The sequence below is a fragment of the Rhizobium sp. Root1203 genome, from assembly GCF_001424945.1.
GTDB lineage: Bacteria > Pseudomonadota > Alphaproteobacteria > Rhizobiales > Rhizobiaceae > Rhizobium.
This window is the reverse complement of sequence record NZ_LMCW01000006.1, coordinates 1-56,834: the sequence shown is the minus strand read 5'-3', so window position 1 is coordinate 56,834 and position 56,834 is coordinate 1. Positions and strand designations below refer to the sequence as shown.

The window sequence follows — 56,834 nt, the reverse complement described above, 5'->3', positions numbered from 1 at the left end:
GCTTCCGGTCGCACGATCGTTTCGCGGAGCCCTCCTTGCCGACAAAACACTCTATCACGTATGACTAATATACAACGCATGAGTAGCAGCCGGCGATCGCGATCTTCCGGCTGCTGGCACTCCAAGACAACGCGTATACGGTGAAGAACTGCCTCTAGCGTTCGAACGTCTTCAAGGCCTCCATCGCCGCGCGCACGATCGGCACGTTCCTGATATCGGAGTGAACGACCAGCCAGACTTCGCGTGTCAGCGGCGTCGGTTGCGGAATGGCTTCGACGAGGTCTCCGGCGCCGCCAACCAGAAAGTCCGGCAATATCGCCACGCCTCCCCCCGCGCGCGCTGCTGCTACCTGGAATTCAAGGGTCGACGCCCGCATTGTTACCCGTCGTCCATTCGCAACGGCAAGCAGCCGCTGGTGTTGCGGCGAAGTCATCATCGTTTCGTCATATGCGATGAAGCTCCAGTCTTGTTCTGGCACCGAGGCAAGATAGGAGGGAGCGGCGTAGAAACCGAACGCGACCTCGCAGAGCTTCGTCACCGTCAGGTCGCCTTGCTCCGGCATGGTCATCCGCACGGCGATGTCGGCCTCGCGCCGGTCGAGCGAAGCGTAGCGCGTCTCACCGACGACAACGATGTTGATATCGGGGTGCTTGAGCCTGAGAGCGACAAGCGGCTCCACAAGCAACGCGCCAGCAAAAGCCGGCGGCGCGCTGATCCTGATATCGCCCGCCAGCGTCGCACCGGCTGCAAGCCTTACACGCTCGATCGCAAGCGCCTCCTCCCCCATGCGCTCGGCCATGCCGGCGACGCGCTCGCCCTCGGCCGTCAGGAGGATGCGCCGTCCGCGCCGGTCGATCAGCTTCACGCCCATCTGTGCTTCCAACCCCGCGATACGGCGGGCGACCGTTGCGTGCTCCACGCCAAGCGACCGGGCGGCGCCAAGCAAAGTCCCATTCCGCGCCAGCGCGGCAAAATGGCGAAGGTTTTCCCAATCCAGCATTGATCGTTTTTTCCCATTGGATGGCGAACAATAGGGAATTTTCGATCAATACGCCATCGATCATAGTCCTCTCGACAGCAATTGGAGATAGAACATGGATACGGTCGTAACACTCCAGGCCCCGGGCGGCGTCGATCAGCTACGCGTGTCGGAGCGCGCGCCACAGCAGCCGGGAGCAGGTGAAATCCGGATACGTCACGACGCGATCGGCATGAACTTCCTCGACATCTATCACAGGAAGGGTGTCTACGCCCTGCCTGCCTATCCGGCCGTACTCGGTGTGGAGGGCGCAGGCGTCGTCGAAGAGGTCGGCGCGGATGTCGCCGCCTTCGCCCCCGGCGATCGCATTGCCTATGCTGGCACACCCGTCGGCGCCTATGCGGCGACGCGGTTGCTTCCCGCGCAACGCGCCATTCGGCTGCCCGATGAAACGCCGTCGCGCATTGCCGCCGCCTCGATGCTGAAGGGGATGACGGCCTACATGTTGTTGACACAAACTTATCGGGTCGAGCCCGGCACGGTGATTCTCGTGCATGCGGCTGCCGGCGGCCTCGGCTCAATTCTGGTGCGCTGGGCAAGGCATCTCGGAGCGACAGTCATCGGAACCGTCGGCACGCCTGAGAAAGGCGACCTCGCCCGCTCCTATGGTGCCGACCACCTGATCGTCGGGCGCGACGCCGATGTCGTCGGGGAGGTGAAGCGGCTGACATCAGGTCGAGGCGTCGACGTCGCCTATGACGGGATCGGCGGCCACATGCTGGCGAAGACCATACAATGCGTTCGCCCGTTCGGCGTCGCGGCGACCATCGGCCAGGCGGGTGGAGCCATTCCGCCGGTCTTCGTGGATGAACTGCGACCCGGACGGTCCCTCGCTCATCCGAGTATCATGGCCTACATCGCCAACGCCGCCGACTATGCGGCGGCCGCAAAATCCGTGGTTGCAACGATGGGCTCCGGGATCGCAGCCACGATCGCCGGCGAGTACGCCTTGGAAGACGCGGCGGAAGCCCAGCAGCACCTAGAAGATGGGCGTGCCGCAGGCAGCCTGATTCTTGTCCCCTGAGCGACGAAAGAGGTACACAACCGTCTGAAAATCGTGTTAAGGGCCATGGCAATATTCAGATGTGAAAGTCTTATCCATGACCCCTCCTCTCACGATCGCCGACCTCAAGAACCTCGCACAGCGCCGCGTCCCGAAGATGTTTTTCGACTATGCGGATTCCGGTGCCTGGACGGAGTCGACATATCAGGCGAACGAGAGCGATTTCGCCAAGATCAAGCTGCGGCAGCGCGTGATGGTCGACATGACGAACCGCACGCTGGAAACGACGATGATCGGCCAGAAGGTCTCGATGCCCATCGCTCTTGCGCCGACCGGCATGACCGGCATGCAGCACGCCGACGGAGAGATGCTGGCTGCGCGCGCCGCGGAAGAGGCCGGAGTGCCCTTCACGCTCTCGACCATGAGCATCTGCTCCATCGAGGACGTCGCATCTGTCACGACCAAGCCCTTCTGGTTCCAGCTTTACGTGATGAAGGACAAGGACTTCGTCATGAACCTGATCAACCGCGCCAAGGCGGCCAAGTGCTCGGCGCTGGTGCTGACCGCCGACCTGCAAATCCTCGGCCAGCGTCACAAGGACCTGCGCAACGGTCTCTCCGCGCCTCCGAAATTCACGCCCAAGCACATCTGGCAGATGGCGACGCGCCCCTTCTGGTGTCTGGACATGCTGCAGACCAAGCGCCGCACCTTCGGCAACATCGTCGGCCACGCCAAGAACGTTTCGGACCTCTCGTCGCTCTCCTCCTGGACCGCCGAGCAGTTCGACCCGCAGCTCTCCTGGGCCGACGTTGCCTGGATCAAGGAAAAATGGGGCGGCCCGCTGATCATCAAGGGCATCTGCGACGTCGAGGATGCGAAATCGGCGGCCGAAACCGGTGCTGACGCGATCATCGTCTCCAATCACGGCGGCCGCCAGCTCGACGGCGCGCCCTCCTCGATCAGCGTCCTGCCTGGCATCGTCGACGCCGTCGGCCACAAGATCGAGATCCACCTCGATGGTGGCATCCGCTCCGGTCAGGACGTACTGAAGGCCGTGGCACTCGGCGCCAAGGGCACCTATATCGGCCGCCCCTTCCTCTACGGCCTCGGCGCCATGGGCAAGGACGGCGTAAGCCTGGCGCTCAACATCCTCCGCAAGGAGATGGACGTCACGATGGCCCTCTGCGGCAAGCGCGACATTAACGAGGTGAACTCCTCGATCATCGCCGGACGGCAGTAGAGCTTAAAGCTGTTGCGGGACCGTCCCATTTCGGCGGCCCCGCAATACAACATATAGACGTATTTATAATTTTTACTATTTTTTCGAGAAAACCTTGAAAGCACCAAAAGAGTGCTTTTCGATCATCGCCGGACGGCAGTAGAGCTTAAAGCTGTTGCGGGACCGTCCCATTTCAGCGGCCCCGCAATACAACATATAGACGTATTTATAATTTTTACTATTTTTTCGAGAAAACCTTGAAAGCACCAAAAGAGTGCTTTACGTTTGAGGTATGTCTCCATCGGTCAGGCCATCGCCCCAGGATATGCTGCGCTACAGACTGGCGCCGAGCACAGAGTCTGGTCAGGCGATCGACGAAACACTCGCGGCCTACAACCGCATGTTCGAAATCCTCAACGACATTCTGTCCGAGCACGCCGGCGCCAATCTCGTGGTTTTGCATGAGTTGGCCTACGAAACCATCCGCGGACGCACCGGTCTTCCCGCCCGCCTGGTGACACTCGGCCTTCGCGATTTTGCAACCAACAAGCCGGTCGGTGCTGCAAGACGCCTTCCGCTGGACGACAAGCTCTTCGCAGTCAAGGGACATCAGGACCTTACGATCGCCACGTTGCGCGGCAGAGTCGCGGTTCCCTTCGATATTGCGGGATATTCGCCGGGCTGGGACAGCATTTTCCCGGCCTATCTGACCGTGACCAACGACGTCCGTGAAATCCACATCGGCGTCACACGCAACGCCACCAGCAACGAGGACAGCATGATGAACGAAGGCATCTTGTCACGCATGGGCCGCTTGATCGCGGGTGCCGCCAATGCGGCGATCGACAAGGCGGAAGGCGCCAACAAGGTCGTAGTCATCGAACAGGCCATCCGCGAGATCGATGCGGCCGCTGACGAGGCGCGCACGGACCTCGGAAGGGCGAAGGCTGAAGAGTACCGCGTTGAAAGCCGTCGCCGCGAGATCTTGGCCGATATGGATACGCTGGACAGCAAGATCAGGCTTGCGGTCTTCGATGGACGTGACGATCTCGCAAAAGCCGGTGTCGCGCGCCAGATCGACATCGAGGCGCAGATCGCCGCGCTCGACAAGGCGCTCCTGGACGCCAGGGAGCGTGTCGAGGAAGGCCAGAAGGCGTTACAGGCGATCCTCGCAACGAGACGCGAGGCAGACACGCGTCTTGCGGACTATAAGCGCAGCATCGCGGCGCATGCACCGGAGCTTGCTGCCGGTACGAAGCGGCCCGACCCCAAAGCGAACGCCGAACGGGCGTCAGCCGCGGTTTCCAGAATGACCGGCGTCCCCGCCGGCGATGCGGGCGGCAGCACCGAACTCGATGAGCTTGACCGGCTGCACCGGGAAAAGGCGATTGAAGCCCGCTTGGCGCGCTTCAAGGCGGACAACAAGTAGCGCCGATGCACCTTTTGCTCGCCCCGGAGTGTGCTCCTTTCGCCATTGCCGCCGTCATGCTTGCTGGCCTGACGGCGATCGAAATCCTAGCCACGACGATCGGTTTCTCCGTGAGTGAATGGTTGGGAAAACCGCATGCCGACGGCCACGAAGGAATTGCCGGCATGCTTTCATGGTTGAACGTCGGCGGCATTCCGATCCTGATCCTGCTGATGCTGGTGCTCGGCTTTTTCTCGATCGGCGGCTTCGTCGTACAGGCGATAGCCGACGCCATCTGGTCGCCGCTGCCGTCGATCCTCGCATCCATCCCGGCGGTCGTCGCAACCGTTCCACTTGTCCGTGGCTTCAGCCGCGCGATCGCCCGCTTCGTTCCGCGCGACGAAACCTACGCGGTAGATGCGGCTGAGTTCGTCGGCCGCATCGGCGAAGTGGTCACTGGTCCTCTCGACCAGGGCCTTCCCGGTCGCGTTCGCGCCAAGGACGTCCACGGAAACTGGCATACGCTGCGCGCCCGCGCAGCCAAGAGCGAGAGCCCGATCGCCATAGGCGCAAGGGCCCTCCTCGTCGATCGCAAAGCAGACGTTTTCATTGCAGTTATCGCCCCGGACGACCTTGTCGAAGGGCAACATTTCAATAAGGACCAATCATGATTTACGATATTATTCTGCCGGCCGGCATTGGAATCGTTCTCATATTCGGCATTGGTTTCGTCCTTGCCTCCCTCTATACGCGTTCCAGTCGCGACGAAGCCTATGTGCGTACTGGCCTAGGCGGCCAGAAGGTCGTCGTCGACGGCGGCTCGGTCGTGTTGCCGATCTTTCACTCCATCGCCCGCGTCAACCTCAAGACCTTGCGCCTTGAGGTTCGCCGTGGCGAGGGCGACGCGCTGATCACCAAGGACAGAATGCGCGTCGACATCGGCGCCGAGTTCTATGTGCGCGTCAAACCGGATGTATCCTCTATCGCGCTCGCGGCGCAGACGCTCGGCAACCGAACCAACGATGCCGAAGAACTTCGTATGCTTATCGAAGCGAAATTCGTCGACGGGCTGCGGTCCGTCGCAGCAACCATGACGCTCGATGCCCTGCAGGAACAGCGTATGGATTTCGTCAAGGCCGTCCAGGAAGCGGTCGGGTCAGATCTGCAGTCGAACGGTCTCGAGCTCGAATCCGTCTCGCTGACGCGTCTCGACCAGACCGACATCAAGCACTTCAACGCCAACAATTTCTTCGATGCGCACGGCCTTGCGGCACTCACCCGCATCACCGAGGGGCGCAAGAAAGAGCGCAACGAAATCGTCCGCGACACGGAAGTGGCCATCGCCCAGAAAGACCTGGAAGCCCGTCAGCAATCGCTCGCCATAGAACGCACGAAGCGCGAGGCGGAACTCAGCCAGGAACGCGACATCGCCAACAAGTCGGCGGCGACCCGCGCCGAGACCGCGCAGCAGGAACAGGCTGCAAAGCGCGCCGAGGAAGAAGCCCGCATCGCCTCCGAACAGGCAATCGCGGAACGCGAAGCATCTGCCAAGCAGGCTCGCGAAAGCGCCAACATCGACGCCACCCGCGCGGTCCAGCAGCGTGACACGGAAGCCCGCCGCGACCTGCAGATCGTAGCCCAGGAAAGCGCGATCGCGGTTGCCAACAAGAGCCGGGAGGAGTCGGAGGCAAAAGCCAAGGCAGAAGCGGCGCGCGCCCTCGCAATTGCAGCGGAGGAAAAGGTCGGCACTGCCAAGGCGGTCGAGATTGCAGAGCGTGAGAAGCAGATCGCTGTGATCGATGCGCGCAAGAAGGCCGAAACGGAAGCGACTGCCGTCACCGTCGGCGCCGAAGCGGAAAAGCAGGCGGCCGCCGACCAGGCCGAGGCAATCAAGACACTCGCGACTGCAGAGGCGGACGCCGCCATCATCAAGGCGAAGGGTATTCTGGAGACGGGCAAGGCAGAAGCCGAAAGCGAAGCGCTTCTGAACGAAGCCCGCAACAAGCTGAATGCCGCGATCATCGAATTCGAGATTACCCGCGAACGCATCCGCATCATTCCCGCTGCGCTCGCCGAAGCGGTGAAGCCGATCGAGAAGATTTCCGACATCAAGATCTTCGATACCGGCGGGATGCTGGGACGCGGCGGCAATGGCGGCGGCGCGAACGGTATCGGCATGGGCGAAGGCCTCGCCGCACAGCTTCTTTCCTACCAGGCCAACAAGCCCATTCTGGACCGGCTGATGAAGGAAGCAGGCTTCGAGGGCGACAATGCCGTGTCGGCTCTACTGGACAATCTGGATGCCAAGACAACGACGTCGGCGCCCGCCAGACCTGCTGCCTCGCCTCCCACCGCGACGAAGGCACTCGACGGCAAAGGCGCCTAGAAGTGCTTCCCTATCGAATCCAGCCATCAACCAACGCGCCTGCCCAATCCGGGCGGGCGTTCCTTTCGGCGAGCCGCGCCATCGCCATGTGGTCGTAGGCCACGGTCCGGAAGGTCGGTGCCCAGCCCGCCTCGGTCTTGTCGAGGATGGCATAGCAGGCCAGCGGATGTCCGACCTCGACCTTGTGAGGATAGGGTGCATCGTCCTCATAGGCCGGACAGCCGACGCTGCCGGGATTGACGATCAGTCGTCCGTCCGACAGTTGGACCATGCGCGCGACGTGGCTGTGGGCGCAAAGGATCAGCGATTGCTCGATTCCCTCGGCCATCGCCTCTATCTCGGCCTGCGGCCGAAGGGTCACATGCCCTTCGGCCGTGACCTTCTCCAGCCAGTAGAGATTGTCGTCCTTCGGCGTGGCGTGGCACAGATAGACCGCGTCCCGAAAGACCCGATCAAACGGCAGTTTGCGCAGCCAGGCGAAGTGCCGCTCGGCAAGCTGTCCATGCGCATGCGCATCGGATGGCTGAAGTCGGCCCTCCGGCGTCTCGATGAGATAGCGGTCGTGATTGCCGCGCACGCTGTGCGCCGCGTCGGCATCGAGGAGCAGCAGCAGATCGGCCGTCCGCGCCGCTTCGAGCGGCCCGCTCAAGGCGTCGCCGAGGTTGACCACGTCGCGGATGCCCAGCGAGGTGATATCGGCAAGCACCGCTTCGAGTGCCAGATGGTTGCCGTGAACGTCTGCGATGGCAGCGAAACGCACGGCCTAGCTACCCCGATAGGTCGAGTAGCCGTAGGGCGAAAGCAGCAGCGGAACGTGGTAATGCGCGGTCACGTCGGCCACGCCGAACCGGATCGGCACGATGTCCAGAAACGCCGGATGCGGCAGCGCGGCGCCCGTCCTGCGCAGATAGTCGCCGGCATGGAACAGCAACTCGTAGGTTCCCGCCTTGAACGTGTCTCCGACCAGGATCGGTCCGCCATCGACGCGACCGTCCGAATTGGTTGTTACCGTCGTGAGGAGATGCCGCACCTCTCCGTCGAGACGAAAGAGATCGATTTTCAACCCCTCGGCAGGCTTGCCGGACGCGGTATCGAGAACATGGGTGGTCAATCCGGTCATGGGCTTGGCTCGCTGATAATGAAGGGCGTTTCGAAGACGTATTCTTCCAGATTGTTGCCCGGCCCGTCGCGATCTACGACGATGAAGTCACTGACGGCACCGAGGGCCATCAGCGGGTGATGCCAGACGTTGCGGCGATAATTCACCCCCTGATCGCCGCGCGCGAAAAATGCCTGCGGACGCCCCGGCTTGCCATCTTCGTCCTCGGAAACGACGACGACGAACGGACGACCCGAAATCGGCGAAAAGCTCTGGCTGCCGAACGGATGACGCTCCATCATGCCGACGTCATAGGGAAAGGCACGCGGCTGGCCGCGGAAGAGATTGATGATGACCCGTGCACCATCGCCAGCGGCTTGCGCGGCGGCGAGCGCATGGAAGCGCTCGGTCGTGCCATTGTTGATGAGCCGGACTGTTTCCGGATCGGCTTCGATGACATCGCCGAAAGGCGCGAAGGCGGACTTGGTGAGGGGGTGGATGTCGAGAAATTGTGTCACGATTATTCGCCCTGGGCTCGCCAATGGCGCAGCATGTGCAGTGCCTGGATCAATTCAGGGACAGCTTTTGTGGCAGTATCCCAAACCGTGTCCAGATCGATAGTGAAGTAGCCGTGGGCGATGCGATTTCGCATGCCCTGCATCTTTATCCAGGGGACATCAGGATGCTCTGCGACCACCTCCGGAAATTCCTCCATTAGCCGCGTGACAACTTCCCCGATCATAAGCAGGTTCATGCCGACAGCACGCTGTTTCAGCACATCTTTTAAGAAGTCATCCTTGCGTGTTCCTTTGATGAAGTCGCCAACTTCAAGAGCCGCCTGCTGCATCTGATCGAGATAGGATTGTAACCAGTCGGAATTCATACCGGCTTCGCCTCGTCAAGCACGCGCACCCGCACTTTCTCGGGAAAGTCGCCGGGAACGAGGAGATGAATCTCAGTACCGTGCATGATGTCCTTCAGCTCTTCCAACAACCCGCCGAGGTCGAACAGGGTCGTTCCCGGCAACGTATCCACCAGGATGTCCAGATCGCTGTCGGCCCTGTCCTCACCGCGCGCCACCGAACCGAAGACACGCGGGTTCGTCGCGTTGAAGCGCTTCGTCGCTTCGCGGATCGCCTGCCTGTTCTTCTCCAGAACGTCAGATGGTTTCATCGTGGTCGAACTCCAGTTCCCCAACTATAAGCCACTGGCACACAAGAGAAAAGCGCCCTGCACATCGAGCCGCGTCACGCCGGCAGCAGCGCTGTCAGCCGCAACAGCGCGATCCGCTCCACCTGTGTCGTCGCCGTCGCGAACTCCGCGTCGCCGCTGTTTGCGATCCGCTGTTCGAAAGCAGCCAGAATATCGTCCTTGTTCAACCCCTTCACCGCGATGATGAAAGGGAAGCCGAATTTTTCGACGTAGGCGGCGTTGAGTTCGGTAAACCGCGCATGCTCCTCGCCGCTCAGCCGGTCGAGCCCCGCGCCTGCCTGCTCCTGCTTGCTGTCTTCCGTCAATTCGCCGGCAATCGCCAGCCGTCCGGCGAGATCGGGGTGGGCACGCAGAACGCCGAGCCGCTCCTCGGGGCTTGCCGCACGAAAGATGGCCACAAGAGCCGTGTGAACCCGATCGACGGTCAGTTCCTCACCGACATAGCCATCGTCATACGCGCGCTCGGCGACGAACGGCGAATGCTCGAAAACGCCGCCAAAGCGGGATACGAATTCCTGGCGCGGGATCATCGGATAGCCTCCGGCTTGTGATGGGCGTGCCAGTGCTCGGCGATCTCGATCCGGCGCGGGATCCAGACCTTGTCGTGCTTCAGCACATACTCCATGAAGCGCTTCAGCGCGGCAGCCCGCCCCGGACGGCCGACGAGGCGGCAATGCAGGCCGATCGACATCATTTTCGGACTGCCCTCCTTGCCTTCCGCATAAAGCGTATCGAAGGCATCCTTCAGGTAGGCGAAGAACTGGTCGCCGGAATTGAAGCCCTGCGGCGTGGCAAAGCGCATGTCGTTGGTTTCGAGCGTGTAGGGAATGATCAGGAACGGCTTTTCGTCCGCACCCTTAACCCAATAAGGAAGATCGTCCGCGTAGGAGTCCGACGAATAGAGGAAGCCGCCCTCCTCCTGCACCAGCCGCAATGTGTTGTCCGAAGGCTTGCCCTGGTACATGCCGTAGGGCCGCTCGCCGGTCAGCTCCGTATGCAGGCGCACCGCCTCGGCGATGTGCTTGCGCTCCAGATCCTCCGGAAAGTCCTTGTACTCCAACCAGCGGTAACCGTGGCTGGCGATCTCCCAGCCCGCTTCCTTCATGGCCGCGACGGCTTCGGGGTTGCGTGCCATGGCCAGCGTCACGCCATAGACAGTCGCCTGCACCTTGAGTTCGGTGAACAGGCGCCACAACCGCCAGAATCCGGCGCGCGAACCATATTCGTAGATCGATTCCATGTTGAGGTTGCGCTGGTTCGGCCAGGCCGCGGCGCCGACGATCTCCGACAGAAGGTTTTCCGAGGCGGGGTCGCCGTCGAGGATCGAGCTTTCGCCGCCCTCCTCGTAGTTGATCACGAACTGAACGGCCACACGCGCGTCGCCCGGCCACTTTGGATCGGGCGTGTTTCGGCCGTAGCCGACGAGATTGCGCGGATAGGTCTCGGATACCATGAAATCACCTTCTGAAACGTCGGGCGAACGGTAGCATCCGGACACGGAATGTCGAGACGGAAAGTATGCAACAGAGTTTTGCCTATGCGGCACAACCTCTTAGGCAGGCACCGCAACCCGCTCCCTGCGGGCGGTCACCTTTCCCATCGGATGCAGCGAGTGCACGCGAAATGGACCGCCGTTGCCTTCCTCGAACATCAAGGCGACATTCGAGACCTTGACCGGTTCGGCAAGTACCGGGCCGAAAACGTTGCGAAGCGCCAGCTCGATGCGCGGCATGTCCTGGTGGCTGACGGACCCCGTGACCGGCATGTGGAACCGGAATTCGTCCATCACGTGCGGGCAACCCCAGCGATGCAGGTTCGCAAACTGCGCGGCTGACAGACCGTCGGGGTCGCTCCGCTCGATATCGGCATCGCTGAGCGGTGCGCGGAAACGGTCGAATTGCTGCACGATCGCCGAAGCGAGATAGTGAATGTGCTCGCAGGGTAGAGACGGAACCAGGCTGTAGAATCCGCCCATGCGCGCGACCTCGAGTTGCTTGATATGAAACGGCGTCAGCGTACCGCAGAAGCGCATCAAATCTCGCAGGAGTTGCTCCTCGGAGACGCCGGGCGCAAGGCGGAAGGGTGCTTTCAGCACACCGTGAAAGCCATAGCGGCGCGGCACGGCCGTCAGGAACGCGACCTCGTGAATGCTCAACCCCCGGATTGCCGTCGGCTCGACCATCTCGCCCGAAAACACATTCCGGCCCAGCCAGTTTGCGGCCGCATAGGTCAGCGGATCGCTGGCAGCGGGCGTAAAACAAATGGCGTAGCGCATGCGATTCCCTCCGTAGGCGAGCGGTTGCGGCTCACTCGGCCCCGCTGTTGCGCAAGCTGATAGGTGATTTGCATGACAGAATAACGAAGGGCAGCAACTGCTAATTCACGCTTAGCGGGAAGCGACGCTGATGTGACTGGCGAAGCGAAAGCTTTCGGGAAGGTCGAAAGGCGGATTGCGGCCAGCAGCGCTCGCGACGACCCACTCGGCCAGCCTGTGCGCCAGCCCGAAGCTCACCTTGAAGCCGCCGGTGAGAGCGAGCAGCCTCTCGTGGACCGGGTGTGCGCCCACCATGGGGTCGCGATCGATGGCCTTCGGGCGCAAACCCGCCCAGCGCTCGACGACCGGGGCGTCGTTGAGCACCGGTACGAGCTCCCTTGCAGCCTCCAGAAGCACATCGAGTTGTCCGTCGGTGGAATAGGGGTCGTCGAAGCGGTTCTCGCTGGTGCTGCCGATGGCGACATGACCGCCCTCGTGCGCCACGACATAGAGCCCGTCGCGGAAAATCGTCGGCAGCGACGGATCGAGATCGGCTCTGAGCAACGCCGCCTGCCCCTTGACGGGCTGACCGAGCGGCTGCGTCAGACCCTCGCTGTAGCGCGCGAGCAGGGGGAAGGACCGGTATCCGGCGGCGACGATGCAATGGCCGAAAGCGATGGTTCCCGCGTCGGTCTCCGCGAGATTGCGGACGAGATCGAGATCCGCAAGCGCGACATTGTCGATGATCCGCACATGCTTTGCGCCGCGCAGGAATGCGGCGAGCGTGGCAACAAGCGATCGCGGTGCAACCCTGGCGGCAAGCGTGTCATGGACGAGGCCGCAGCCGTTTCCGCCGGTGACCGGCCAATCGGGGACCGGAGGCGCGTCGAGAAGGTGCCAGCGGAAGCGACGCTCGCCCGCATCCCAGTGAATTTCGGCATCGGCGGAATGTCCGAGCGCGATCTGGCGCAGATGCGGTTTCGGCAAGGGAATGAGACGACCCGAGCGGCGATAGCCCGCCGAAAGCCCGGTCTCGCTCTCGAGCGTTGCGATTTCTGCTTCCAGCGAGACCAGTGCATCGAACTGGAATTGCTTCTTGGCGTTCCATTTGTCCGGCATGTGCGGCATCAGTGCCCCGAGCAGGCCGCCGCTGGCGCCATGCCCGAGGAAGCCTTCGTCGATCAGCACCGTATCGATTCCCATTCGCTCCGCATGAACGGCCGCCCACAGCCCCATGATGCCGCCGCCGACGATCAGCAGCGCTGCAGACGATTGACCCGAAGGCAAGGCAGGACTATCGGCTGTTGACATGACAGAAACGGATCCCGATCAGATGGACAGAGCAAACCAGCCGCTTGAATGGCGCGACGGCGATATGCCCTATTCACCGGCCTTTGGCGACCATTTTTATTGCCAGACGGACGGCCGCCTGGAATGCAGTCACGTCTTCCTTGCGGGCAACGGCCTGCCGGAGCGCTGGCAGAACCGCGCGACCTTCCTGATCGGTGAGCTGGGCTTCGGCACTGGCCTCAACTTCGCGGAGACATGGCGACAGTGGAAGCTCTTCCGGTCGAGCGGCCAGCATCTGCACTTCATGTCGTTCGAACTCTACCCCATGCGCCGCGACGAAATCGACCGCGCATTGTCGCACTGGCCGGAAATCGATACCGAGCGTCAGGCGCTCGCCGCCCTGTGGCCGGATAGACCGGAGGGCACAGTGTCGCTGGCGCTGGACGATCAGACCACGCTCAGCGTGGTTTGCGGCCGGGCGACCGACGGCGTCGCGGCGGCGGCGGCGGACTTCGACGCATGGTATCTGGACGGCTTTGCGCCGTCGCGCAATGCGGACATGTGGTCGGAGGAACTGATGCGCCTCGTCTGCGCGAAGTCGGTGCCCGCGGGCACGTTCGCGACTTATGCCGCCGCGGGGTTTGTCCGGCGCAATCTGATTGCCGCGGGATTCGCTGTAGAACGCCGTGGAGGATTTGCCGGCAAGCGCGAGATGCTCTGCGGCGTCAAGCCCTAGCCAGCCGAGCGACCGGCAGCGCGTTCGCTCTTGCCGAGCCACAGGCCGATCTTTTCTTCAAGAAGCTCGGGACTGATCGGCTTCGAGATGTAGTCGTCCATGCCGGCATCCAGGCAGAGTTCGCGATCGCTCTCCAGCGCATGCGCGGTCACCCCCACGATCGGCACGCGATGGCCCTGCCCGCGCTCGATATCGCGTATGCTGCGCGTTGCCTCGTGCCCGTTCATCAGCGGCATGGAGACGTCCATCATGATGATGCGCGGCGTGTGCTTTTCCCAGGCCTCGATAGCCTCCTGCCCATTGCCGACCACAAGAAACGTGAGCCCGGTTGCCTGCAGGATCTGCGTGAACACGATCTGGTTCACGTCGTTGTCTTCGGCAACGAGGACGTCGATGAACGTCGGCCCGGGTCGTTCGACAGGCGACGCGGCTGCCGGCTCGGGTTCGGTCTCGACGATGGAGCGGCCGCCGCAATCGGCCGCCAGCCGGACCCTGTGAGTCCGGACGACGTCGACAATGGTGTTGCGCAGGACGTTGGCACGTGCCGGTTTCATCAGATGCGCCTGACCGTTCAGAGCGGCAAACTCCTTCTCGGTGCCCGCAATGTCCATCGACGTCATGAAGATGATCGGCAGGTCGCTGAAGCGGTCGTCGGCGCGCAGTTTTCGCGCGATGTCCGCCCCGTTCATGCCGGGTATCTGATAATCGAGCACTATGGCGTCGACCGCAATGCCCAGCTCGTGAGCCGACTCGAGGATTGCGAGCCCTTCGATCCCATCATCGGCAGCAGCACCGTCGAAACCCCACAGTGCCAGTTGCTCCGTCAGGATCTGGCGGTTCACCGCGTTGTCGTCGACGACCAGAATGCGCGCGCCTCGGACATTGATCGGCAGCGGCCTCGGATCATGCCGCGCAGCTGCGACGAAAAATGGCAGATTGACCGTGAAGACGGATCCCCTGCCGAGTTCGCTTTCGACCTCGATATAGCCGCCGAAAAGATCGACGAGACCGGCGGTGATCGCCAGACCAAGGCCCGTCCCCTCGTGACGTCGCGTCGAGGACCCGTCGATCTGCGAAAATTTGCCGAAGATGGAATCGATCCGATCCGGCGGCATTCCTATGCCGGTGTCTTCGATGCGGATCGTCGCCATGATTTCGTCGGCCGCGCCCGCAGTATGGTCCATATCGACGAGGACGTGACCGCGTTCCGTGAACTTGATGGCATTGCCGACGAGATTTGTGAGGATCTGCCGAAACCGGCCTGCATCGCCGATGATGGCGGATGGCAAGCCGGACGCGGTGCGAACGAGCAGCTCGACGCCCCGTTCCGCTGCCAGCGACGATAGCAGCGTGACCACGTCCTCCACCGCCTCGACCGGATCGAAAGTCATCCGGCGCAGGGTCATCCGGCCGGAATCGATCTTCGAGAAATCGAGGATATCGTTGATGATGGTCATCAGCGCGTTGCCTGACTTCTCAATGATATCGACGAAGGTCTTCTGGCGGGTATCAAGGTTGGTATTCGCCAGCAGTTCGGCCATCCCGAGCACGCCGTTCATCGGCGTCCGAATCTCGTGGCTCATATTGGCGAGAAACTCCGACTTGACCTTGTCGGCCGCCTCGGCTCGCGCAAGCAGGAGCGTCAACTCCTCCTCGCGGCTCTTCATCGCGGTGATGTCCGTGAACAGCGCAACCCAGTGCCGGCGCTCACTGACGGCGATGTCCATCTGAACCCAGCGACCTTCGGGAACGCGAAACAGCCGCGAGACGGCCTGCCCCATGCCAAGGCTCTGCCTGAGTTCGCCGAGCACAACGCCTGGATCGCCTGCGAAGTCGCCGCGGGCGGCACAGAAGGTGAAGAACTCCGCCCAGTTCCGGCCGATCTCGAGATGACTGCGAGGAATATCGAACATGCCGGCGAGCGCGTCGTTGCTGAGCAGGATTTCGTCCCCCTGGACGATGAGCAAGCCCTGCGACATGGCGTGCGTTGCATCGCCCATCAGTTCGCCGAGGCTTTCCAGTGCCTCGCGCGCTGCATGGATCTCCTTCTCATGCAGGCGGATGGTGGAGATATCGGCGTAGGTAAGCAGGACGCGCTCGTTCGATATCCGGCGGCTGTCGACAACGAGCGAAGTGCTGCCCCAGTTTATCTCTGCCGATGGCGCCTGGTCGTCCGAGCGAAACTGACGGACGCGCCGCTCATACATCTCTTCGGGCGTCACGCCCGGACCATAGCGGCCGAGCGCGTGATTATGCTCCACGAGCTCCCTGTACGGGCGCCCTTCGAAGCGCCGGTCCGGCAGATCCGAAATCGTATAGAAGGCCTGGTTGCCATAAAGAATCGTCAGATCGCTCTCAAGGATGAGAACGCCGACAGGCAACGAATTGAGGATGCTTGCGATATCGCGGTGCAGCACCTCCGTATGCGCCTGCGCTGCGATCAGCTCCTTCTCACGCTCCTTGAGCAGCGAGACATCCGCGAAAGAACCGACGACATAGCGCTTGCCGCCGGTGGATTCGATACGGTTGATGCGGGCAAGTACCGGATAGAGCTTGCCGCCGGCTCCGGGCAGAAGACTCTCGACCTCGGCCGTCTCGCCTGTCTCCAGCACCTCGAGGTTGCCCCGATGAATGACGCCTCCGGCGACGTCACCGAACATCTCCTGCTCGGTCTTGCCGAGCGCGTCGGCACGCGATTGGCCTGTGAACACTTCAAAGCACGGGTTGGCATAGATCAGGCGATGATCGTCGTCGCGCGCGAAAGCGGCAACCGGAAGGGCTTCCATGATCGCGCGCAGCAGATCGAGTTCCGCCGCCCTGTCGATGGATGGGCCGACCGTCGCGCGTCGCGCGTGCTTCGCCCTGCGCTCTGTCTCGAAGAGGCCGAGGACATAGACGCGCTCTGGCGACAGCATGAAGCTCTCGATCCGCGTCCGGTGATAGTCGACACCTGACGCGTCGAAGCAGATAGCGCTTTCCTCGCTTGCAAAGACCAGCGCTCGGCGTTCCTTGTCCTCCCGGTCCTCCTCTTCCGGTCGGTCGAACAGCTCGCGGCTGCGCCGGCCGATGAAATCGGAGATCTCTTTCGAGAAAAAGTCGGCATAGGCCTGGTTTACGGCGACGTACCGAAGCTCGCTGTTCTTGACATAGGCCGGGTAATCCAGATCCGCGATCCGGCGGCATGCCAGTTCGAGAAGGTCCCCGCGCGATCTCAAGAAGCTGCTCCACCCCAAAGTTTTCAAGAAAAATCCACTCGCCCGACCTTAGCCGCGAGGTCTTTAACAATGCATTAACCATGACGATCCGGTGGGCGAAAAATGCTGCGTGGCAACTCCAAGTTCACCTGGCGGGAATCAGCCGACCGCGGTGCTGCCGACCGCATCGGGGCAAGCAGGAGCAGCTGAAATATGATAGAACTGCCCTAATGTTTATTGGGACTTCAGACGACCTGGAGGCCAAGACTCGTCCACGAAAGGAGACGAACATGTCCGTACTTCATAGAAGCATGGCGGCGGGCCTGATCACGTTGACTTTGACGACCACTCCGCTCGTTGGAAATCCGGCGACGGCCAACTCGAACGATGCCTTCTGGGGCGGGATAGCAGTCGGCACAGTCGGGGGCGTCGTGCTCTCGCAGGGCCTGCGTCCCTATCCGTACACTTACGGCTATCCAGATGGATACGGCTATCCCTATGCCTACGGCTACCGCTATGGCGCGGCCTATTATCGCTATCCCTATAGACCCTACTATCGGGCCTATCCGGTCTACAGATCCCAATACCGCCCCTACTACTATCAGCCCTACCGTCGCTGTCATGTCGAATGGCGACGCAACGGCTGGGGAACGGCATACAGGGTAAGTGTCTGCCCCTATTGAGGGATCGGCCAGCATGCGGGCACCGCCGAAAGAGCGGCTTTCAGAAGCCTTTCTCCGGCCGTGCCCTTGACTTTCCAAGCAAACTAGACCAAATGCAGGCCAGCTTTCACCTTCCGGCCGCCGCGTGAGCGTGCCCCTGCCAGCAAATAGGATGCAGGAAGAAGGACAAAAGCGCATTTCGTACACGCCGCATCCCAAGACGCGGCAGAAGCGCTGGAAAGCTTTTTCCAACAAGACAAGTTCCCACTTCACGCGGGGTTCTTGACGCCAGAATAACACCGGACCGCACTCCGCGTTCCGGCGATTTTGTTTTGGCGCGCCCTAAAAAGGTTATGACTTGACCAATTTTGAATCGCTTGGTGTTTCCAAGCCGATCGTCGCCACACTTTTCCAGCTCGGCATCGAAACGCCGACCCCCATCCAGGAAAAGGCGATCCCGCTTCTTCTCGAAGGCCGTGATCTCATCGGCCTCGCCCAGACGGGCACCGGCAAGACCGCCGCGTTCGGTCTGCCGCTCATCGAAAAGCTTCTCCCGGAAGAACGCCGCCCCGACAATCGTACCACCCGTACGCTGATCCTGGCGCCGACCCGCGAGCTGGTGAACCAGATCGCCCAGAACCTGAAGAACTTCCTGCGCAAGTCGCACCTGCGCATCAACGTCGTCGTCGGCGGCGTCTCGATCAACAAGCAGCAGCTGCAGCTTGAAAAGGGCACCGACATTCTCGTTGCCACGCCAGGCCGCCTGCTCGACCTCGTCAATCGTCGCGCCATCGGCCTGACGGCCGTGCGCTATCTCGTACTCGACGAAGCCGACCAGATGCTCGACCTCGGCTTCGTGCACGACCTGCGCAAGATCTCCAAGATGGTGCCGAAGAAGCGCCAGACCATGCTGTTTTCGGCCACCATGCCGAAGGCGATCGCCGACCTCGCTGCCGACTTCCTGACCGACCCGGTCAAGGTCGAAGTGACGCCTCCCGGCAAGGCTGCCGACAAGGTTGAACAGTATGTTCACTTCGTCAACGGCAAGAACGACAAGACCGACCTCCTGAAGAAGTCGCTCTCCGAAAACCCCGATGGCCGCGCCATCGTCTTCCTGCGCACCAAGCATGGCGCCGAGAAGCTGATGAAGCACCTCGAGCATGTCGGCTATTCCGTTGCCTCGATCCACGGCAACAAGAGCCAGGGCCAGCGCGAACGCGCCCTGAAAGCTTTCAAGGACGGCGACATCAAGACGCTGATCGCCACCGACGTTGCCGCCCGCGGCATTGACATTCCGGCCGTCAGCCACGTCTACAACTACGACCTGCCGGAAGTTGCCGAAGCCTATGTCCACCGCATCGGCCGTACGGCTCGTGCTGGGCGTGACGGCATCGCGATCGCCTTCTGCGCGCCTGACGAGTCTCGCCTGCTGCGCGACATCGAGCGCCTGATGAGCATCAACATCGCGGTTGCCAGCGGCGAAGCGCCTGCCAACATGAACGCAACCCCGCGCCGCGCCAACAATGGCAACGGCGGCAACCGCGGCCAGGGCCGTGGCGGTGAAGGTCGTGGTGGTGAAGGCCGTGGCGAAGGCCACCGCGCAGGTGGCCGTCCAGAGCGTCGTCCCCGTCGCGAAGGCGAAGGCGGCGAAGTACGCGCCAACAACGAGGAACGTCGCGAGCGTCGTCCCCGTCCGGAGCGCCAGCCCCAGTCGCAGCGCAACGAGGATTTCCGCGGCCAGCGCCGTGGCGAAGCCGCACCGGTAACGGCAGGCCCTGATAACGATCTGGCAACGACGTCGGATTTCCGCGCAGCCGGTTCGGCCCGCAAGCCGCAGCGTCCCCAGCCGCATGGCAATAACGCCAATTCCGGCGACGCAAACCGTCATCATCCCGGCGCCGGCGCACGCAACGCGCATGGTCGCCCGGCCCGTAAGCCCGGCGAAGACCGCGGTGCGCAGGCCAATGGCGGCGAGCGCGGCGAACGTCGCGAAGGCAACGGCGGCAACCGCCGCGGCGGCCCCTCGCGCGGCGGCAACGGCGGCCAGCGCCGCGAACGCGCCTGATTTAGATGAAGGGCGGGAGAAATCCCGCCCTTCATCTTGCGCGTCCGACACCGGAAAACCTGGCTTTCTAGTTGGGCGACGCTGCTCAAAGGGATCGGAATCATGCCGGAAGCAGCAGCAATCGACAGCAAACGCGCCCCGGTCATCACGTCGGCAGAGCCGCAACTCTTCGTTTCCGACCTCGATATTGCATGCCGGTTCTATGTCCGGCAACTCGGGTTCCAGATCGCATTTTCCTACGGCGATCCGCCGTTTTATGCCCAGGTCTTTCGTGACGGCGGCCGCTTGAACTTGCGAAAGGTCGGCGTACCGCTTTTTGACGCCGGCTTCAGGGGCCGGGAGGTCGATGCCCTGTCAGCGACGCTGACGCTTGACGACCCGAAGCCGCTTTTCCTGGAGTACCAGGCGGCCGGCGTGTCGTTTCATCAGTCCTTGCGCACCGAGCCATGGGGCGCACGCACCTTCATCGTGCGGGATCCGGATGGCAACCTGATCGCCTTTTCCGGCAGTGGCACCTAGGTTCTCACCGTCGGCAAGCGGCTCCCGACACAGGCGAAGCGCTGGCATTCGTATCGAGCTTCATCGATGCCCGGCCAACGGCCGGCCGAAATTGAATCCCGTCGAGGGAGGAAAATAATCAGCTGCTCATGTTTTAAGCTGGTCAAATCAATTGACGGCGGAGACCGACACTCCAGATCTCTGTAAATGCCCAGTTTTTCGGCTGTTTTGATGGACGGGACGATCTTACGAATCTTCTCCTCCAACTGAGCATGGTTCTTGCATTGCAATTTGCGTTGTATTCAAATGAAGAAAAAAGGGGAGCCACACCTTTGGCATTTGATGAAATGATCACCGGGGACGAAAGTTCGCGTCAGCCATACGAGAAATACTTTGAGTGGTACAATAACCAAGATCGAGCGCATCTGATTGCCAAATCCCGCGACGCGGAGAACATCTTCCGGAAAACCGGCATTACCTTTGCGGTCTACGGCCATGCCGACTCCTCCGAAAAGCTCATTCCCTTCGACATCATCCCCCGCATCATCTCGGGCCGCGAATGGCGCAAGCTCGCACAGGGCATCGAACAGCGGGTCATCGCCCTCAACGCCTTCCTCGACGACATCTACCACAAGCAGGAAATCATCCGCGCCGGCCGCATCCCGCGAGAACTGATCGAGCGCAACGATACGTTCCTGCCTGAAATGATCGGCTTCCGCCCGCCCGGCGGCGTCTATACCCATATTGTCGGCACCGACATCGTGCGCACCGGCGAGGACCAGTTCTACGTGCTGGAAGACAACGCCCGTACGCCGTCCGGTGTCAGCTACATGCTGGAAAACCGGGAAACGATGATGCACATGTTCCCAGAGCTGTTCCACGAAAACAAGGTTCGCCCGGTCGAGGACTATCCCTACCTGCTGCGCCAGAGCCTGGCCTCGCTGGCGCCTCCGGGCTGCAAGGGCAAGCCGCGCGTCGCGGTGCTGACACCCGGCATCTACAATTCGGCTTACTACGAGCATTCGTTCCTGGCCGATACGATGGGCGTCGAGCTCGTCGAAGGCTCGGATCTGCGCGTCATCGATGGCAAGGTGAAGATGCGCACGACACGCGGCTACGAGGCGATCGATGTCCTCTACCGTCGCGTCGACGACGATTTCCTCGATCCCCTGACCTTCCGTGCGGATTCGGCTCTTGGCATTCCCGGCATCATGGACGTCTACCGCTCGGGTAACATCACCATTGCCAACGCGCCGGGCACCGGCATCTGCGACGACAAGGCGATCTATTCCTATATGCCCGAGATCGTCGAGTTCTACACAGGCCGCAAGGCGATTCTGGAAAACGTCCCGACCTGGCGCTGTTCGGAGGATTCCAGCCTGAAATACGTGCTGGAACACCTGGAAGAGCTCGTCGTCAAGGAAGTCCACGGCTCTGGCGGCTACGGCATGCTGGTCGGCCCGACAGCCTCCAGGAAGGAACGCGCGGAGTTCGCCGAAAAGCTCAAGGCGCGGCCGAACAATTACATCGCCCAGCCGACGCTCTCCCTCTCCACGGTTCCGATCCTTGTCAACAAGGGCATCGCGCCACGCCACGTGGATCTTCGCCCCTATGTTCTGGTGTCCGACAAGGTCCAGATCATTCCAGGCGGACTGACGCGGGTGGCACTCAAGCAAGGCTCCCTCGTGGTCAATTCCAGCCAGGGCGGCGGCACAAAAGATACCTGGGTATTGGAGGACTGATGCTCGGAAGAACTGCAAACGGGCTCTACTGGATGTTTCGTTACATCGAGCGCGCCGAGAACATCGCGCGCCTTATCGATGCCGGTCTGCGCATGTCGCTGACCAGGGCGAGCGGATCCGGCGACGACAACTGGGACGGCGTGCTGCAAAGCGCCGGTGTTCGCGAAGCCTATGACGAAAGTCACGGCAAGCTCACCAGCGCCGATGCGATTGACTATCTGCTGCGCGATCGCTCGAACTCCTCGAGCGTCATGTCCTGCGTGGATTACGGGCGCAACAATGCCCGCATGGTGCGCACGGCGCTCACCCGGGAAACATGGGAAGCAACGAACGAGTTCTGGATCGAACTCAAGGCTCTGTTGTCCAGACGGCTAAAGCCCGCCGAGATGCCGGAAGCGATCGACGCTATCAAGCACCGTGCCGGCCTGATCCGCGGCGCGCTGCACGGTTCCATGCTGCGCAACGAGCTCTATAATTTCGCCCGCATCGGCACCTTCATTGAACGTGCGGACAACACCAGCCGCATTCTCGACGTGAAATACTATGTTCTGCTGCCGGCCGTTTCCGCCGTCGGGACCTCGATCGACAACGTCCAGTGGGAATCGATCCTGCGCTCGGTTTCCGCCCACCGCTCCTACAGCTGGGCATACGACGGCGAATACCGCGCCATGAACATCGCCGACTTCCTGATCCTCAATGGCCAGATGCCGCGTTCGCTCGCCTACTGCTACGAAAAGATCGTCAGCGAACTCGGCTATCTCGCCAAGGACTACGGCGAGCGGCTGCCCGCCCACGATACGGCCGATACCATTCGCAAGACGCTGCAGACCAGCGCCATCAAGGACATCATGGATCAGGGCCTGCACGAATTCCTGGAGGACTTCGTTACACGCAACAACCAGCTCGGCATGGAAATTTCCGACGGTTACCGGTTCTACGTATAGGCGGGTCACGAATGAGACTGAAGATTAGCCACGTCACTGAATACCGTTACGACGAGCCCGCTGCATTTTCGCTGCAGCGGTTGCGGCTGACGCCCCGGACCGTGGCCGGGCAGTCGACCCTCAACTGGACGCTGCGCGTCGAGGGCGCCAAGCCCGAGGTCGAGTATGACGATCAGTTCGGCAACCATGTCAACCTCGTCTCCCTGCAGGGCGAACAGCAGGTGACGCGCATCGTTGCGGAAGGGGAAGTCGAGACGGAAGACCGAAACGGGGTCATCGGCCCGCACACCGGCTTTTGTCCGCTGTGGCTGTTCCTGCGCGACACGCCGCTAACGAAGCCGGGCAAGCTCGTCAGGGAATTGATCAAGGGTGTCAACGGCGACAACGACCTTGCGAGGATACACGCGCTGATGGCAGCCATCCACGATCAGGTGGACTACCGGCCGGGCACCAGCAACACTGACACCACGGCGGAGCAGGCGCTGGAGAAGAAGAGCGGCGTCTGCCAGGATCACGCGCATATCTTCGTGACGGCCGCGAGAGCCCTGCAGATACCGTCCCGTTACATCTCCGGTTACCTGATGATGGAAGAGAAGATCGAGCAGGCAGCCACCCATGCGTGGGCCGAGGCTCACATTCCCGGGCTTGGCTGGGTCGGCTTCGATCCTGCCAACAAGATCTGCCCGGACGAACGCTACGTGCGTGTCGCCACGGGGCTCTGCTACAAGGACGCCGCCCCTGTTTCCGGCATGCGGATCGGCACGCCGGGCGAAAAGCTCGATGTGGTCGTCAAGGTCGAAGACCAGGGGCAAATGCAGAGCCAGACCCAGAGCTGAACTGCGGCTGCGCCGGCGTGGCGTCGTTGACCGCGATCTCATCGGTGACGACCTCGAACTGCGCAAGCGTCGCCGGGCCGAATGCCGTTGAAAGGGCGACGTCCGTGGCATCGCGGCCGGTCGCCATCAGGATGCGCCCGATGCGAGGCGTGTTGTGTCGAGCGTCCACCGTATGCCAGTGCCCGCCCAGATAGACCTCGAACCATGCGCTGAAATCCATCGGCGCCGGATCCCTGGGCACACCTATATCGCCGAGATAGCCGGTACAATAGCGCGCCGGGATGTTCATGCAGCGGCAAAGCGTGATCGCGAGATGCGCAAAGTCGCGGCAGACACCTGTCCTGTCGGTATAACCGCCATAGGCGGTCCGCAGCAGATCGGCGTTCATGTAGTCGAACCTGATATGGCCATGGACGAAATCTGCGATGGCCTGGACCCGCTGCCAGCCCTGTGGCGTGTTCGAAAAGGTCGCCCAGGCGAAATCGGCCAAGCGGTCGGTATCGCAATAGCGGCTGCCGAGCAGGAACACGAGCACGTCGTCGGGGAGGTCCTTGATCTCGTGCTGCGCAGCGTTCAGAGGCACCACGTCAGGCTGACCGGTATCGTAGATATCGAATTCGGTCGAAATCGTCGTCAATCCGGCCGGCGCCACGATGCGCGCGCAGGCATTGCCGAAATTGTCCGTGTATCCCCACGCATCGATCGGCTGATTGAACGAAATCACCTGCTCGGTCAGCAGATCGCCCCGCCGCGAGGGATGAATGTTGAGGACCAGGAGCATCGGCGTTGGCTGCACACATTGATAGCCTATCGTGAAACCAGCGCGGATCTTCATCGTGTTTCCTTTGCAGAGCAACGCCGCCGATCGGCAGGCTATCAGGGAACGTCAGGGGAGCCGATGAGTTCCATGCCGATTGGCAAGCATCTCATGGCTCGGTGGTCACGTTGACCTGAACGACCATGTCGTCGAAGTCCTCGGCATTTCCGTCATAGCTGCCCCAGAGGGGAATTGCCTGGCGCGGATCGCGCGCAACGCCGACGCGGATCAGGTCGCGATTGCCGACGATCCCGTTCGTCGGATCGAATTCGACCCAGCCGGCGCCCGGGAGATAGACCTGGCACCATGCATGCGTGGAACCGCCGCCGAGCGTCGTCGAACCATCGCGATCCGGAACGTAGATATAGCCGGTCACGAAACGGGCGGCAAAGCCGAGCGAACGGGCGGCCTCCATCATGAGGAGAGCGAAGTCGCGGCATGTGCCCTGCCGCCGCTGCAAAGTCTGGATCGGCGTCTGCGTCCCTCGCTCGACGCGGCGGGCATAGACGAAGCTCTGGCGAATCGCGAAGCAGAGCGTCATCAGCACGTGACCGGTCTGTCCCGTGGCGCCGGCGCCGACGAACTGCTGTGCCCATTGGGCGACCTCGCCATTGGGATCGTCATAGTAGCGGGCGATCGTGCAGACGAGGTCGGGCTTCTCCTCCTCGTCGTATGAGAAAGGGTACGTCAGTGCCTCGCTGTCGATTTCGAATTCGATCGGAACCTGCGGCGTATGGTCGAGGCGGATATTGGTTTCGAACCGCAAGTGATCCGAAGGCCCATTCATATCCACCAATGCAATGCAATTGCCGAAGACGTCGTGGATCCAGCGCACCTGGGCAGGTTCAGGCTCGATCGTCATCGTCGCATCCAGAAGGCGCTGATCGAAACTGTCGCGCGGCCGAAACAGAACGCGATGCTGCCCGAAGGCCACCGGTCGTTTGTATGAATAGTGAGTGATGTGCCTGACGGAATAAACGGTCATGGTGCCCCTCGTCCGCCGCGGTCCGAAAATAGCCGTCATCCCCAGTCTAGCGCAATTCCCGCAACCGTGCGCAGCGGTTTTAAGTCCGGAATCGCGCAGGAACGAAAAGAAATGCCCTAGTCGAATTCTGGCACTTGCCCCGACTGAAACAGGATGACGGACGGACCCTGCTCGCCGATGGCGACATTTGCCTCGCGGCACCAGACGACCACGCCCGCATAATCGTTGACCAGCGTCTGGGCGACATAAACGGCCGTATCCTCTCCCTTCATCTGCCGCGGCTCGAACGCCGGAACCAGCCTGCCATTGTCGTCACGATTGAACGCGCTGAGCACGATCAGTTTTCTAATTCCGGGCATGGCACGCACCCTCCTCCCGCCATAACGGAAGCGCCCCCGAATTCGTTCCGGAAGAACTGTCCTGCATGCAAAGAAAAGGTGTTTCCCCGCTGGACCGCGGGAAAATTTCCTGGACGAAGTGTCGAATTCCGATCCGGCTTTTCGTCTATATAATGAAGGCAGGGCAACGGGCCTGCCCGAACACTGCTGCAGGAGGAGTCATGACGCAGTACCTGGTTGCTATTCACCACCCCGACGACTACGACCCGTCCGTCGCGGAGGACGAAGCGATGCACAGCGATATCGACGCGCTCAACGATGAAATGCTGGCTGCCGGTGTCCGTATTTTCGTTGGCGGCCTTCACCCGGCAAGCAGAGCGAAGTCGTTGCGGAGGCAGCGCAACGGTGAGGTGTTCGTCACCGACGGCCCGTACCTGGAGACCAAGGAGCACATAGGCGGGTTTTGGGTGCTGGAAGCCTCTGATCTGGAAGAGGCGCTTGCATGGGGACGCAAGGCCGCCATCGCCTGCCGCGCGCCGGTCGAGGTGCGCCCCTTTCACTGACGACGTTGATGTGGCGTTTTGCGAGGCCGCCTGGCTACGGCAGCTTGCCTCTCGCGGCCACCATTCCCCTCCTTGTGGCAGAAATCCGGCATGTTCAATTCCCTGAACAAAAGGAACTCTTGTCACCGGCAACGCATTCATTGCCGTGAGGATCAGCTCCAGAACGGGATGTCGGAATCTCGTTTAGCCAGCCGTCTTCAAGACAGGAAGCTATGGAGAACAACGATGACCATCACGATCACAGCCTTTGCACGGTCTCCCGATCGCGGCAGGGGTCTGGCGCGCGACATGCGCGTGCGATGGGCGCTCGAAGAAGTGGGCCAGCCCTACGACGTTCGACTTCTTTCGTTCAAGGCGATGAAAGAGCCCGCGCATCTCGCACTTCATCCTTTCGGGCAGATTCCGACCTACGAAGAAGCCGATCTCGCCCTGTTCGAATCCGGGGCCATCGTATTCCATATCGCGGAGCGCCACGCAGGCCTGCTGCCGGACGATGCGAATGCTCGGGCGCGTGCGATCACATGGATGTTTGCCGCGCTCACCACAATGGAGCCGACGATTGTCGATCGCGAAATGGCCAGGCTCCTGGAGCGCCACGAGACCTGGTACGAGCAGCGGCTGCGTCTTATCGAGGAACGCATCCGCAAGCGGCTGAGCGAACTCTCCGTCCGACTTGGCGATACCGACTGGCTCGACGGCGATTTCAGCGCCGGTGACCTTCAGATGGTATCCGTGCTGTTCAGGTTGAAAGGATCGGGTATGCTGGATGAATATCCGAACCTGTCCGCCTACGTCGCCCGCGGCGAAGGGCGGCCCGCCTACAAGCGTGCGTTCGACGCGCAGCTGGCCGTTTTCGCCGCCGCGTCGACCGGCTGACAGCAAGAAGGCGGAGCTTTCGCCCCGCCTTTCAAAACACACAAGCGCTGGTGACGCCTCAGTGGCTGTCGCGGTTCAACGGAATGTCCGAGCCGCGCGGGCCGACCAGGAAGTCGAGATCGGCACCGGCATCGGCCTGCATGACCGTGTTGATGTAGAGCTTGCCGTAGCCGCCTGTGATCGGCATGTGCGGCTTGACCCACGCCGCACGGCGCTTCGCCAGTTCCTCGTCGGAGACCTGGAGCTGGATCGTGCGCGCGGGAACGTCGACCGAGATCATGTCGCCGTTCTGCACCAGCGCCAGCGGTCCGCCTTCGGCAGCTTCCGGTGCGGTATGCAGGATGACGGTGCCGTAGGCGGTACCGGACATGCGCGCATCCGAGATGCGGATCATGTCCTTGACGCCCTTCTTCAGCACCTTCGGCGGAAGGCCCATGTTGCCGACTTCGGCCATGCCGGGGTAACCCTTCGGGCCGCAGTACTTGAGAACCATGATGCAGGTCTCGTCGATGTCGAGATCGTCCTTGTTGATGCGTGCATGGTAGTCTTCGATGCTTTCGAAGACGACGGCGCGGCCGGTATGCTGCATCAGATGCGGAGACGCTGCGGAAGGCTTGAGTACGGCCCCCTTCGGGGCGAGGTTACCGCGAAGAACGGCAATGCCGCCCGACTGCGTCAGCGCCTTTTCGCGCGGAACGATGACGTCGTCATTGTAGTTCACGACATCCTTGACGCCATTCCAGATGCTGTCGCCGGTGACGGTGATCGCGTCCTTGTGCAGCAGGCCCATTTCGCCAACCGCCTTGATGACGACCGGAAGACCCCCCGCATAATAGAACTCTTCCATCAGGTGCTTGCCCGACGGCTGCAGGTTGACGATCGTCGGCACGTCGCGGCCGAGCCGGTCCCAGTCGTCGAGCGACAGGTCCACGCCGATACGGCCGGCAAGCGCCAGGAGGTGGAGAACGGCATTGGTGGAACCGCCGACGGCTCCGTTGACGCGGATGGCGTTCTCGAAGGCTTCCTTGGTCAGGATGTCAGAGGGCTTCAGGTCCTCCTTGACCATGTCGACGATCCGGCGGCCCGAGAGCTGCGAGATCACCCGGCGACGGGCGTCGACAGCCGGAATGGCCGCATTGCCGGGAAGCGTCATGCCCAGCGCCTCGGCCATCGACGCCATCGTCGAGGCGGTGCCCATGGTCATGCAGCTGCCGGCCGAGCGAGCCATGCCCTGTTCGGCGTCCATGAACTCGTCGAGCGACATTTCGCCTGATTTGACCATTTCCGAGAACTGCCAGATGGCCGTACCCGAACCGACATCCTTGCCGCGCCACTTGCCGTTGAGCATAGGGCCACCGGACACGAGAATGACGGGAATATCGACGGACGCAGCGCCCATCAGGAGGCTCGGCGTGGTCTTGTCGCAGCCGCCGAGCAGCACGACGCCGTCGACCGGGTTGCCCCGGATCGCCTCTTCGACGTCCATTGCTGCCAGGTTGCGGAACATCATCGCGGTCGGGCGAAGCGTGCTTTCGCCGACGGAGAACACGGGAAACTCGACCGGGAACCCGCCGGCCTCGTAGACGCCGCGCTTGACGCGCTCGGCGAGGTCTCGGAGATGCGCGTTGCACGGCGTCAGCTCCGACCAGGTATTACAGATGCCGATGATCGGGCGACCGTCGAACGTATCGGCCGGAAGGCCCTGGTTCTTCATCCAGGAGCGATGCATGATCGCATTCTTGCCGGTGCCGCCGAACCAGTCGTACGAACGCAGCCTGCGCGGCCATTCAGCTTTCTTTTTCATTATTTTGCCTTTTGGGAGACCCCGAGCCGCCCTCGCGACGGCCCGGATCGTCAGACGGTCGTTAGGCCAGCGTGTAGGCGGTCTTGACGGTCGTGTAGAACTCGGCAGCGTACTTGCCCTGCTCGCGCGGACCATAGGATGAGCCCTTGCGGCCACCGAACGGAACGTGGAAGTCGACGCCTGCGGTCGGCAGGTTGACCATGACCATGCCGGCTTCGGCATTGCGCTTGAAGTGCGTGGCGTGCTTCAGGCTCGTCGTCGCGATGCCGGAGGACAGGCCGAACGGCGTGTCGTTGGCAGTCGCCAGCGCCTCTTCGTAGTCCTTGACCCGGATAACGGAGACGACGGGTCCGAAGATCTCTTCGCGCGAGATCCGCATCTGGTTGGTCGCCTCGGTAAACAGCGTCGGCTGCAGATAGAAGCCGGGCGTGTCGCGGGTGATCAGTTCGCCGCCGAAGGCGAGCTTGGCGCCTTCCTTTTTGCCGATCTCGATGTAGTCGGTATCGGTCTTCAGCTGGCGCTCATCGACCACGGGGCCGACATGCGTGCCGGGCTTCATGGCGTGATCCACGACGATGGTCTTGAGCTTCTCCGTCAGCGCCGCGACGAACCTGTCGTGGATGCCCTCGGTAACGATCAGGCGCGACGACGCGGTGCAGCGCTGGCCGGTCGAGAAGAAGCCGGAATTGGCGGCTGCTTCGACGGCAACGTTGAGATCGGCGTCATCGAGAACCACCATCGGGTTCTTGCCGCCCATTTCGAGCTGGAACTTGCGGTTATGCTCGAGTGAGGAAACGGCAACGCGCTTGCCGGTGCCGGTGGAACCGGTGAAGGTGATGCCGGCGATATCAGGGCTGTCGAGCATGGCCTGGCCGACGACCGAGCCCTTGCCCATGACCAAATTCAGGACGCCCTTCGGGAGGCCGGCGCGATGCAGGATATCGACGATGGCCCAGGAGCAGGCCGGAACGAGTTCGGCCGGCTTGAAAACGATGGTGTTGCCGTAGCAAAGCGCAGGCGCGATCTTCCAGGCAGGGATGGCGATCGGGAAGTTCCATGGCGTGATGATGCCGATGACGCCGAGCGGGTCACGGGTAATCTCGACGCCCACGTTCGGACGCACGGACGGGATAACTTCGCCGGCAAGACGTAGCGCTTCGCCCGCGAAGAATTCGAAGATCTGCGATGCGCGGATAGTCTCGCCGATCGCTTCCGGCAGGGTCTTGCCCTCCTCGCGCGCCAGCAGCGCACCGAGCTCGTCCTTGCGGGCCATGATCTCGTCGCCGGCCTTCTTCAGGATGACGTGACGTTCCCAGATGCCGGAGCGCGACCATGCGGGGAAAGCAGCCTTGGCTGCGGCGATGGCATTCTTCGTGTCTTCAGCCGAACCGTCCGCATAGAGGCCGACAACTTCGTTGGTATCGGATGGATTGATGTTCTTCGTCGCGTTGGTGCCGATCCACTCGCCGGCGATCAGGTTCTGATAAATGGTCATGGGCTGAACAAGCCTCCTTTACCGTTTACGAAAGAATGGCCCGGTCGCGCAGGCGGCCAGACCATGAGAAATCTAGAGCTGCTTGACGACGATGTCTTCTTCGGCGTCGACGGCAAGCGGATTGCGCAGAGGCAGGCCGAACTCGGCGACTTCGATTTCGAAGACGTCGCCCTCTTCCGCCTTGATGCCCTCGGCGAACGACAGCGTTGCCGTACCGAACATGTGGACGTGAACGTCGCCGGGCACGCGGAACAAGCCGTATTTGAAGTGGTGATATTCGAGGTTCGCAAAGGTGTGAGACATATTCGCCTCGCCCGACAGGAACGGCTTTTCGAAAATCACCTTGTCGCCACGCTTGATGCGCGAGGTGCCGCGGATATCGTCCGGGGCAGCGCCGATGCGGATTTCAGGTCCGAAGCTTGCCGGACGCAGCTTGGAATGCGCGAGGTAGAGATAGTTGATCCGCTCGGTGACGTGGTCGGAAAATTCGTTGGACAGCGCAAAGCCGACGCGGAACGGCGTGCCGTCTTCCGATATCACGTAGATGCCCGCCATCTCCGGCTCTTCGCCGCCATCGAGCGCGAAGGACGGAGAGACGAGCGGCGCGCCGGGAGCCGTCGAGCCATATCCGTTGCCCTTGTAGAACCACTCGGGCTGCACACCCTTCTCGCCTGATTTCGGCTTCCCGTTCTCAAGGCCCATCTTGAACATCTTCATGGAGTCGGTGAGGGTTTCCTCTGCCGCCTCGGAGGTCTTCTTGTGCATGGAATCGCGCGTTGCCGCCGAGCCCAGATGGGTCAGACCGGTGCCCGTCAGATGCAGGTGCGCCGCATCTGGATGCGTCATTGGAGACAGGAAGCGGCCTTCGGCATAGGCCTTGTCGAGATCGACCGCATCGCCGAGGCCATGCGCCTCTATCACCTGCAACAGCGACTTGCCGCTGTTTGCGGATTCCATGGCCAGCGCGTAGACGCTGCCGGCGTTATTGACGGCTTTCGCGGTACCGCCCGGCTCGCGCACGGCGACGACAATCTCTCCGTTCGAACCCTTGATCTGCGAAATAAGCACGGTCTTCATCCTTTTTAGATAGCGCGGAAAATGCTCCGCCTCTCCGGCTCCCGAAGGAGCCGGATCGGAAGGTTCATACGACGGCGAATGCTCGGCTGGCGCTTGGCGCTTAGCCCTTGTTCTTGTTGTAAACGTCGAAGAAGACGGCAGCGAGAAGCACCAGTCCCTTGACCATCTGCTGGAAATCGATGCCGAGGCCGACGATCGACATGCCGTTGTTCATGACGCCCATGATGAACGCGCCGATGACGGCACCGGTGATCTTGCCAACGCCGCCGGATGCCGAAGCACCGCCGATGAAGCACGCCGCGATCACGTCGAGCTCGAAGCCGACGCCGGCCTTCGGCGTTGCCGAATTCAGGCGGGCCGCGATGATCATGCCGGCGAGACCGGCCAGAACGCCCATGTTGACGAAGGTGAAGAAGCTGAGGCGCTCGGTGTTGATACCGGAGAGCTTGGTGGCCTTTTCATTGCCGCCCATGGCGTAGATGCGGCGGCCGATCGTGGTACGGCGCGTGACGAACGCGTAGGCCGCGATCAGCACGAGCATGACGACGAGAACGTTCGGGAGGCCCTTGTAGCTTGACAGCTGATAGCCGAGGAACAGGATCGCCAACGAAAGAATAACGTTCTGCGCGATGAAAAAACTCGTAGGCTCGACGTCGATGCCGTGGCTTTCGTTCACCTTGCGGCGACGCCAGGCGAGATAGAAGAGCACCGCGGGAATAATCAGGGTCAGGATCAACGAGGTCGAATGCAGCGGAATGCCGCCGAAATCGATCATCTGGCCGGGAAGAAAGCCCGTCGAGATAACCTGGAAATCCTTCGGGAACGGGCCGATGTTCTTGCCGCCAAGCACGAACAGCGTCAGTCCGCGGAAGACAAGCATGCCGGCAAGCGTCACGATGAAGGCCGGAATGCGGTGATACGCGATCCAGTATCCCTGCGCCGCGCCGATGGCGCCGCCGATGATCAGGCAGAGAATACCCGCCAGCACGAAGTTCATCTGCCAGTTGACGGTCATGATGGCCGCCACGGCGCCGACGAAGGCGACGATCGAACCGACCGAAAGGTCGATATGGCCGGCCACGATGACGAGCAGCATGCCGAGCGCCATGATGACGATGAACGAGTTCTGCAGAACGAGGTTTGTCAGGTTGACCGGCTTGAACAGAATGCCGCCGGTATAGAACTGGAAGAACACCATGATCGCGACCAGCGCGATGAGCATGCCGTATTCACGGATATTGCTGCGGATGTAGTCCGTAACGGAAACGACGTTGCTTTCCTCGGTGGCAGCTGAAGGGTTGACCGGAGTCATTGTTTCTTCTCCCCTGAGCGCATGATAGCGCGCATGATGGTTTCTTGGCTCGCCTCTCCCTTTGGCAGTTCCGCAACGATACGTCCTTCATTCATGACGTAGATGCGGTCGCACGTGCCAAGCAGTTCCGGCATTTCCGATGAGATCATCAGAACGCCCTTACCATCGGCGGCGAGCTGGTTGATGATAGTATAGATTTCGTATTTTGCACCGACATCAATACCGCGCGTGGGTTCGTCGAGGATCAATATGTCAGGATCGGAGAACAGCCACTTGGACAGAACCACTTTTTGCTGGTTTCCGCCCGAAAGATTGACGGCTTCCTGGAAGATGCTGGAGCTGCGGATACGCAGTTTCGTGCGATAATCCGATGCGATCTTGGATTCCTTGATGCTGTCGATCACCGTTCCGCTCGAAACGCCGGCAAGATTGGCGAGCGTCGTATTGTGGACGATATTCTCGCCAAGCACGAGGCCGAGATGCTTGCGGTCTTCCGTGACATAGGCCAGGCCGGCGTCGATCGCCTTGCGGACGGTACTCACATCGACCTTCTTGCCGTCCATGAAGACGTCGCCGGTGATTTTGTGGCCGTAGGATTTGCCGAATACGCTCATCGCGAATTCGGTGCGGCCAGCGCCCATCAGACCCGCGATGCCGACCACTTCGCCCTTGCGGACGTTGATGTTGATGTCGTGCAGAACCTGGCGATCACGGTGATGCTGGTGAAAGGCGTTCCAGTTCTTCACCTCGAGGATCGTCTCGCCGATCGGCACGGAGCGCGGCGGGTAGCGATCGGCGAGTTCGCGGCCCACCATGTTCTTGATGATGATGTCTTCGCTGATCTCTTCGGTACGACAGTCGAGCGTCTTGACCGTCATGCCGTCGCGCAGAACCGTGATCTGGTCGGCGACCTTGCGCACTTCGTTGAGCTTGTGCGTGATGATGATCGAGGTCAGGCCCTGGTTGCGGAACTCGATCAGAAGATCGAGCAGCGCGTCGGAATCCTTTTCGTTGAGCGAAGCCGTCGGCTCATCGAGGATGAGGAGCTTCACGCTTTTCGACAGCGCCTTGGCGATCTCGACCAGCTGCTGCTTGCCGACCCCGATGTCCGTCACGAGCGTCTCGGGGGATTCCTTCAGGCCGACCTTGCCAAGCAATTGCTTCGTGCGGTTGAAGGCTTCCTGCCACTTGATGATGCCGTTGTGCGCGACTTCGTTGCCGAGGAAGATATTTTCGGCGATCGACAGGAGCGGTACGAGCGCCAGCTCCTGGTGGATGATGACGATGCCGATCTCTTCAGAGTCCTTCAGGACCTTGAAGTTGCGGACGTCACCCTCATAGACGATATCGCCGTCATAGGTGCCGGCGGGGTAAACGCCGGAAAGAACTTTCATAAGGGTCGACTTACCGGCCCCGTTTTCGCCCACCAATGCATGGATTTCACCCTGCCGAACCTTGAGGTTCACATTCTCAAGCGCTTTTACGCCCGGGAACGTCTTGGTGATGTTCCGCATTTCGAGGATTGTATTGTCCATAGTCAATATCCAACGCCAGCAGCCGGAAACACGGCGTGGCGATCATAAAAGTGAAGACCGGAACCCGCAAGCTGCGGGTTCCGGCCAACTTGGAACAATTACTTCAGCTGGTCAGCCTTGTAGTAACCGCCTTCGACGAGGATCTTCTCGTAGTTGGTCTTGTCGACCGCTACCGGCGTCAGCAGGTAGGACGGGATGACCTTGACACCGTTGTCGTAGGTCTTGGTGTCGTTGACTTCAGGCTCTTTGCCTTCCATCAGGGCGTTGACCATGCCGACAGTAACCTTTGCGAGGTCACGGGTGTCCTTGAAGATCGTGGAATGCTGCTCGCCGGCAATGATCGACTTGACAGACGGAACTTCAGCGTCCTGGCCGGAAACGACCGGCAGCGGCTGGTCCGGGGTGCCGTAGCCGACGCCCTTCAGCGACGAGATGATGCCGATGGACAGACCGTCGTAAGGCGACAGGACTGCATTGACCTTCGCGTCGGTGTAGTTGGCCGAGAGCAGGTTATCCATACGTGCCTGAGCCGTTGCCGGGTCCCAACGCAGCGTACCGACCTTGTCCATGCCGGTCTGGCCAGACTTTACGACGAGCTTGCCGCTGTCGATGTAAGGCTGCAGAACGGACATAGCGCCGTCGTAGAAGAAGAAGGCGTTGTTGTCGTCCGGCGAACCGCCGAAGAGCTCGATGTTGAACGGGCCCTTGCCGTCCTTGAGGCCGAGGGCGTCAACGATGGAACCGGCCTGCAGAACGCCAACCTTGAAGTTGTCGAACGTCGCATAGTAGTCGACGTTGCCCGAATCGCGGATCAGACGGTCATAAGCGATGACCTTGATGCCTGCGTCGTGAGCCTTCTGGAGAACGTCGGAAAGCGTCGTGCCGTCGATAGCGGCAATAACGAGAACCTTCGCGCCCTTCGTGACCATGTTCTCGATCTGAGACAGCTGGTTCGGAATGTCGTCGTCAGCATACTGCAAGTCGGTGCTGTAGCCAGCTTCCTGAAGCTGCTTGACGATGTTGTTGCCGTCGTCGATCCAGCGTGCGGACGACTTCGTGGGCATTGCAATACCGACGGTCCCCTTGTCGGCGGCAACAGCCGGCATTACGAACGACGCGACGCCGAAAGCAGCCGCAGCCATCAATGAGATAATGGATTTCATCTCTCTCTCCCTTGTTAATAAATCGGCGGGACGAAAAATCGCCCGCCCCGAAACTGTGGCAGGTTCCGTCTTGGATAATTACTTCAGATTGTGAGAAACGAAGTAGGTCTCCTCCACGCTCTCACACGTGTTGAGTGCCAACCAGCACACGGCGGCAAACTGGTATGGATTCCTATAACTGTCAAATAGAATAACTGGTAAAGTGCATAACAATTTTGGTATATCGTTAAAAAGTATTACTTTTAATGGAGCGCGGTTGGGAGGCCGCAACCATGGCGATTATTTCAGACCCCCTGGGGCTCGATCACGTCGACATACGAACCGACAGTCTGGGCGACGACGGCCTTCTGAGAGCAGGGCTTAAGCTGAATCACCTGCGCATGATTGTCGCAATCGAAGATAGCGGGCAGATTTCGGCCGCGGCAGAGGCGCTGAACATTTCCCAGCCGGCGGCATCGCGCATGCTGGCGGAAATGGAATCGATTCTGAGGACCCCCCTTTACGAGCGCGTGGCGCGTGGCGTTGTGCTGACGACCTTCGGCGAGGCTCTCGCAAGACGTGCTCGCAAGATCATGCTGGAGCTGCGGGAAGTTAGCCGCGAAATCGGCGAGCTCAAATCCGGAAAAGGCGGCTCCGTGTTCATCGGCGCGGTAACTGCGCCTGCCATGAGCCTTGTCGTGCCGGCCATCAAGGAAGTGCGGACCGCCTTTCCCGGCATAGAGGTGAACATCCAGGTTGAGACGAGCAACGTGCTCGCGCGCGAGCTGCTCGCCGCGCGGCATGACTTCATCATCAGCCGCATTCCCGATGACCTGAATCCGCGGCTGTTCGAGGTTCAGGAAATCGGGGTCGAAAGGGCGTGCCTGATCGTTCGCAGCGGTCACCCGCTTCTGAAGAACCCTACCACGAGCCTTTCCGACCTGCCCCTCTATGATTGGGTGTTTCAGCCGCCGGGAACGCTGCTGCGGCGAACGATCGAAGACCTGTTCCTCGCGCACGGCGTTCCGCTGCCTGAAAACATCGTCAACACGTCGTCGCTGCTGCTGACCTGTGCAATCATCTGCCAGACGAACGCCATTGCGCCGATCGCCATCGACGTCGCCCAGTTTCTGGCCACGCAGCAATCGAAGGCGGCGGACGTGCGGGTCCTGCCGATTGATTTCGAGATCAACGTCCGGCCCTACAGCCTGATCACGGCAAGAGAGCGCGCTTTGCCTCCGAGCGCCCGGCTGCTTTACGATTTGGTCCTCGCCGAAAGCAACAGGGGCGCGCCGGCCTGACAAGCTCGGCGCCATGTTGCGCGCGTCTAATGCGCGCCGTTGGGAGAAGGAGCGCACATGCTGTTTGGCCAGTCGGTATTCCAGTCCGTGCTCGACCGTCTGAAAGCGGATGACGAGAACGAGCTTGACGCCCCGGTCTCCGCCCGCATCCGCGGCTTGACGACAGGTCTCGCCTTCGACGTCATGGAGGGGGTGTCGGTCGCGTCGGCACAACCCGGTCAGGCCTATCTCGATCTTCTGGAATCCGATGCGCCGTGCGAAGAAGAGATATCCCCCGGACCCGAGCCTGAACCGGCGGCCGAACCTGAGCCGGTCATGCCCGAGCATCTCTCGCGCACCGCCCCGCAGGACGTCGCCGCCGAACTCTCCATTTCGGCGCGCGACACGGTTCAAAGCCTTGGCGAGAAGCGCCGCGCCTTCGCAAAGATGAACCATCCGGACGGCGTGGATCTGCTATTCCGCGAGAACGCTGCCAAGCGCATGACGATCGCAAATCTGCTGATCGACGAGGCGATCAAGCGGCTCGGTCGATGATCATTCCCCGTCTTTTTTGACGTCCTGCTCATCCGGCTCGGCTACTACCTCAGGCTCCGTTTGCGTCGGCGTCGGCGGCTTGTAGCTCCAGAGCAGCATATAGATGGAGTAGGCGCCCGCGCCAGCTGCCAATACCGCCCAGAATGGATCGCCCCTGGTGGTTTCCATCAATGCCCAGCTGAAACAGACGGCGACGATCAGAATGCGCACCCAAAGCGGGCGGTAGACCGGATGGTTTGGATCAATCAGCTGCATGTCATTCCCGCGTGTAAACCTGTCGCATGTCTTTAGGATGCTTTTCACAAATGTGAAAGGGTGCCGGGCTTGACGTCGAACACAGAAAATGGAATGAAAATTCCACAATTATAGCAGTTCGGTTAATTCATTCCGAATTCAAGGGAGGTTCTCATGACAGTCAGATTTGGTCTTCTCGGCGCCGGCCGCATCGGCAAGGTCCACGCCAAGGCGGTGAGCAGCGACGCCAATGCCAGGCTGGTAGCGGTAGCCGACGCCTTCCCGCAGGCCGCCGATGCGATCGCAACGGCATACGGTTGCGAAGTCCGCACCATCGAGGCAATCGAAGCCGCAAAGGACATCGACGCCGTCGTCATCTGCACGCCCACCGATACCCACGCAGAACTGATCGAGCGTTTCGCTCGCGCCGGCAAGGCGATCTTCTGCGAAAAACCTGTTGATCTCGACGTTGCCCGCGTCAAGGCCTGCATCAAGGTTGTCGCCGAAACCAAGGGCAAGCTGATGGTCGGCTTCAACCGCCGCTTCGACCCGCACTTCATGGCGGTGCGCAAGGCCATCGACGATGGACGCATCGGCGACGTCGAGATGGTGACGATCACATCGCGCGATCCGGGCGCCCCGCCCGTTGATTACATCAAGCGCTCCGGCGGCATTTTCCGAGACATGACGATCCACGATTTCGACATGGCCCGCTACCTCCTCGGCGAAGAACCGGTCGCCGTAACGGCCACGGCAGCAGTCCTGGTCGACAAGGCAATCGGCGACGCCGGCGACTACGATAGCGTCTCGGTAATCCTGCAGACCAAATCAGGCAAGCAGGCGATCATCTCCAACTCACGTCGCGCCACCTATGGCTACGACCAGCGCATCGAGGTGCACGGTTCGAAGGGAATGGTCGCCGCCGAGAACCAGCGCGCCGTCTCCATCGAGGTCGCCAACGGTGAAGGCTATACCAGGCCGCCGCTGCATGACTTCTTCATGACGCGCTATACCGAAGCCTACGCCAACGAGATCGCCAGCTTCATCGCAGCCATCGAGAAGGGCGCGGCGATTTCTCCTTCGGGCGCTGACGGCCTTGCGGCGCTGGCGCTGGCGGATGCGGCCCTCCAATCCGTCAAGGAAGGCAAGCTCATCAAGATCGGCTGACGGCTCCTCTCCCGACCGAAAGCCGCACATGAGATGGCCGGGCCCTGCCCGGCCATTTCTCGTTTGTCTATGAGGATTCGGATCCCAGTACGCCGGACAACACGATATCCTGGTCGATGACGGACAACGCTCTGTTCAGATGCCCCTCGAAGACGAGAATCTGCTCGTCCGCGACGACGCGGATTTCCGGCATTCCTTCCATCCGCACGGCATGCGACTGGCTGAGGCCATCCTCGATCCCCTGGCGCAGGAGATCGTAGTACCGTGTGCCCGGACCGGTAAGCGCGATCGGCATGCGTTCCGTCAGACTGAGCAGGCGCGAGAGCCCGTTGCCGAGCGCGATGCCCGCCTGCCGGAAGGCAAACGCCGACATCCGATGCCCCTGCCGCGCCTTGACGGCAATCTTGTCGAGTTCGGCAATCGGCACGAACTTCGCCGGGATCGTATCGAGCGGGACCTCGAAGGCCATTCGGAGAATGGCGTAGAAACCCGCATAGGCCTCGATGCATCCCTTGCTGCCGCAGCGACAAAGGCCGCCGTTCGCCATGTGCAGCATGTGCCCGAAATTGGGCGCCGAAATTTCCCGCTCTCCCGGCGCTGTCCGCTTGACGATGCCAAGCCCGATGCTGTGCCCGAGGGACAACGCGGCAAGCGAACGAAAGTCCGCGCCTTTCAGATTCTCTTCATGGGCGCCGAGTGCGGCTGCGACGAGCAAGGTCTCGTTGTCCAGGATGATCTTCGCTTGCCAGTCGGGTCGCAACGCCGATTCGAAATCGATCTTGTCGCTGCCGAAGATCGGCGACCAGAGAAGCACGGGTTCGGTCGAATTCACCAGCCCCTTGCTGCTGATCGATATGAGCAGCACCTTTTCCTGCGATATCCGTGAACGGGCAAGGAGCCGCGCCAGCCCCTCCCGGACCGACGCGACGAACCGATCGGCACCGGCAGGATCATGAGAACGGTCCTCGCTGAACCGGTCGATCAGTTTTCCCGCATAGTCGACCAGCGAATATTGAACGCCATCAGAAGAAATGATCACGACGATCAGGTAGCCGCAATCGCGCCGCTGCCGGAAAAGCACGCGCGGCCGCCCGCGGCCGGCCGCGGCCTGATGCTCGGATTTCTCGATGATCTGCGCCTTCTCCAGATCGGCTGTGATGGCCGAAATGGTGGCAGAGGAGAGCTTGGTGAAATCCGAAATCTCCGTATGCGCAAGCGCGCCGTGCCTTCGAAGCGCGGCAAGTACCAGCACACTGTTACGCTGCCGGACCAACTCCGTGCTCGACTTGGTCAGCATGTATGCCTGCCTCTCCCCCTCGCATTCCGCCCTCCTTCACACCCTATCTCCAACAACCTTTCCACGATGGAAATTAAGCCGGCAGTGCAGTGTTGACAGTTGAAAAAATCTCTGACACTTAATTTCTCGACTGTCGAGAAAATAATTCAAACCTTTCTCGGCAGCAAACCGCGGCGGTCGGAGGACCACTGGCTGGGGCTGGCCGCAATCCATTCGGGAGGATATTATGAAGTCTATTTTGAAGCTGATGGCCGGCGCTGCCATCCTCGTGACCGTGCACACGGCTGCCATGGCTGCAGACCTGGTCGTCGGCGTTTCCTGGTCCAATTTCCAGGAAGAACGCTGGAAGACAGACGAAGCTGCCATCAAGAAGGCACTCGAAGCCAAGGGCGCGAAATACATCTCCGCTGACGCACAGTCGTCTGCCGCAAAGCAGCTGACGGACGTTGAATCCCTGATTTCGCAGGGCGCAAACGCTCTTATCATTCTTGCGCAGGACTCGGACGCAATCGGCCCGGCCATCGAAAAGGCTGCCGCTGAAGGTATCCCGGTCGTCGGCTACGACCGCCTGATCGAAAACCCGGCTGCGTTCTACCTGACCTTCGACAACAAGGAAGTCGGTCGCATGCAGGCGCAGGGCGTTTTCAACGTCAAGCCTGAAGGCAACTACGTCTTCATCAAGGGCTCGTCGTCCGATCCGAACGCCGACTTCCTCTTCGCAGGCGCGATGGAAGTGCTGAAGCCCGCAATCGACGCCGGCAAGATCAAGAACGTCGGCGAAGCCTACACCGACGGCTGGCTGCCCGAAAACGCGCAGCGCAACATGGAACAGTTCCTGACCGCGAACAACAACAAGGTTGATGCCGTTGTTGCCGCAAACGATGGCACTGCCGGCGGCGCGATCGCAGCGCTCGACGCACAGGGTCTCGCCGGCTCCGTGCCGGTCTCCGGTCAGGACGCCGACAAGGCAGCCCTGAACCGCGTCGCTCTCGGCACGCAGACGGTTTCCGTCTGGAAGGACAGCCGCGAACTCGGAAAGCGCGCTGCCGAAATCGCTCTCGATCTTGCCGGTGGCAAGAAGATGACCGAAGTCGAAGGCGTCCAGACCTTCAAGGGTGGCGCCAAGGGCGTTGCCATGGAATCGGTCTTCCTCAAGCCGCTTCCGATCACCAAGGACAACCTGAACGTCGTCATCGACGCGGGCTGGATCTCCAAGGCCGAAGCCTGCCAGGGCGTCAAGGCCGGCAGCACCAAGGCTTGCGACTAACAGCTGGCCGCAAGGCAAGAATCACCGGCGCCGCAACGGTCAACACCGTTGCGGCGCCGGACGCGGATTTGAACCGTCATCCGATGGTTTCTCCGCCTCATCGCACCATCGCGTACTTTGATTCCCTGCCGGTATCGTGTCGCGGGACCCGAGCGACCGAAACTCCGGAAGCACGGCGATGGTCAGTACAAGAACAGGACGCTAAGCGGGCAGCGGTTTGACGGTGCCGGCAGTAAGTCCAAACAGTGGGGGAACAGCAAACCCATGGCCGAAATGGTAAAATCCACAACTTCAAGCGGACCGGGCGTGGCCGAGGGCAGTGCCATCAGCCGCTTCTTCCGCGCCACCGAAATCGATACGCGCCTTCTTGGCATGATTGGCGCGCTCGTCCTCATCTGGATCGGTTTTCACTTCATCACCGGCGGTCTTTTCCTCACGCCGCGCAATCTCTGGAACCTGTCGGTCCAGACGACAGACATCGCGATCATGACGACCGGCATGGTGCTCATCATCGTGACCCGCAACATCGACCTGTCGGTCGGCTCCGTGCTCGGCCTCTGCGGCATGATCATGGGCGTGACGCAGGCCAAGATCCTGCCGGGACTTCTCGGCTTCGACAGCCAGTTCACCTGGATCATCACCCTCCTGATCGGCATCCTCGCCGGTGCCTTGATCGGCGGCTTTCAGGGGCTGATCATCGCTTTCCTCAACGTTCCCTCCTTCATCGTCACGCTCGGCGGGCTGCTTGTCTGGCGCGGGGCCACCTGGCTGGTCACCAGCGGCCAGACGGTCGCCCCGATGAACCAGACCTTCCGCATCATGGGCGGCGGCGCCGAAGGCTCCATCGGCGCGACCTGGAGCTGGATCGTCGGCATCATTGCCTGCCTGTTCGTCATCGGCAGCATCGTCAACTCCCGCCGCCAGCGCAAGCGCTTCGGCTTCCCGCGCCGCCCGCTCTGGGCGGAGTATTTCCTCTCGGCGCTGTCGTGCGTGCTGATCCTCGGCGCGGTCTGGATCGCCAACAGCTACTACTGGCCGATCAACATCGCCAAGAAGTATGCCGAGGCCAACAACATCGCCTGGCCCGAAACCGGCCTGGACATCCCCTACGGTATTGCCGTTCCGGTCCTGATCGCGATCGTAACCGGCATCATCATGACGTTCATTGCCACCCGCCTGCGCTTCGGCCGCTACGTCTTCGCCATCGGCGGCAATCCGGAGGCAGCCGAACTCGCCGGTATCAAGACCCGCTGGGTAACCGTTCGCATCTTCGCACTGATGGGCATCCTGGCGGCAATCGCCGCGGCCATCTCGACGGCACGTCTCAACGCCGCCACCAATTCTCAGGGTACGCTTGACGAACTTTATACGATCGCTGCAGCCGTCATCGGCGGCACGTCGCTTGCAGGCGGCACCGGCACGATTGCCGGCGCCATGCTCGGCGCGCTCGTGATGCAGTCACTCCAGTCCGGCATGGTGCTGGCCCATGTCGACACGCCGCTGCAAAGCGTCGTTGTCGGCGCGGTCCTCGTCGTTGCCGTCTGGCTCGACACCGTCTATCGCTCGCGTGCCAAGTAAGAGGAGTCCTGGACATGACTGATCAACGCACTCCCCAAAGCAAGAACGCGCCTCTTGTCGAGTTGAAGAACATCTCGATCTCCTTCGGTGGCATCCATGCTGTCGACAACGCCTCCGTCGACCTCTACCCCGGCGAAGTCGTGGCCCTTCTCGGCCACAACGGTGCGGGCAAGTCGACGCTGATCAAGATCCTCTCCGGCGCCTACAAGCGCGACAGCGGCGAGATCCTGATCGAAGGCGAACCGGCCGAGATCCGCAATCCGCGCGATGCCAAGAAGTATGGCATCGAGACGATCTACCAGACGCTCGCCGTCGCCGACAACGTCGACGCGGCTGCAAACCTCTATCTCGGCCGCGAGCTGAAGACCAAGTGGGGCACACTCGACGACGTCGCCATGGAGGCCTCCGCCCGCGAAGTGATGGGACGGCTGAACCCGAACTTCCGCCGCTTCAAGGAGCCGGTAAAGGCGCTGTCCGGCGGCCAGCGGCAATCGGTGGCGATCGCCCGCGCAATCCTCTTCAACGCGCGCATCCTGATCATGGACGAGCCGACGGCCGCCCTTGGTCCGCAGGAAACCGCGCAGGTCGGCGAACTCATCAAGCAGCTGAAGAAGGAAGGCATCGGCATCTTCCTCATCAGCCACGACATCCACGACGTCTTCGACCTCGCCGACCGCGTCTCCGTCATGAAGAACGGCCAGGTTGTCGGCCATGCCCGCACCGAAGACGTCACCAAGGACGAGGTCCTCGGCATGATCATCCTCGGCAAGGTGCCGCCCAAAGCCATCCCCGGCCCTGGCGCCATGCAGGTTTGAACACGCCGAACGAAAACAATAGGTCCGCCGTTTGCAAGAACGGCGGACTTTTCAATTTTGGACATTGATGCTGAGTGAAAGCTAGGCTAAGAACCACCCATCGGACAGGCGATTCATACCGCCTCAGGCATGCACCCGTAGCTCAGCTGGATAGAGTGTTGGATTCCGATTCCAAAGGTCACAGGTTCGAATCCTGTCGGGTGCGCCAAACTCAACACATTTTTACCAATATAAACAAACACATAGATGAATCAGGATCGCGAACTGTGACAATAGCTGTGACATTTTATGGCTTTTCACCACGATAAACTGCGTTATTGTCAGCACGCTTTCGCCATTAATTTCACCAAAATTCTATGCCACTATACCTCGAGTCAGGTTCAGCAGCCGTCTGAACTCCTCGTTGTCGCCAGCACCCTTCCAGAAATTAATGAATTGGCACACGATCTGAAGGTTACCAACCTCGTAGTGGCCATCACTGTTAATGCGATCAACAGAGGGCAACAGGTTATTGTCATTATGCTGCCCGTGAAACTGTAAAGGTATGCCAGTTAACGCGCACCGGTTATCCTGCTGAACTAGAAGCTCACGGATCAGTGCCTCGAGCTGCTGTGAAGTCATCCGCAGCTCCTTATTCTTCAACACTCGCTGAACAAATTGGCCGTTGGAATTGTTGACCGTATTCTCGACGGACATCCTCATTGCGACGATGGATTTCTCGAGCGCGCCCAATATCCGGCCATCATCCTTCGAACCGGCAGCGGGCATCAAGTCGCCCTCTGTCTCCATCTCGATGAGCGTCGAAAATATCCAACAAAACGAGTGCGAGTCTATCAGGCGAACAGACTCTAAGCCCGCTTCCTGCGCAATCAGCGGCCTCATCTGCTGAAGCAGGTTCAAGAAGGCGCTGTAGTTGTCCCAGCCGCACTGACGCAGCGTGGAGAAATCGATCCCCATTTCGCGAAACACGCGATCAAAACCGGTCGGCTGGATTGGCGCAAAGCGGTCAATGTCCTTCAGGAAATACAGATAGGCCAGCAGCGGGTACTTGCCGCTCGTGATGATGCTAAGCTGCTCGAAGACCTCGCCTTCGTCTCCGCCACCAACGTAAAGCGCATACAGCAACCGTTCGACTTCGTTTCGAAGCTTTGGGTTGGTCAGCGCCTCGATGAAGACCCGGTGATTGCGGTTGGCGTGGCCATACCGGTTCTGCCAAAAGACGAGGTTGTTGGTCAGGTTGCGACGGCTATCCTGGATTTCGATCGCATCGATAACATTACGCAGAATTGTGCCTGAGCCTATACTTCCTTCAGACCACGAGTCCGAAGCTAGAAGCATGAGGGCATAATCGCGAAGTTTAGGCTTGTAGTCTTCCCAGGTTGCTGCCAATCCCTCCTTGAAATTGGTGAAGGCGTGGCCTTTAGTTCGGGCGGTGACGAGCCGCTGGAAACGCTGGAACAGGGCGTTGAAGTTAGCGGTGAGTTTCGATCCATTCACAGCACCATATGACTGCGACGACGCTGCTGCAGATGCTGCATACCAGTCGATGAAGCGGTTCAGCGCCCCCTCCGAGGTAACCTCGGCGCGCAGAGTGGATGGACTGGAAAGCGGAGAAAGAGGACCGTTGAGGTTGTCGTTTTTGGCATAGGCGATCAGCCGGATACCGCCCATATCAGGCGGTGCGGGTGGCTGAAACCAGATGCACAATTTCGCAAGTTTACGATGAAGCGCCAAAACCCTGCCCTGGGAGGTCGTGAAACCTATCACATACTCCGTTGGCGTCTTTGCAGGCGCTCCAAATCTCGCGCGGAGCATTTGCTCAGCCGTCGCGAGAGGCACACTCATTCCGCCGCCTCCTGAAGTGCAATGCCATTCAACGGCACAAGAGCCTCGGCCAGCAGCGCGTCGAGCAGTTTTTTACGCGTCTCGTCGGTGCTCGTCAGGCTTGCTTCCACTTGGTCGCACAGCGCCATGAGTTGATCGACCTTGGCGACGATAAGGTGTTGTTCGACCAGCGGTGGGAGGGGTACAGAGAGCGACCTAATGTTATCTAGGTTGAGTCCCGGTTTTCCTGCTCCGTAGGCACACTCCACAAGTTCACCTCGGCCTCCCGCATCTGCCATCAGGCACAGAAGCAACCACGGAGAAAGACTGGCATCGCTGGGTCGAACAAGGCCGACGTGCTGGCTGACATAAGCCTCCCCTAAGTCTTCTTCCAGTAGAGCTGGGTTTGTGACCCCGGCCCCCGTGATGACGATGAGAAGGTCATTCCTATAGACTTGTGTGCGACTACCTTCAGAGTTTGATGGTGGCTGCACAAAGGCCAGGTCATCAAGGCGCATCCGACCAAAACGAATGTTCTGCGCCCTTATAAATCCGGGACCTGAAACGGCATAGTATTCGCCCCACCCGCGTGAACCGCTCGTCACAAGATCACAAACGTCGCCAAGGGCGACCGGAAACCAGCCCGTCGGAAGGCCTTCCGATAAACGAGCAACGTCTCTGTTTGTGGCTTTTGGCTTAGGTATAGCTCCCTTTCTCGCACGCACGGCCCTTTCCACGGAGATACGATCCAACAATTCAACCGCCGGCTCATCCGCTGGGTCCTGCGGCACGAGCTTGCCGCGGACGGCGAGGTTGAGGATGGTCTGGCGCAGCTGCTTGATCTGGTCCCGCCGGGCGGTGAGCGCATCCAGGGCATCCAGGGCGAAGCAGGCGTCGTTGCGGATGGTTTCCGGGTCGGGCGTGTTGAGGCGGGCGAGGCTTGCCGCCGCCAGCCGGTCCCGCTTCGCCTCCCGCTCCGTTCGCGCCGCGTCCAGCTCGTCGCATAACGCCATCAGTTCATCGACCTTGGCGACAATGCGGTGTTGTTCGGCGAGCGGCGGGAGGGCCACAGGAATACCGTTCATCTTTGCCTGATTCATCTTCGGCTGCGCCGTGCCAGTCACGTATGGCTTCAGATCGATCGCGTTGACGAACAACTCTAAGTACCGCAAAAGCTCTTCGGATAGTCCATCAAGAACGTGCGCATGATTGTTCACCCAGTACCTTCCGCGAGCTATGAAGGCGATTGGAGTCGAACGATTGATGAGGTTGGCCCCATCTTCTCCGATTAAGAGAAGGGGCTTGTCGAACAGATAGCCGTCTATTTTGTCTATGACGCCAGACGCTCCATAGTAGTCGTATTTTTTCCCCCGTTGCTCGCGTTCATCCCGCGACACCGGTATACGTTCTCCATCTCGAGAAATGGTAACATCACCGAACCTGGCCCATACCCAGTTGTCGGCAATTGTAAATCGCTCCGTTTCTGGAGAGAGCGGTACGATTTTCTCAGCGCGCCTGTCACGAGCGGAAACCGTTCTTGCATTTTTGTCTTTCTCTATCCGCTTCAGCAGCTCCAGTGCCGGCTCATCCTCCGGGTCTTGCGGCACGAGCTTGCCTCGTACCGCCAGATCGAGAATGAACCGCCGCAGCCGGGCAATCGCATCCGGGGCATCGGCAATCCGGTCGTAATGCTGCAACAGGCGCTCCGCGTTCATCGGGCAAGCGCCTCTGCCAGAATGCTCTTCAGCTGGTCGCGCAGGCGGGCCGAATTGGTTTCGGCAACCGTCAGCTCTTCCAGCAGCAGTTCCGGGTCGCCATGGTCATCCACCACTGTGTGCGGGTTCTTGAAGTCCAGATTGTAGCCGCGTGCCTTCACCTCGTCCAAGGTCACGCGCCAGGCCTGCGGGCCTTCCTCGCGACCCGTGCGTTCCTTGCCGCCCCACCAGTCCACGCAATTCTGCATATGCTCCTGGCGGATCGGCTTGGTCATGGAATAGGCCTTCTGGCCCTCCGGCACGCGGTGTTCCCAGTACCAGATGTCTTTGGTCGGCGTGCCCTTCTCGAAAAACAGCAGGTTCGTGCCGATCGAGGCATAGGGCTTGAAGACGGAATTGGGCAGGCGCACGATGGTGTGGAGGTTGCATTCCTCCAAGAGATGTTCCTTCAGCCGCGTCTTGATGCCTTCGCCAAACAGCGAGCCATCCGGCAGGACCACGGCGGCGCGACCGCCATCCTTCAGCAGGCGCACGATCAGCGCAAGGAACAGGTCCGCCGTTTCCTTGGTGCGGAAAGTCGGAAAGTTGTTTTCGATGCCGTCTTCTTCGCGCCCGCCAAAGGGCGGGTTGGTCAGCACGATATCAACGCGCTCATCCTTGCCCCAAGAGATCAGCGGGCGGGCGAGCGTGTTGTCGTGGCGCACGAAACTCGGGTCCTCAATGCCGTGCAGCAGCATGTTGGTGACGCAGAGCATATGCGGCAGCGGCTTCTTTTCCACGGCGCGCAGGCCCGCCTGCATTTTCTCCCGCTGGTCCGGCGTGCGCACATGGTGCTTTTCCATGTGGCGGATGGCGCAAGTCAAAAAACCGCCGGTGCCGCAGGCGGGATCAAACAGGACTTGGCCCGGCTTCGGATCGATGCGTTCCACCATGAAGGCGGTCAGAGCGCGCGGGGTGTAATATTCGCCTGCATTGCCGGCCGATTGCAGGTCGTTCAAAATCTGTTCGTAGATTTCGCCAAAATGCTGGCGTTCCGTCAGGCTGTTGAAATCGACGTCGCTGATCTTGTTGACCACTTGGCGGATCAGCTGGCCGGACTTCATATAGTTATAGGCATCCTCGAACAGGTCGCGCACCACACGGCGGCGATCCCCCGGCTGCGCCGAGACCGGCACCGTTTTCAGCGCCGGGAACAGCTCGCTATTGACGAAGTTCAGCAGCGCCTCGCCGGTGATACCTTCCGGGTCTGCCGCCCAGTTGCGCCATTGGAATTTCTCCGGAATCGGCGAGACATAATTGTCGTGGGTCAGCTCCAGTTCCTGGTCCTGATCGTCCATGATCTTGAGGAAAAACATCCAGCAGAGCTGGCTGATGCGCTGGGCATCGCCATCAACGCCGGCATCCTGGCGCATGATATCCTGGATGGATTTGACGGTGTTACGGACTGACATTTCTGTTCTTTCTGGCATTCATGAAAAGTGCGGCCTCGACGTCGCAGACGCGTAAGCGCTCCCGACATTCAGGATTAAGGCTAGGAGACGCTTTTAGCATGTGGACAGCATCTTTGCAGTCTCGAAGGAACGCTTCGTATCCCCAAATGTCGTCCGGGTATCCGATATGCTCCCGTATTATACTATCGAGAATGACGCATCTGGCGGGATGGAGGAATCGAGCGATCTTCGAGGCGTAAGAGATTCCTATATGAGGAATTCCTGCAAGCGTTTCGACAGCTTTCGTCTCTTCCCCTGCATCGATTTGCTTCATTGCCGCTCTCAGTCTTGACGCGATTTCGTCAGGCCCCGCATTGAGAACCTGCGACAAGTTTCGAACTGATTTTGACCAGCGATAGACCTGCTCAACGAAGTGTAGGCAGGCATCAGGTTGAAAGTTTTTTTCCTTCAGTTGCCTAGCTTGCCCTTCAAGATCGCAACACCCCGGGTACCTCAATCTGTGTTCTTGCAAGAGGTGGGAGACCTCCCGAGGGTCGAGGCTCACTCGGTAGACCACGAGCCCGCTATGATGTTCAAGGACCGGCATGTTCAAGCGAGCTCGGGATAGAGTTCGATTTGTACGTCTCGCACTGCTTGCTCGAAGGCCGTCTTGCCGCCAAAGGCCCGCACAAGCTCAACAGGCGTGCCAAGTGTGTTTGCTGGAGGGATGCGTAGCACATTTGTATCGTCGAGATTCAAGACGCCCTCATCGGCATACTTGGACAGCAAGACGTCCAGCACGGCGCGGGCCTTACCCTCGTAGCGGGCAAAGACGTCGCGCTTCTTCACATTGTCGGCGCGCTCTTGCCTCGTCAGCGGCTTTCGATCAAAGGCGATATGGCAGACGAGATCGAAGGGATCGAGGTCGATGCCGAGTTCCTTGGCAACCATACCCAGCGGAAGGCCCTCGGCCGCCAATTCCTTCACCAGCGCGTCCTTGCGCTCTTCCGATTTCCAGCGCTTCAGGAAGTCGTCGAGACTGGCGAAATGCCGAAGCAGCACCGCCTTGGTGAAGTCGCGCAGGCTTTCGGTGACGAGCTTGCCATTGGCATCAAGGTATTCGACACGCTCGGCCACCACACGCGCGCTGATGCCGTCGACATAGACCTTTTTCTGGCGTTCACCACCGCCGCCCGGAAACGTCACGTCCTCGCCACCGGTGGTCGGTCGCTCGGTGGTGTAACCGTCCTGGCCGTTGCCTTCGACGCCGGGAGGCTCCACCTCCGGCGGGGTGATGGGATCATCCTCGCCCGCCACGTAAATCTGTACCGGATCGCCATCGAATTCGGGATCGGCGAAATGGTTGGTCGCGCCGCGGAAATCCATGAGGGTGAAGTAAAATTTCTGCGTATCCTCATGGACGCGCGTGCCGCGGCCGACGATCTGTTTGAACTCGGTCATCGAGCCTACGGCGCGATCCAGCACGATGAGGCGGCAGGTCTGGGCATCGACGCCGGTGGACAGCAGACGCGATGTCGTGACTATTACGGGGTATCGCGATTCCGGATCAATGAAATTGCCGATCTGCGCTTGGCCGAGCGCATCGCTGCCGGTGATGCGCATGACATAACGGGCGTTCTCGTCGCAGAGGTCCTTGTTGTTGTTGATGAGAGCCTGGCGCATGCGGGCGGCATGTTCCTCGTCGACGCAGAAGACAATCGTCTTCTGGTATCGGTCGCCGCTCTCCTTCAGGAATTCGGTCACCTTGGCAGAAACCAGCTTGGTTCGGTCGTCCAGCACCAGGGTTCGGTCGAAATCCTTGGCATTGTAGATGCGGTCATCGACTTCCTCGCCGTCACGGTCAAGCTGGCCATTTTCCGGCCGATACCCTTCGACATCGCGGTCGATATGAACCTTGATCACCTTGTAAGGCGCGAGAAAGCCGTCGCTAATGCCCTGTTTGAGGGAATAGGTGAACACTGGCTCGCCGAAATAGGCGGTATTGGACACATATTCCGTCTCCTTCGGCGTCGCCGTCAAACCAATCTGGCTGGCCGAGGAAAAATATTCGAGGATTTCACGCCAGGCGGAATCTTCCGCAGCACTGCCGCGGTGGCACTCGTCGATGACGATCAGATCGAAGAAATCACGCGAGAATTCCCGAAACAGTTTTTGCCGTTCCTCTGGACCGGTGATGGCCTGATAGAGGCCGAGATAGATTTCAAAAGAGGTGTCGATGCGGCGCTTTCGGTCCAGCGCCAGCGGCACATCTACTTCAGTTCCATCCGAACGCTCGATCGTCTTCGACTTGCTCGACAGCTTTGCCATCGCACCGCCGAAGGGGCGAAAGTCATTTACCATGGTCTGGTCGATGAGCACGTTGCGATCCGCCAAGAACAGAATGCGTTTCTTGCGCCCGGCCTTCCAGAGACGCCAGATGATCTGGAATGCCGTGTAAGTCTTGCCGGTCCCGGTTGCCATGACCAGCAGGACGCGATCCTGCCCCTTTGCGATGGCTTCGATGGCAGTGTTGACGGCATTGACCTGATAATAGCGCGGAGCCTTGCCACTGCCGTCATCATAATAGTCCTGTAGCACCAAAACCTTTCCAGAGGTATCCAGGCCCTTCCATCGGCTGTAGAGCCGCCAAAGCTCGTCTGGCGACGGGAACTGGTCGAGCCGGAGACTTTCCTCTTTCACGTCCCGCAGGCCGGTGCGATCATGAAACACGAAGCCATCGCCATTCGAGGCAAAGACAAAAGGGATTGCCAGCGTTTCGGCGTAGTCCAGCCCCTGCTGCAGGCCATCGCCCACGGCATGGCTGTTGTCCTTCGCCTCGATGAGCGCAATCGGGATATTGGGCTTGTAGTAGAGGACGACGTCCGCCTTCTTGGCATTGCCGCGAGCAACCAGCCTGCCACGTACGCTAATGCGTCCCTTGGTGAAGAAGACCTCTTCGCGGACCTGCAGCATCATATCCCAGCCGGCCTGCTTGACGGCCGGCAGGATGAACTTCGTGCAGATATCGCGTTCCGTCAAAGAGCGCATGTCCATTCCAGTATCTCTCGCCGCCCCAACCAGATGTTCTTCCGATGTAACGCCGCAACCTTAGGGATTTTTGAAATCGCTACAAGTGAAGCTTACAATGGGCGCCATTCTTCCGGAAAAAGGTAGGGAGATCACGAGACTCACCTTAAGCGGCGCGGTGAAACGTCAGATCCTGTGCAAGAGGACATTCAGCGCGTGCCTCCAATTTCCATAAACAGGCTCGGATTTTTTTCGATTATAAGAATTAGATTAAACAATTGTTTTATAAAGATTTTTTGACAACTATGTTGACTCGGATCGAGACATTTGATAGAACAAAACTCCGATAAACCGAGATGAGAAGGATGAACGTAAAGTACTTATTTGTCAGAAACGGAACATACTATTACAGGCGGGTTTTCCCAGCGCCAGTCAGAGAGCGTTATTCCACCGGGGCGTACGTTGTTTCATTAGGCACGCAGTCTCTTGAAATTGCCCTGATCCACCGCGCCGAGCACAACCGGAAATTTGAAGCCCTCCTCGAGGGCGACAATGAGCTGAACTTATCCCCGGCCTTTGAAAAGCTCACGGCAGTCGCTTCACGCCTGGATTTTGCCTATCGGCCGATCGATTTTTCGGTGAAGCCCATTGATCCTCGGGCTCTGTTTGAAGAGCTGCTCCCAGGCCTAGAGGCACTCGTAAAGTTGGCGAACCCGTCAAAGTACGAGATCGCCGCTGTTGCCGGGATTGCGAAGCAGACTCTCACGTTCGCTGCTGCTTTTGAGATCTATAGCGATCTTTCAAAGGACAGATGGATGTCGTATTCCACTCGGGAACGCGACAAAAAAGTCCGCCCTATTGAAGAAGCCGTCGCTGATTTCATGATGTTCATGCCAGTTCACGACGTGCTGACTTTAACAAAAAAAGAAGCCTATCGTTATCGCGACCGCCTTATAGCGCAGGTGACCTCTGGTATCATAAAACCGGAGACGGCCAACCGCAAGATTATGAGGCTTAGGTCAATTCTTTCACGAGTTTTCGAGGTTCACCATCCCAACCTCAGCAACCCCTTCGTGGGGGTGAAGATCGCGGAACTTGAGCCAAGTAAACGACCGCCATTTTCTGAGGATGAGATAGAGGCAATTCGCCAGGTTTTGAACTCGTCTGACGCAAACGATGAGATAAAGGCAATCATCCAGATCGCAATGCATACAGGCGCAACTCCGAAGGAACTAGTTCTGATGGAGAAGGAGGACATCTGCCTAGCAGACCCTGTTCCTCACATCCGCATTCGACCAAACGTAAATCGCACAAAAGTGAAAAGTGGCGGAGCACGGCATCGTGACGTACCACTGTTATGTGATGCTTTAACCTGGATGGCCCGCTTCCCCGAGGGCTTTCCGCGATACAAGCGCGACAATGGCGGCGAAGCGGCAAGTGCAGCCGCTAACAAATTGATAAAGCGAGCCACAAACAAGACATTTTACAGCTTTCGACACCGGATAAAGGACCTCATGCGAGATGCCATGGTCGCCGACAGCATTCAAGACTCAATCATGGGCCACACCGAACGCGGGATGAGCGCAAGATATGGAAAAGGATATACCCTCACCGTCAAGAGAGATGAGCTCGCCCGCGCATTGAATCTGACCCCCTGAAACAGCGAACCTGTAGAAAGCCATTCTAACAGAGTTCCCTCGAGGAACTTATCATGCCTTCAAACTATTATGATCTTATTAGACTTCCCAAAAAGCGAGAAATGTATTTTTCCGTACTAAATGTACTGATCTCACGGCTCCGATCGGATGAATATTATGACGCTGCGATATTTTATCAAAGATACAAACAAGCTTTGACAGAGGAGATACAATTGCTCGGACTTTGAATATGAATATCGCGGAACCTATCCCGAGGTTCGTCGCGAAGTTGCCGACGCCGCGACACAGAGACTCGCCTCAAAAAAGAATTAACGACTAAAATGGAAGGATATCGTTACTTACATTGCACGACAGCATTATATTTGATTCAAATTTCTCGCCGGAATTTTTGCTTAAGCGGATTATGGAATACTATCAGGAAGGAGGTTTTTCCTCCCTTGAGGTTCAAGATTTTCTCCGGAGATCTACCTTACAGTTCACCGTCGAGGCGGGACCGAAAGCAAGCCTTTCCAATATCTTCACAAAATTTGATTTCATTCGCGCTAGCCTTCTAAAGTGAGCGTCCGGCGAACGGATTTTGCTGAACGAGCCAGTTGAGCGATGTTCTGGCATTAGAACCAGCATTAGTGCTGGGATTAATTCCAGGTCTGAGAGNGTGAGCGTCCGGCGAACGGATTTTGCTGAACGAGCCAGTTGAGCGATGTTCTGGCATTAGAACCAGCATTAGTGCTGGGATTAATTCCAGGTCTGAGAGGTTGGCATGGCTCGCATGGAGATTTTTTCCGGCGTTGAGCGTAGGCGACGGTGGTCGAAGGAAGCGAAGCTGGCGATATTGGCTGAAGCCGATCAACCGGGCGTTCGGATTGGTGATGTCGCTCGTCGCCATGACATTTATCCTGCGCAGATCCGTTTATGGCGGAAAACGCTTAGCCACTTCGATGTGTCAGCATCGTTCCTCCCGGTCCACCTGGTCAATGAAATAAGCCTCGGGCAGATGGCGGCGGCCGGCGGGGCGCCAGTGCTTATCAAGATCCAGCTACGAAATGGTCGCAGTCTGAAAGTTCCGGCGGACATTGAACGCAAGACGCTGTCATCGTTGATCGCGTGTGTTGAGGCTGCATGATCGGGCCGACAGGAAATGTGCGGGTCTACTTGGCTTGTGGGGTGACCGATATGCGGCGCGGTATCGATGGTCTGTCTGCTATGGTCGAGGTAGTGATCAAGGAAGCGCCGGGTTCCGGAGCGATCTTCGGGTTCCGTGGAAAGCGCGCCGACCGGATCAAGCTTCTATGGTGGGATGGCCAAGGGTTCTGCCTATTCTACAAGATTCTCGAGCGCGGATACTTTCCTTGGCCGACGGCGAAAGATGGTGTTGCGCATCTGACGCAGGCTCAGTTGTCGATGCTTGTTGAAGGGATTGACTGGCGCCGACCAGCGTGGACTTCCGCCCCTGGCCGCACGGGTTAAAAGCTATATTTTACAGGGACATCCGGGGCAAAAACGCTAGTGCTTTCGCGGCAAATCGGCTATGTTTTTTGGCATGAAAGCACCGCCGCTGGACAGTCAGGACGAGCTATTGGCATTGCGCGCGCTCGTCGCTGAACAGGCGGCGAAACTCAACGCGCAAGAAGCCGAAGTCAACAAACGCGACTCGATCATCGGTCTTCTGCGCGCGCAGCTGGAACTGCTCCGACATCGGCAGCACGGCGCATCCTCGGAAAAGATCGATCGGAAGATTGAGCAATTCGAACTGATGCTCGAGGAGATCGAAGCCTCTCGCGCCGAGGCTGATGCTCGTTCCGGAAAAGGCCTGCTGCCAGATCTGGATGATGCCCCCGACAAGCCGAAACGCAGATCTCTGCCGGATGGCCTTCCAACTGAAGAGCGGGTGTACACAGCGCCCTGCAGTTGTCCGACTTGTGGTGGCATGTCCTTCCTGAAGGCGGCCGACAAGGTGGTTCAGGTGATGGAGCATGTGCCGGCTTCTGTGAAGATCGTCCGGCATATCGAGAAGCGCATGGTCTGTAAGGACTGCGATACAACGGTATCGGGTGAGATGCCGACCTTGCCGATCGAGCGAGGCAAACCTGGACCAGGACTGCTCGCACACATCATGGTCGCCAAATTTGACGATCATATCCCACTCTACCGTTTGTCCGAGATGTACGACCGACTGGGGGTAGACATCTCCCGCTCCGTCATGGCGGACTGGGTCGGTCGCGTATCAGTCCTGCTGGCCCCGCTCATCCTGCTGATCAGAGCCCATATCGCGGCCGTCGATCGAATACACACAGACGATACCCCCGTCGATGTCCTCGACCCAGGACGCGGAAAGACAAAAACCGGGCGGGTCTGGGTCTATGTCTTCGATGGGCGTGGCTATCAAGATCCCACTCCCGGAGCCATTGCTTACTACTACAGCCCCGATCGTAAGGGCGTGCATCCGGCTGAACACCTCGCTTCCTTCAGCGGCGTAATGCATGCGGATGGTTATGCTGGCTATAGCAAGCTTTACGGCAACCAGATCATCGAAGCTGCCTGCATGGCGCATGTGCGCCGCAAGTTCCATGATGTGATCAAGCTCAAGCCATCTCCGACCGCCGACGAGGCTCTGTCGCGCATCGGCGCACTCTACGATATCGAGGATCGTATCCGCGGCATGTCGGCTGACGAGCGGCGAACACTGCGCCAGCAACACGCCAGACCCATTCTGGCGGACCTCAAGGTCTGGATTGAAACGACGCTTTCGACGCTGCCGCAGAAACAGAAGCTGGCCGAAGCGATGCGATACGCTCTCTCGCGATGGGCAGCATTGAGCGTCTACATTGACGATGGCCGTGTCGAAATCGATAACAACATAGCTGAGCGCGCCATGAGGCCACTCGGAATTGGAAGAAAAAATTGGCTCTTTGCCGGGTCAGACAAGGGCGGTGAGCGGATCGCCAATATCCTGACCATCATCGAGACCGCTAAACTCCATGGCCACAATCCAGAGGCCTATCTGGCAGACGTCCTGACCAGGATCCAGAGCCATCCGAAGGATCGACTTGAGGAACTGCTCCCGTGGCGGTGGGCGCCCGCGAAAGACCGATACGAGGCTGCGTGATGGCACGCTCAAGGATCATCTATACGCTTAAAGAGGTCGCTGGGATGATCGGCGAGAACCTCGAGTTGATCGAAGAGGTGACCGCCAACTCGGACAATATCAGCGAGGGCGAATTGCTTTATGTCCGCGACGGCAGCGAATACGGTACAAAGGGCCTGACCGAGAACGGCGTGGACGAGCTCCAAAATCTCCTCGCCGACATACGGACATGGGATGGTGGAATCCGCCAGTTCCTCGTCGATGAACAATGCGATCCGGATGTGGTCGAACGCGTTATGGCAGACGAGATGAAACGCGGCCTATAATATCGGCCTCTCCACCAAACGAAAATGCCTTCGCCGGACGCTCAC

Annotated in this window: 52 protein-coding genes and 1 tRNA gene; 26 read left to right on the top strand and 27 right to left on the bottom strand. The window is 60.0% G+C overall.

Annotated features, from left to right (window positions below; all coding sequences use genetic code 11):
- Nucleotides 1-154: 154 nt before the first annotated feature.
- Nucleotides 155-1,000, bottom strand: coding sequence for a LysR family transcriptional regulator (locus ASC97_RS06870; protein ID WP_057467609.1), 846 nt, complete (start codon nucleotides 998-1,000; stop codon nucleotides 155-157).
- A 94-nt stretch (nucleotides 1,001-1,094) separates the two neighbouring features.
- Between ASC97_RS06870 and ASC97_RS06865 the strand changes: the two genes are divergently transcribed.
- From ASC97_RS06865 to ASC97_RS06845, 5 genes are all read left to right on the top strand, one after another.
- Nucleotides 1,095-2,063: a quinone oxidoreductase family protein gene (locus tag ASC97_RS06865; protein WP_057467608.1), complete on the top strand. Its 969-nt coding sequence runs from the start codon at nucleotides 1,095-1,097 to the stop codon at nucleotides 2,061-2,063.
- 76 nt (nucleotides 2,064-2,139) lie between these two features.
- Entirely contained in the window at nucleotides 2,140-3,282 is a 1,143-nt protein-coding gene (locus tag ASC97_RS06860) for an alpha-hydroxy acid oxidase (protein ID WP_057467607.1), read from the top strand.
- Between the two features lie 271 nt (nucleotides 3,283-3,553).
- Entirely contained in the window at nucleotides 3,554-4,690 is a 1,137-nt protein-coding gene (locus tag ASC97_RS06855; protein WP_057467606.1) for a PspA/IM30 family protein, read from the top strand.
- Nucleotides 4,691-4,695: 5 nt separating this feature from the next.
- Nucleotides 4,696-5,340 (top strand): OB-fold-containig protein, encoded by a 645-nt coding sequence (locus tag ASC97_RS06850; RefSeq protein WP_057467605.1) that lies wholly within the window; start codon nucleotides 4,696-4,698, stop codon nucleotides 5,338-5,340.
- The gene (locus tag ASC97_RS06845) at nucleotides 5,337-7,055 is read left to right on the top strand and encodes a flotillin family protein (protein WP_057467604.1); all 1,719 of its coding nucleotides are present in this window, start codon (nucleotides 5,337-5,339) and stop codon (nucleotides 7,053-7,055) included. The genes ASC97_RS06850 and ASC97_RS06845 overlap by 4 nt, the downstream gene beginning before the upstream one ends.
- 10 nt (nucleotides 7,056-7,065) lie before the next feature.
- Here the strand turns inward: ASC97_RS06845 and ASC97_RS06840 are convergent, their stop codons facing one another.
- The 9 genes from ASC97_RS06840 to ASC97_RS06800 form a co-directional block, all read right to left on the bottom strand.
- Nucleotides 7,066-7,815: a metallophosphoesterase family protein gene (locus ASC97_RS06840; protein ID WP_057467603.1), complete on the bottom strand. Its 750-nt coding sequence runs from the start codon at nucleotides 7,813-7,815 to the stop codon at nucleotides 7,066-7,068.
- Between the two features lie 3 nt (nucleotides 7,816-7,818).
- Complete coding sequence (uraH, locus tag ASC97_RS06835; protein ID WP_057467602.1) at nucleotides 7,819-8,175, bottom strand: hydroxyisourate hydrolase; 357 nt, start codon at nucleotides 8,173-8,175, stop codon at nucleotides 7,819-7,821.
- The gene (locus ASC97_RS06830; RefSeq protein ID WP_057467601.1) at nucleotides 8,172-8,672 is read right to left on the bottom strand and encodes an ureidoglycolate lyase; all 501 of its coding nucleotides are present in this window, start codon (nucleotides 8,670-8,672) and stop codon (nucleotides 8,172-8,174) included. Before ASC97_RS06830 ends, uraH begins: the two co-directional genes overlap by 4 nt.
- A 2-nt stretch (nucleotides 8,673-8,674) precedes the next feature.
- Nucleotides 8,675-9,037, bottom strand: a complete 363-nt coding sequence (locus ASC97_RS06825; RefSeq protein ID WP_057467600.1) for a HepT-like ribonuclease domain-containing protein — start codon at nucleotides 9,035-9,037, stop codon at nucleotides 8,675-8,677.
- Complete coding sequence (locus tag ASC97_RS06820; protein ID WP_057467599.1) at nucleotides 9,034-9,327, bottom strand: nucleotidyltransferase family protein; 294 nt, start codon at nucleotides 9,325-9,327, stop codon at nucleotides 9,034-9,036. Before ASC97_RS06820 ends, ASC97_RS06825 begins: the two co-directional genes overlap by 4 nt.
- 74 nt (nucleotides 9,328-9,401) lie before the next feature.
- On the bottom strand, nucleotides 9,402-9,896 hold the full coding sequence (gene uraD, locus ASC97_RS06815) for a 2-oxo-4-hydroxy-4-carboxy-5-ureidoimidazoline decarboxylase (protein WP_057467598.1): 495 nt from the start codon (nucleotides 9,894-9,896) through the stop codon (nucleotides 9,402-9,404).
- Entirely contained in the window at nucleotides 9,893-10,819 is a 927-nt protein-coding gene (gene puuE, locus ASC97_RS06810) for an allantoinase PuuE (protein ID WP_057467597.1), read from the bottom strand. The genes uraD and puuE overlap by 4 nt, the downstream gene beginning before the upstream one ends.
- A gap of 99 nt (nucleotides 10,820-10,918) precedes the next feature.
- The gene (locus ASC97_RS06805; protein WP_057467596.1) at nucleotides 10,919-11,641 is read right to left on the bottom strand and encodes a DUF1045 domain-containing protein; all 723 of its coding nucleotides are present in this window, start codon (nucleotides 11,639-11,641) and stop codon (nucleotides 10,919-10,921) included.
- Between the two features lie 111 nt (nucleotides 11,642-11,752).
- Entirely contained in the window at nucleotides 11,753-12,931 is a 1,179-nt protein-coding gene (locus ASC97_RS06800) for an NAD(P)/FAD-dependent oxidoreductase (protein WP_057467595.1), read from the bottom strand.
- On the opposite strand from ASC97_RS06800, the gene mnmD reads away from it, so the two are divergent.
- A complete protein-coding gene (mnmD, locus tag ASC97_RS06795; RefSeq protein WP_057467594.1) occupies nucleotides 12,930-13,646 on the top strand; it encodes a tRNA (5-methylaminomethyl-2-thiouridine)(34)-methyltransferase MnmD in 717 nt (238 codons plus the stop codon). The genes ASC97_RS06800 and mnmD overlap by 2 nt on opposite strands.
- Here mnmD and ASC97_RS06790 read toward each other — a convergent pair.
- Entirely contained in the window at nucleotides 13,643-16,861 is a 3,219-nt protein-coding gene (locus ASC97_RS06790) for a PAS domain-containing hybrid sensor histidine kinase/response regulator (protein ID WP_057467593.1), read from the bottom strand. The two genes, mnmD and ASC97_RS06790, sit on opposite strands and share 4 nt — an antisense overlap.
- A 269-nt stretch (nucleotides 16,862-17,130) precedes the next feature.
- Here ASC97_RS06790 and ASC97_RS06785 point away from each other — a divergent pair, with 269 nt between their 5' ends.
- The 6 genes from ASC97_RS06785 to ASC97_RS06760 all read left to right on the top strand — a co-directional run bounded on the left by ASC97_RS06785 (nucleotide 17,131) and on the right by ASC97_RS06760 (nucleotide 23,587).
- Nucleotides 17,131-17,523, top strand: a complete 393-nt coding sequence (locus ASC97_RS06785) for a hypothetical protein (protein ID WP_057467592.1) — start codon at nucleotides 17,131-17,133, stop codon at nucleotides 17,521-17,523.
- 337 nt (nucleotides 17,524-17,860) lie between these two features.
- A complete protein-coding gene (locus tag ASC97_RS06780; protein ID WP_057467591.1) occupies nucleotides 17,861-19,567 on the top strand; it encodes a DEAD/DEAH box helicase in 1,707 nt (568 codons plus the stop codon).
- Nucleotides 19,568-19,669: 102 nt separating this feature from the next.
- Entirely contained in the window at nucleotides 19,670-20,086 is a 417-nt protein-coding gene (locus ASC97_RS06775; RefSeq protein ID WP_057467687.1) for a VOC family protein, read from the top strand.
- Between the two features lie 311 nt (nucleotides 20,087-20,397).
- The gene (locus ASC97_RS06770; protein WP_057467590.1) at nucleotides 20,398-21,807 is read left to right on the top strand and encodes a circularly permuted type 2 ATP-grasp protein; all 1,410 of its coding nucleotides are present in this window, start codon (nucleotides 20,398-20,400) and stop codon (nucleotides 21,805-21,807) included.
- Nucleotides 21,807-22,751 (top strand): alpha-E domain-containing protein, encoded by a 945-nt coding sequence (locus tag ASC97_RS06765; RefSeq protein WP_057467589.1) that lies wholly within the window; start codon nucleotides 21,807-21,809, stop codon nucleotides 22,749-22,751. The genes ASC97_RS06770 and ASC97_RS06765 overlap by 1 nt, the downstream gene beginning before the upstream one ends.
- Before the next feature lie 11 nt (nucleotides 22,752-22,762).
- Nucleotides 22,763-23,587 carry a transglutaminase family protein gene (locus ASC97_RS06760; RefSeq protein WP_057467588.1) on the top strand — a complete coding sequence of 275 codons (825 nt, stop codon included), beginning with the start codon at nucleotides 22,763-22,765 and terminating at the stop codon, nucleotides 23,585-23,587.
- Here ASC97_RS06760 and ASC97_RS06755 read toward each other — a convergent pair.
- The 3 genes from ASC97_RS06755 to ASC97_RS06745 all read right to left on the bottom strand — a co-directional run bounded on the left by ASC97_RS06755 (nucleotide 23,541) and on the right by ASC97_RS06745 (nucleotide 25,748).
- A complete protein-coding gene (locus ASC97_RS06755; protein WP_082529894.1) occupies nucleotides 23,541-24,422 on the bottom strand; it encodes a transglutaminase-like domain-containing protein in 882 nt (293 codons plus the stop codon). The two genes, ASC97_RS06760 and ASC97_RS06755, sit on opposite strands and share 47 nt — an antisense overlap.
- Nucleotides 24,423-24,513: 91 nt before the next feature.
- Nucleotides 24,514-25,389 carry a transglutaminase family protein gene (locus ASC97_RS06750; RefSeq protein ID WP_057467587.1) on the bottom strand — a complete coding sequence of 292 codons (876 nt, stop codon included), beginning with the start codon at nucleotides 25,387-25,389 and terminating at the stop codon, nucleotides 24,514-24,516.
- A gap of 116 nt (nucleotides 25,390-25,505) precedes the next feature.
- Nucleotides 25,506-25,748 carry a hypothetical protein gene (locus ASC97_RS06745; RefSeq protein WP_057467586.1) on the bottom strand — a complete coding sequence of 81 codons (243 nt, stop codon included), beginning with the start codon at nucleotides 25,746-25,748 and terminating at the stop codon, nucleotides 25,506-25,508.
- Nucleotides 25,749-25,948: 200 nt separating this feature from the next.
- Between ASC97_RS06745 and ASC97_RS06740 the strand changes: the two genes are divergently transcribed.
- Nucleotides 25,949-26,290 (top strand): YciI family protein, encoded by a 342-nt coding sequence (locus ASC97_RS06740; protein WP_057467585.1) that lies wholly within the window; start codon nucleotides 25,949-25,951, stop codon nucleotides 26,288-26,290.
- Between the two features lie 225 nt (nucleotides 26,291-26,515).
- Nucleotides 26,516-27,166, top strand: a complete 651-nt coding sequence (locus tag ASC97_RS06735; protein ID WP_057467584.1) for a glutathione S-transferase family protein — start codon at nucleotides 26,516-26,518, stop codon at nucleotides 27,164-27,166.
- A 58-nt stretch (nucleotides 27,167-27,224) separates the two neighbouring features.
- Here ASC97_RS06735 and araD read toward each other — a convergent pair whose 3' ends face one another.
- The 6 genes from araD to chvE all read right to left on the bottom strand — a co-directional run bounded on the left by araD (nucleotide 27,225) and on the right by chvE (nucleotide 35,552).
- Nucleotides 27,225-28,970, bottom strand: a complete 1,746-nt coding sequence (araD, locus tag ASC97_RS06730; protein ID WP_057467583.1) for an L-arabinonate dehydratase — start codon at nucleotides 28,968-28,970, stop codon at nucleotides 27,225-27,227.
- Between the two features lie 61 nt (nucleotides 28,971-29,031).
- Nucleotides 29,032-30,465 (bottom strand): aldehyde dehydrogenase family protein, encoded by a 1,434-nt coding sequence (locus ASC97_RS06725; protein ID WP_057467582.1) that lies wholly within the window; start codon nucleotides 30,463-30,465, stop codon nucleotides 29,032-29,034.
- Between the two features lie 72 nt (nucleotides 30,466-30,537).
- Nucleotides 30,538-31,533: an AraD1 family protein gene (araD1, locus tag ASC97_RS06720; protein WP_057467686.1), complete on the bottom strand. Its 996-nt coding sequence runs from the start codon at nucleotides 31,531-31,533 to the stop codon at nucleotides 30,538-30,540.
- Between the two features lie 109 nt (nucleotides 31,534-31,642).
- A complete protein-coding gene (mmsB, locus tag ASC97_RS06715) occupies nucleotides 31,643-32,854 on the bottom strand; it encodes a multiple monosaccharide ABC transporter permease (protein WP_057467581.1) in 1,212 nt (403 codons plus the stop codon).
- Complete coding sequence (gene mmsA, locus ASC97_RS06710; protein ID WP_057467580.1) at nucleotides 32,851-34,389, bottom strand: multiple monosaccharide ABC transporter ATP-binding protein; 1,539 nt, start codon at nucleotides 34,387-34,389, stop codon at nucleotides 32,851-32,853. The genes mmsB and mmsA overlap by 4 nt, the downstream gene beginning before the upstream one ends.
- 98 nt (nucleotides 34,390-34,487) lie before the next feature.
- Nucleotides 34,488-35,552 (bottom strand): multiple monosaccharide ABC transporter substrate-binding protein, encoded by a 1,065-nt coding sequence (gene chvE, locus ASC97_RS06705; protein WP_057467579.1) that lies wholly within the window; start codon nucleotides 35,550-35,552, stop codon nucleotides 34,488-34,490.
- Nucleotides 35,553-35,824: 272 nt separating this feature from the next.
- Here chvE and ASC97_RS06700 point away from each other — a divergent pair, with 272 nt between their 5' ends.
- Nucleotides 35,825-36,832 (top strand): LysR family transcriptional regulator, encoded by a 1,008-nt coding sequence (locus ASC97_RS06700; protein ID WP_057467578.1) that lies wholly within the window; start codon nucleotides 35,825-35,827, stop codon nucleotides 36,830-36,832.
- 57 nt (nucleotides 36,833-36,889) lie between these two features.
- The gene (locus ASC97_RS06695; protein WP_057467577.1) at nucleotides 36,890-37,366 is read left to right on the top strand and encodes a hypothetical protein; all 477 of its coding nucleotides are present in this window, start codon (nucleotides 36,890-36,892) and stop codon (nucleotides 37,364-37,366) included.
- Here the strand turns inward: ASC97_RS06695 and ASC97_RS06690 are convergent, their stop codons facing one another.
- Complete coding sequence (locus ASC97_RS06690; protein ID WP_057467576.1) at nucleotides 37,367-37,621, bottom strand: hypothetical protein; 255 nt, start codon at nucleotides 37,619-37,621, stop codon at nucleotides 37,367-37,369.
- Nucleotides 37,622-37,774: 153 nt separating this feature from the next.
- Here ASC97_RS06690 and iolG point away from each other — a divergent pair, with 153 nt between their 5' ends.
- On the top strand, nucleotides 37,775-38,767 hold the full coding sequence (iolG, locus tag ASC97_RS06685; RefSeq protein WP_057467575.1) for an inositol 2-dehydrogenase: 993 nt from the start codon (nucleotides 37,775-37,777) through the stop codon (nucleotides 38,765-38,767).
- A 67-nt stretch (nucleotides 38,768-38,834) separates the two neighbouring features.
- On the opposite strand, the gene ASC97_RS06680 is transcribed toward iolG, so the two are convergent.
- Complete coding sequence (locus tag ASC97_RS06680) at nucleotides 38,835-40,064, bottom strand: ROK family transcriptional regulator (RefSeq protein WP_057467574.1); 1,230 nt, start codon at nucleotides 40,062-40,064, stop codon at nucleotides 38,835-38,837.
- Between the two features lie 226 nt (nucleotides 40,065-40,290).
- Here ASC97_RS06680 and xylF point away from each other — a divergent pair, with 226 nt between their 5' ends.
- The 4 genes from xylF (at nucleotide 40,291) to ASC97_RS06660 (ending at nucleotide 43,932) form a co-directional block, all read left to right on the top strand.
- Entirely contained in the window at nucleotides 40,291-41,331 is a 1,041-nt protein-coding gene (gene xylF, locus ASC97_RS06675) for a D-xylose ABC transporter substrate-binding protein (RefSeq protein ID WP_057467573.1), read from the top strand.
- A 264-nt stretch (nucleotides 41,332-41,595) separates the two neighbouring features.
- Nucleotides 41,596-42,909, top strand: a complete 1,314-nt coding sequence (locus tag ASC97_RS06670) for a sugar ABC transporter permease (RefSeq protein ID WP_057467572.1) — start codon at nucleotides 41,596-41,598, stop codon at nucleotides 42,907-42,909.
- A 14-nt stretch (nucleotides 42,910-42,923) separates the two neighbouring features.
- Complete coding sequence (locus tag ASC97_RS06665) at nucleotides 42,924-43,724, top strand: ATP-binding cassette domain-containing protein (RefSeq protein WP_057467571.1); 801 nt, start codon at nucleotides 42,924-42,926, stop codon at nucleotides 43,722-43,724.
- Between the two features lie 131 nt (nucleotides 43,725-43,855).
- Nucleotides 43,856-43,932 (top strand) — tRNA-Arg (locus ASC97_RS06660).
- Between the two features lie 146 nt (nucleotides 43,933-44,078).
- Here ASC97_RS06660 and ASC97_RS32585 read toward each other — a convergent pair.
- The 4 genes from ASC97_RS32585 to hsdR form a co-directional block, all read right to left on the bottom strand.
- On the bottom strand, nucleotides 44,079-45,569 hold the full coding sequence (locus tag ASC97_RS32585; protein WP_082529893.1) for a hypothetical protein: 1,491 nt from the start codon (nucleotides 45,567-45,569) through the stop codon (nucleotides 44,079-44,081).
- On the bottom strand, nucleotides 45,566-47,263 hold the full coding sequence (locus ASC97_RS34430) for a restriction endonuclease subunit S (RefSeq protein WP_057467570.1): 1,698 nt from the start codon (nucleotides 47,261-47,263) through the stop codon (nucleotides 45,566-45,568). Before ASC97_RS34430 ends, ASC97_RS32585 begins: the two co-directional genes overlap by 4 nt.
- A complete protein-coding gene (locus ASC97_RS06645) occupies nucleotides 47,260-48,714 on the bottom strand; it encodes a type I restriction-modification system subunit M (protein ID WP_057467569.1) in 1,455 nt (484 codons plus the stop codon). Before ASC97_RS06645 ends, ASC97_RS34430 begins: the two co-directional genes overlap by 4 nt.
- Nucleotides 48,715-49,302: 588 nt before the next feature.
- Nucleotides 49,303-51,747 carry an EcoAI/FtnUII family type I restriction enzme subunit R gene (hsdR, locus tag ASC97_RS06635; protein ID WP_057467567.1) on the bottom strand — a complete coding sequence of 815 codons (2,445 nt, stop codon included), beginning with the start codon at nucleotides 51,745-51,747 and terminating at the stop codon, nucleotides 49,303-49,305.
- Between the two features lie 338 nt (nucleotides 51,748-52,085).
- Here hsdR and ASC97_RS06630 point away from each other — a divergent pair, with 338 nt between their 5' ends.
- Nucleotides 52,086-53,378 (top strand): DUF6538 domain-containing protein, encoded by a 1,293-nt coding sequence (locus tag ASC97_RS06630; protein ID WP_057467566.1) that lies wholly within the window; start codon nucleotides 52,086-52,088, stop codon nucleotides 53,376-53,378.
- 655 nt (nucleotides 53,379-54,033) lie between these two features.
- Here ASC97_RS06630 and ASC97_RS35055 read toward each other — a convergent pair.
- Nucleotides 54,034-54,264: hypothetical protein (locus tag ASC97_RS35055; protein ID WP_244481402.1), on the bottom strand; the 231-nt coding region annotated here is incomplete at its 3' end.
- On the opposite strand from ASC97_RS35055, the gene ASC97_RS36180 reads away from it, so the two are divergent.
- From ASC97_RS36180 to ASC97_RS35050, 4 genes are all read left to right on the top strand, one after another.
- Entirely contained in the window at nucleotides 54,211-54,501 is a 291-nt protein-coding gene (locus ASC97_RS36180; protein ID WP_443216731.1) for a transposase, read from the top strand. The two genes, ASC97_RS35055 and ASC97_RS36180, sit on opposite strands and share 54 nt — an antisense overlap.
- The gene (tnpB, locus tag ASC97_RS06615; protein ID WP_057467563.1) at nucleotides 54,498-54,845 is read left to right on the top strand and encodes an IS66 family insertion sequence element accessory protein TnpB; all 348 of its coding nucleotides are present in this window, start codon (nucleotides 54,498-54,500) and stop codon (nucleotides 54,843-54,845) included. The genes ASC97_RS36180 and tnpB overlap by 4 nt, the downstream gene beginning before the upstream one ends.
- Before the next feature lie 73 nt (nucleotides 54,846-54,918).
- Nucleotides 54,919-56,484 (top strand): IS66 family transposase, encoded by a 1,566-nt coding sequence (gene tnpC, locus ASC97_RS06610; RefSeq protein WP_057467684.1) that lies wholly within the window; start codon nucleotides 54,919-54,921, stop codon nucleotides 56,482-56,484.
- Entirely contained in the window at nucleotides 56,484-56,789 is a 306-nt protein-coding gene (locus tag ASC97_RS35050) for a hypothetical protein (protein WP_057467562.1), read from the top strand. Before tnpC ends, ASC97_RS35050 begins: the two co-directional genes overlap by 1 nt.
- Nucleotides 56,790-56,834: the final 45 nt, after the last annotated feature.

What these genes read in the sequence shown, in the direction of transcription:
- uraD (WP_057467598.1), bottom strand. Translation starts at nt 9,896, where the DNA reads ATGATCCCGCGCCAGGAATTCGTATCCCGCTTTGGCGGCGTTTTCGAG.
- ASC97_RS06845 (WP_057467604.1), top strand. Translation starts at nt 5,337, where the DNA reads ATGATTTACGATATTATTCTGCCGGCCGGCATTGGAATCGTTCTCATA.
- tnpC (WP_057467684.1), top strand. Translation starts at nt 54,919, where the DNA reads ATGAAAGCACCGCCGCTGGACAGTCAGGACGAGCTATTGGCATTGCGC.
- ASC97_RS06690 (WP_057467576.1), bottom strand. Translation starts at nt 37,621, where the DNA reads ATGCAGCTGATTGATCCAAACCATCCGGTCTACCGCCCGCTTTGGGTG.
- ASC97_RS06700 (WP_057467578.1), top strand. Translation starts at nt 35,825, where the DNA reads ATGGCGATTATTTCAGACCCCCTGGGGCTCGATCACGTCGACATACGA.
- ASC97_RS06645 (WP_057467569.1), bottom strand. Translation starts at nt 48,714, where the DNA reads ATGTCAGTCCGTAACACCGTCAAATCCATCCAGGATATCATGCGCCAG.
- ASC97_RS06670 (WP_057467572.1), top strand. Translation starts at nt 41,596, where the DNA reads ATGGCCGAAATGGTAAAATCCACAACTTCAAGCGGACCGGGCGTGGCC.
- uraH (WP_057467602.1), bottom strand. Translation starts at nt 8,175, where the DNA reads ATGACCGGATTGACCACCCATGTTCTCGATACCGCGTCCGGCAAGCCT.
- mmsB (WP_057467581.1), bottom strand. Translation starts at nt 32,854, where the DNA reads ATGACTCCGGTCAACCCTTCAGCTGCCACCGAGGAAAGCAACGTCGTT.
- xylF (WP_057467573.1), top strand. Translation starts at nt 40,291, where the DNA reads ATGAAGTCTATTTTGAAGCTGATGGCCGGCGCTGCCATCCTCGTGACC.
- ASC97_RS06760 (WP_057467588.1), top strand. Translation starts at nt 22,763, where the DNA reads ATGAGACTGAAGATTAGCCACGTCACTGAATACCGTTACGACGAGCCC.
- ASC97_RS06665 (WP_057467571.1), top strand. Translation starts at nt 42,924, where the DNA reads ATGACTGATCAACGCACTCCCCAAAGCAAGAACGCGCCTCTTGTCGAG.
- ASC97_RS06805 (WP_057467596.1), bottom strand. Translation starts at nt 11,641, where the DNA reads ATGCGCTACGCCATTTGTTTTACGCCCGCTGCCAGCGATCCGCTGACC.
- ASC97_RS06745 (WP_057467586.1), bottom strand. Translation starts at nt 25,748, where the DNA reads ATGCCCGGAATTAGAAAACTGATCGTGCTCAGCGCGTTCAATCGTGAC.
- ASC97_RS32585 (WP_082529893.1), bottom strand. Translation starts at nt 45,569, where the DNA reads ATGAGTGTGCCTCTCGCGACGGCTGAGCAAATGCTCCGCGCGAGATTT.
- mmsA (WP_057467580.1), bottom strand. Translation starts at nt 34,389, where the DNA reads ATGGACAATACAATCCTCGAAATGCGGAACATCACCAAGACGTTCCCG.
- puuE (WP_057467597.1), bottom strand. Translation starts at nt 10,819, where the DNA reads ATGGTATCCGAGACCTATCCGCGCAATCTCGTCGGCTACGGCCGAAAC.
- ASC97_RS06735 (WP_057467584.1), top strand. Translation starts at nt 26,516, where the DNA reads ATGACCATCACGATCACAGCCTTTGCACGGTCTCCCGATCGCGGCAGG.
- tnpB (WP_057467563.1), top strand. Translation starts at nt 54,498, where the DNA reads ATGATCGGGCCGACAGGAAATGTGCGGGTCTACTTGGCTTGTGGGGTG.
- iolG (WP_057467575.1), top strand. Translation starts at nt 37,775, where the DNA reads ATGACAGTCAGATTTGGTCTTCTCGGCGCCGGCCGCATCGGCAAGGTC.
- ASC97_RS06825 (WP_057467600.1), bottom strand. Translation starts at nt 9,037, where the DNA reads ATGAATTCCGACTGGTTACAATCCTATCTCGATCAGATGCAGCAGGCG.
- ASC97_RS06800 (WP_057467595.1), bottom strand. Translation starts at nt 12,931, where the DNA reads ATGTCAACAGCCGATAGTCCTGCCTTGCCTTCGGGTCAATCGTCTGCA.
- araD (WP_057467583.1), bottom strand. Translation starts at nt 28,970, where the DNA reads ATGAAAAAGAAAGCTGAATGGCCGCGCAGGCTGCGTTCGTACGACTGG.
- ASC97_RS06755 (WP_082529894.1), bottom strand. Translation starts at nt 24,422, where the DNA reads ATGAAGATCCGCGCTGGTTTCACGATAGGCTATCAATGTGTGCAGCCA.
- ASC97_RS06850 (WP_057467605.1), top strand. Translation starts at nt 4,696, where the DNA reads ATGCACCTTTTGCTCGCCCCGGAGTGTGCTCCTTTCGCCATTGCCGCC.
- ASC97_RS06855 (WP_057467606.1), top strand. Translation starts at nt 3,554, where the DNA reads ATGTCTCCATCGGTCAGGCCATCGCCCCAGGATATGCTGCGCTACAGA.
- ASC97_RS06630 (WP_057467566.1), top strand. Translation starts at nt 52,086, where the DNA reads ATGAACGTAAAGTACTTATTTGTCAGAAACGGAACATACTATTACAGG.
- ASC97_RS06680 (WP_057467574.1), bottom strand. Translation starts at nt 40,064, where the DNA reads ATGCTGACCAAGTCGAGCACGGAGTTGGTCCGGCAGCGTAACAGTGTG.
- hsdR (WP_057467567.1), bottom strand. Translation starts at nt 51,747, where the DNA reads ATGGACATGCGCTCTTTGACGGAACGCGATATCTGCACGAAGTTCATC.
- ASC97_RS06695 (WP_057467577.1), top strand. Translation starts at nt 36,890, where the DNA reads ATGCTGTTTGGCCAGTCGGTATTCCAGTCCGTGCTCGACCGTCTGAAA.
- ASC97_RS35050 (WP_057467562.1), top strand. Translation starts at nt 56,484, where the DNA reads ATGGCACGCTCAAGGATCATCTATACGCTTAAAGAGGTCGCTGGGATG.
- ASC97_RS06785 (WP_057467592.1), top strand. Translation starts at nt 17,131, where the DNA reads ATGTCCGTACTTCATAGAAGCATGGCGGCGGGCCTGATCACGTTGACT.
- ASC97_RS06750 (WP_057467587.1), bottom strand. Translation starts at nt 25,389, where the DNA reads ATGACCGTTTATTCCGTCAGGCACATCACTCACTATTCATACAAACGA.
- ASC97_RS06860 (WP_057467607.1), top strand. Translation starts at nt 2,140, where the DNA reads ATGACCCCTCCTCTCACGATCGCCGACCTCAAGAACCTCGCACAGCGC.
- mnmD (WP_057467594.1), top strand. Translation starts at nt 12,930, where the DNA reads ATGACAGAAACGGATCCCGATCAGATGGACAGAGCAAACCAGCCGCTT.
- ASC97_RS06725 (WP_057467582.1), bottom strand. Translation starts at nt 30,465, where the DNA reads ATGACCATTTATCAGAACCTGATCGCCGGCGAGTGGATCGGCACCAAC.
- chvE (WP_057467579.1), bottom strand. Translation starts at nt 35,552, where the DNA reads ATGAAATCCATTATCTCATTGATGGCTGCGGCTGCTTTCGGCGTCGCG.
- ASC97_RS06740 (WP_057467585.1), top strand. Translation starts at nt 25,949, where the DNA reads ATGACGCAGTACCTGGTTGCTATTCACCACCCCGACGACTACGACCCG.
- ASC97_RS34430 (WP_057467570.1), bottom strand. Translation starts at nt 47,263, where the DNA reads ATGAACGCGGAGCGCCTGTTGCAGCATTACGACCGGATTGCCGATGCC.
- ASC97_RS06775 (WP_057467687.1), top strand. Translation starts at nt 19,670, where the DNA reads ATGCCGGAAGCAGCAGCAATCGACAGCAAACGCGCCCCGGTCATCACG.
- ASC97_RS06820 (WP_057467599.1), bottom strand. Translation starts at nt 9,327, where the DNA reads ATGAAACCATCTGACGTTCTGGAGAAGAACAGGCAGGCGATCCGCGAA.
- ASC97_RS06870 (WP_057467609.1), bottom strand. Translation starts at nt 1,000, where the DNA reads ATGCTGGATTGGGAAAACCTTCGCCATTTTGCCGCGCTGGCGCGGAAT.
- ASC97_RS06765 (WP_057467589.1), top strand. Translation starts at nt 21,807, where the DNA reads ATGCTCGGAAGAACTGCAAACGGGCTCTACTGGATGTTTCGTTACATC.
- ASC97_RS06865 (WP_057467608.1), top strand. Translation starts at nt 1,095, where the DNA reads ATGGATACGGTCGTAACACTCCAGGCCCCGGGCGGCGTCGATCAGCTA.